General features: G+C 53.8%; 53 protein-coding genes and 1 other annotated feature (1 of these 54 running past the window's edge). Of the genes, 43 read left to right on the forward strand and 10 right to left on the reverse strand.

The window, feature by feature from the left end; translation table 11 throughout:
* Positions 1-521: type 1 glutamine amidotransferase domain-containing protein (locus tag L1N82_RS01085; protein WP_235285490.1), on the reverse strand; the 521-nt coding region annotated here is incomplete at its 3' end.
* A gap of 87 nt (positions 522-608) precedes the next feature.
* Between L1N82_RS01085 and L1N82_RS01090 the strand changes: the two genes are divergently transcribed.
* From L1N82_RS01090 to L1N82_RS01105, 4 genes are all read left to right on the forward strand, one after another.
* A complete protein-coding gene (locus tag L1N82_RS01090; RefSeq protein ID WP_235285491.1) occupies positions 609-1052 on the forward strand; it encodes a VanZ family protein in 444 nt (147 codons plus the stop codon).
* 143 nt (positions 1053-1195) lie between these two features.
* A complete protein-coding gene (locus tag L1N82_RS01095; protein WP_235285492.1) occupies positions 1196-1609 on the forward strand; it encodes a hypothetical protein in 414 nt (137 codons plus the stop codon).
* A gap of 126 nt (positions 1610-1735) precedes the next feature.
* The gene (gene ccpA / locus L1N82_RS01100) at positions 1736-2743 is read left to right on the forward strand and encodes a catabolite control protein A (RefSeq protein ID WP_235285493.1); all 1008 of its coding nucleotides are present in this window, start codon (positions 1736-1738) and stop codon (positions 2741-2743) included.
* A 126-nt stretch (positions 2744-2869) separates the two neighbouring features.
* Positions 2870-3571: a 5'-methylthioadenosine/adenosylhomocysteine nucleosidase gene (locus L1N82_RS01105; protein ID WP_235285495.1), complete on the forward strand. Its 702-nt coding sequence runs from the start codon at positions 2870-2872 to the stop codon at positions 3569-3571.
* Between the two features lie 72 nt (positions 3572-3643).
* Here the strand turns inward: L1N82_RS01105 and L1N82_RS01110 are convergent, their stop codons facing one another.
* Positions 3644-4825, reverse strand: coding sequence for an acetoin utilization protein AcuC (locus L1N82_RS01110; protein ID WP_235285496.1), 1182 nt, complete (start codon positions 4823-4825; stop codon positions 3644-3646).
* Between the two features lie 27 nt (positions 4826-4852).
* Positions 4853-5461, reverse strand: coding sequence for a GNAT family N-acetyltransferase (locus tag L1N82_RS01115; protein WP_268821787.1), 609 nt, complete (start codon positions 5459-5461; stop codon positions 4853-4855).
* 299 nt (positions 5462-5760) lie between these two features.
* On the opposite strand from L1N82_RS01115, the gene acsA reads away from it, so the two are divergent.
* On the forward strand, positions 5761-7485 hold the full coding sequence (gene acsA, locus L1N82_RS01120) for an acetate--CoA ligase (protein ID WP_235285499.1): 1725 nt from the start codon (positions 5761-5763) through the stop codon (positions 7483-7485).
* A gap of 76 nt (positions 7486-7561) precedes the next feature.
* Here acsA and L1N82_RS01125 read toward each other — a convergent pair whose 3' ends face one another.
* Positions 7562-10747 carry a transglycosylase domain-containing protein gene (locus L1N82_RS01125; protein ID WP_235285501.1) on the reverse strand — a complete coding sequence of 1062 codons (3186 nt, stop codon included), beginning with the start codon at positions 10745-10747 and terminating at the stop codon, positions 7562-7564.
* A 153-nt stretch (positions 10748-10900) separates the two neighbouring features.
* Positions 10901-11204: a binding site (T-box leader), on the forward strand.
* A 53-nt stretch (positions 11205-11257) separates the two neighbouring features.
* On the opposite strand from L1N82_RS01125, the gene tyrS reads away from it, so the two are divergent.
* Positions 11258-12508 (forward strand): tyrosine--tRNA ligase, encoded by a 1251-nt coding sequence (gene tyrS / locus L1N82_RS01130; protein ID WP_235285502.1) that lies wholly within the window; start codon positions 11258-11260, stop codon positions 12506-12508.
* Positions 12509-12617: 109 nt separating this feature from the next.
* Here the strand turns inward: tyrS and rpsD are convergent, their stop codons facing one another.
* Positions 12618-13217, reverse strand: coding sequence for a 30S ribosomal protein S4 (rpsD, locus tag L1N82_RS01135; RefSeq protein WP_235285504.1), 600 nt, complete (start codon positions 13215-13217; stop codon positions 12618-12620).
* 432 nt (positions 13218-13649) lie between these two features.
* On the opposite strand from rpsD, the gene L1N82_RS01140 reads away from it, so the two are divergent.
* From L1N82_RS01140 to L1N82_RS01160, 5 genes are all read left to right on the forward strand, one after another.
* Complete coding sequence (locus tag L1N82_RS01140; RefSeq protein WP_235285506.1) at positions 13650-15581, forward strand: sensor domain-containing diguanylate cyclase; 1932 nt, start codon at positions 13650-13652, stop codon at positions 15579-15581.
* A gap of 326 nt (positions 15582-15907) precedes the next feature.
* A complete protein-coding gene (locus tag L1N82_RS01145) occupies positions 15908-16543 on the forward strand; it encodes a hypothetical protein (protein WP_235285508.1) in 636 nt (211 codons plus the stop codon).
* Between the two features lie 75 nt (positions 16544-16618).
* A complete protein-coding gene (locus L1N82_RS01150) occupies positions 16619-17740 on the forward strand; it encodes an aminopeptidase (RefSeq protein WP_235285509.1) in 1122 nt (373 codons plus the stop codon).
* 87 nt (positions 17741-17827) lie between these two features.
* Positions 17828-18070, forward strand: coding sequence for an HPr family phosphocarrier protein (locus tag L1N82_RS01155; protein WP_111148626.1), 243 nt, complete (start codon positions 17828-17830; stop codon positions 18068-18070).
* Between the two features lie 144 nt (positions 18071-18214).
* On the forward strand, positions 18215-18502 hold the full coding sequence (locus L1N82_RS01160) for a YlaN family protein (protein WP_181438803.1): 288 nt from the start codon (positions 18215-18217) through the stop codon (positions 18500-18502).
* 56 nt (positions 18503-18558) lie between these two features.
* Here L1N82_RS01160 and cax read toward each other — a convergent pair whose 3' ends face one another.
* A complete protein-coding gene (gene cax / locus L1N82_RS01165) occupies positions 18559-19620 on the reverse strand; it encodes a calcium/proton exchanger (protein ID WP_235285510.1) in 1062 nt (353 codons plus the stop codon).
* A gap of 172 nt (positions 19621-19792) precedes the next feature.
* Between cax and L1N82_RS01170 the strand changes: the two genes are divergently transcribed.
* Positions 19793-20176: an Asp23/Gls24 family envelope stress response protein gene (locus L1N82_RS01170; protein ID WP_235285513.1), complete on the forward strand. Its 384-nt coding sequence runs from the start codon at positions 19793-19795 to the stop codon at positions 20174-20176.
* 123 nt (positions 20177-20299) lie between these two features.
* Here the strand turns inward: L1N82_RS01170 and ftsW are convergent, their stop codons facing one another.
* Together ftsW and L1N82_RS01180 are read right to left on the reverse strand one after the other, a co-directional pair.
* On the reverse strand, positions 20300-21511 hold the full coding sequence (gene ftsW, locus L1N82_RS01175) for a putative lipid II flippase FtsW (RefSeq protein WP_235285514.1): 1212 nt from the start codon (positions 21509-21511) through the stop codon (positions 20300-20302).
* 15 nt (positions 21512-21526) lie between these two features.
* A complete protein-coding gene (locus L1N82_RS01180) occupies positions 21527-21871 on the reverse strand; it encodes a YugN family protein (protein ID WP_235285516.1) in 345 nt (114 codons plus the stop codon).
* A gap of 237 nt (positions 21872-22108) precedes the next feature.
* Here L1N82_RS01180 and L1N82_RS01185 point away from each other — a divergent pair, with 237 nt between their 5' ends.
* From L1N82_RS01185 to L1N82_RS01235, 11 genes are all read left to right on the forward strand, one after another.
* A complete protein-coding gene (locus L1N82_RS01185; RefSeq protein ID WP_235285518.1) occupies positions 22109-23299 on the forward strand; it encodes a M20 metallopeptidase family protein in 1191 nt (396 codons plus the stop codon).
* Between the two features lie 119 nt (positions 23300-23418).
* A complete protein-coding gene (locus tag L1N82_RS01190; protein ID WP_235286128.1) occupies positions 23419-23862 on the forward strand; it encodes a CBS domain-containing protein in 444 nt (147 codons plus the stop codon).
* Positions 23863-23968: 106 nt separating this feature from the next.
* Positions 23969-24781 carry a thermonuclease family protein gene (locus L1N82_RS01195; protein WP_235285519.1) on the forward strand — a complete coding sequence of 271 codons (813 nt, stop codon included), beginning with the start codon at positions 23969-23971 and terminating at the stop codon, positions 24779-24781.
* Between the two features lie 123 nt (positions 24782-24904).
* Positions 24905-26611: a DNA repair helicase XPB gene (locus tag L1N82_RS01200; RefSeq protein ID WP_235285521.1), complete on the forward strand. Its 1707-nt coding sequence runs from the start codon at positions 24905-24907 to the stop codon at positions 26609-26611.
* Positions 26608-28566, forward strand: coding sequence for a helicase-associated domain-containing protein (locus L1N82_RS23360; protein WP_235285523.1), 1959 nt, complete (start codon positions 26608-26610; stop codon positions 28564-28566). The genes L1N82_RS01200 and L1N82_RS23360 overlap by 4 nt, the downstream gene beginning before the upstream one ends.
* A 63-nt stretch (positions 28567-28629) precedes the next feature.
* The gene (locus L1N82_RS01210) at positions 28630-29115 is read left to right on the forward strand and encodes a YlbF family regulator (RefSeq protein WP_235285525.1); all 486 of its coding nucleotides are present in this window, start codon (positions 28630-28632) and stop codon (positions 29113-29115) included.
* Between the two features lie 72 nt (positions 29116-29187).
* Positions 29188-29451 (forward strand): YlbG family protein, encoded by a 264-nt coding sequence (locus L1N82_RS01215; RefSeq protein WP_235286129.1) that lies wholly within the window; start codon positions 29188-29190, stop codon positions 29449-29451.
* Positions 29452-29625: 174 nt separating this feature from the next.
* Positions 29626-30063: a hypothetical protein gene (locus L1N82_RS01220; protein WP_235285526.1), complete on the forward strand. Its 438-nt coding sequence runs from the start codon at positions 29626-29628 to the stop codon at positions 30061-30063.
* A 176-nt stretch (positions 30064-30239) separates the two neighbouring features.
* Positions 30240-31151, forward strand: a complete 912-nt coding sequence (locus L1N82_RS01225; protein ID WP_235285527.1) for a selenium metabolism-associated LysR family transcriptional regulator — start codon at positions 30240-30242, stop codon at positions 31149-31151.
* Positions 31142-31999, forward strand: coding sequence for a PHP domain-containing protein (locus L1N82_RS01230; RefSeq protein WP_235285528.1), 858 nt, complete (start codon positions 31142-31144; stop codon positions 31997-31999). The genes L1N82_RS01225 and L1N82_RS01230 overlap by 10 nt, the downstream gene beginning before the upstream one ends.
* Complete coding sequence (locus tag L1N82_RS01235; protein ID WP_235285529.1) at positions 31996-32955, forward strand: MerR family transcriptional regulator; 960 nt, start codon at positions 31996-31998, stop codon at positions 32953-32955. The genes L1N82_RS01230 and L1N82_RS01235 overlap by 4 nt, the downstream gene beginning before the upstream one ends.
* A 9-nt stretch (positions 32956-32964) precedes the next feature.
* Here the strand turns inward: L1N82_RS01235 and L1N82_RS01240 are convergent, their stop codons facing one another.
* On the reverse strand, positions 32965-34707 hold the full coding sequence (locus L1N82_RS01240) for an Rqc2 family fibronectin-binding protein (protein WP_235285530.1): 1743 nt from the start codon (positions 34705-34707) through the stop codon (positions 32965-32967).
* 178 nt (positions 34708-34885) lie between these two features.
* Here L1N82_RS01240 and L1N82_RS01245 point away from each other — a divergent pair, with 178 nt between their 5' ends.
* The 18 genes from L1N82_RS01245 (at position 34886) to spoVM (ending at position 55177) form a co-directional block, all read left to right on the forward strand.
* Positions 34886-37669: a calcium-translocating P-type ATPase, SERCA-type gene (locus L1N82_RS01245; RefSeq protein ID WP_235285531.1), complete on the forward strand. Its 2784-nt coding sequence runs from the start codon at positions 34886-34888 to the stop codon at positions 37667-37669.
* A gap of 162 nt (positions 37670-37831) precedes the next feature.
* On the forward strand, positions 37832-38668 hold the full coding sequence (gene dapF / locus L1N82_RS01250) for a diaminopimelate epimerase (protein WP_235285532.1): 837 nt from the start codon (positions 37832-37834) through the stop codon (positions 38666-38668).
* Between the two features lie 113 nt (positions 38669-38781).
* The gene (locus tag L1N82_RS01255; RefSeq protein ID WP_235285533.1) at positions 38782-40668 is read left to right on the forward strand and encodes a bifunctional homocysteine S-methyltransferase/methylenetetrahydrofolate reductase; all 1887 of its coding nucleotides are present in this window, start codon (positions 38782-38784) and stop codon (positions 40666-40668) included.
* Positions 40669-41035: 367 nt separating this feature from the next.
* Positions 41036-41296, forward strand: coding sequence for an extracellular matrix/biofilm regulator RemA (remA, locus tag L1N82_RS01260; RefSeq protein WP_005548256.1), 261 nt, complete (start codon positions 41036-41038; stop codon positions 41294-41296).
* Positions 41297-41311: 15 nt separating this feature from the next.
* Positions 41312-41929, forward strand: a complete 618-nt coding sequence (gmk, locus tag L1N82_RS01265) for a guanylate kinase (RefSeq protein ID WP_235285534.1) — start codon at positions 41312-41314, stop codon at positions 41927-41929.
* A gap of 15 nt (positions 41930-41944) precedes the next feature.
* Positions 41945-42163, forward strand: a complete 219-nt coding sequence (rpoZ, locus tag L1N82_RS01270) for a DNA-directed RNA polymerase subunit omega (protein WP_235285535.1) — start codon at positions 41945-41947, stop codon at positions 42161-42163.
* A gap of 94 nt (positions 42164-42257) precedes the next feature.
* On the forward strand, positions 42258-43508 hold the full coding sequence (gene coaBC, locus L1N82_RS01275) for a bifunctional phosphopantothenoylcysteine decarboxylase/phosphopantothenate--cysteine ligase CoaBC (protein WP_235285536.1): 1251 nt from the start codon (positions 42258-42260) through the stop codon (positions 43506-43508).
* Positions 43505-46141: a primosomal protein N' gene (gene priA, locus L1N82_RS01280; RefSeq protein WP_235285538.1), complete on the forward strand. Its 2637-nt coding sequence runs from the start codon at positions 43505-43507 to the stop codon at positions 46139-46141. Before coaBC ends, priA begins: the two co-directional genes overlap by 4 nt.
* Before the next feature lie 65 nt (positions 46142-46206).
* Entirely contained in the window at positions 46207-46692 is a 486-nt protein-coding gene (gene def / locus L1N82_RS01285) for a peptide deformylase (RefSeq protein WP_235285539.1), read from the forward strand.
* A 5-nt stretch (positions 46693-46697) separates the two neighbouring features.
* Complete coding sequence (gene fmt, locus L1N82_RS01290; RefSeq protein WP_235285540.1) at positions 46698-47639, forward strand: methionyl-tRNA formyltransferase; 942 nt, start codon at positions 46698-46700, stop codon at positions 47637-47639.
* Positions 47636-49012 (forward strand): 16S rRNA (cytosine(967)-C(5))-methyltransferase RsmB, encoded by a 1377-nt coding sequence (gene rsmB, locus L1N82_RS01295; RefSeq protein WP_235285541.1) that lies wholly within the window; start codon positions 47636-47638, stop codon positions 49010-49012. The genes fmt and rsmB overlap by 4 nt, the downstream gene beginning before the upstream one ends.
* A 100-nt stretch (positions 49013-49112) precedes the next feature.
* Positions 49113-50156 carry a 23S rRNA (adenine(2503)-C(2))-methyltransferase RlmN gene (rlmN, locus tag L1N82_RS01300; protein ID WP_235286130.1) on the forward strand — a complete coding sequence of 348 codons (1044 nt, stop codon included), beginning with the start codon at positions 49113-49115 and terminating at the stop codon, positions 50154-50156.
* A gap of 7 nt (positions 50157-50163) precedes the next feature.
* A complete protein-coding gene (locus L1N82_RS01305; RefSeq protein ID WP_235285542.1) occupies positions 50164-50919 on the forward strand; it encodes a Stp1/IreP family PP2C-type Ser/Thr phosphatase in 756 nt (251 codons plus the stop codon).
* Positions 50920-50926: 7 nt separating this feature from the next.
* A complete protein-coding gene (pknB, locus tag L1N82_RS01310; RefSeq protein ID WP_235285543.1) occupies positions 50927-53080 on the forward strand; it encodes a Stk1 family PASTA domain-containing Ser/Thr kinase in 2154 nt (717 codons plus the stop codon).
* Positions 53061-54005: a ribosome small subunit-dependent GTPase A gene (rsgA, locus tag L1N82_RS01315; protein ID WP_235285544.1), complete on the forward strand. Its 945-nt coding sequence runs from the start codon at positions 53061-53063 to the stop codon at positions 54003-54005. Before pknB ends, rsgA begins: the two co-directional genes overlap by 20 nt.
* A gap of 3 nt (positions 54006-54008) precedes the next feature.
* Positions 54009-54656, forward strand: coding sequence for a ribulose-phosphate 3-epimerase (rpe, locus tag L1N82_RS01320; RefSeq protein ID WP_235285545.1), 648 nt, complete (start codon positions 54009-54011; stop codon positions 54654-54656).
* Positions 54656-54940 carry a hypothetical protein gene (locus tag L1N82_RS01325; RefSeq protein ID WP_235285546.1) on the forward strand — a complete coding sequence of 95 codons (285 nt, stop codon included), beginning with the start codon at positions 54656-54658 and terminating at the stop codon, positions 54938-54940. Before rpe ends, L1N82_RS01325 begins: the two co-directional genes overlap by 1 nt.
* A 156-nt stretch (positions 54941-55096) precedes the next feature.
* On the forward strand, positions 55097-55177 hold the full coding sequence (gene spoVM / locus L1N82_RS01330; protein ID WP_111148926.1) for a stage V sporulation protein SpoVM: 81 nt from the start codon (positions 55097-55099) through the stop codon (positions 55175-55177).
* Positions 55178-55301: 124 nt separating this feature from the next.
* Here the strand turns inward: spoVM and rpmB are convergent, their stop codons facing one another.
* Entirely contained in the window at positions 55302-55490 is a 189-nt protein-coding gene (gene rpmB, locus L1N82_RS01335) for a 50S ribosomal protein L28 (protein ID WP_235285547.1), read from the reverse strand.
* A gap of 239 nt (positions 55491-55729) precedes the next feature.
* Between rpmB and L1N82_RS01340 the strand changes: the two genes are divergently transcribed.
* Entirely contained in the window at positions 55730-56089 is a 360-nt protein-coding gene (locus tag L1N82_RS01340) for an Asp23/Gls24 family envelope stress response protein (RefSeq protein ID WP_235285548.1), read from the forward strand.
* Positions 56090-56100: 11 nt separating this feature from the next.
* Positions 56101-57671, forward strand: the 5' portion of a protein-coding gene (locus L1N82_RS01345; protein ID WP_407946663.1) for a DAK2 domain-containing protein. It continues 238 nt past the right edge of the window; 1571 of the gene's 1809 nt are visible here — the first part of the coding sequence; its start codon is at positions 56101-56103; its stop codon lies beyond the right edge, outside the window.

A 57671-nucleotide genomic window follows, 5' to 3' on the forward strand; every position in this document is an offset into this window, starting at 1 on the left:
CGGGCTCTCAGGGCTTCAACGAATGCCTTGCCGTAGGGTGGAAGATCAGGGGGTCTGCGAGCCGACACGATATTACCGTCTACAACTACAGCTTCATCGACCCATGTCGAGCCCGCATTCTCCATGTCATCCCGGATCCCCGGCGTGGAAGTTACGGTCCGTCCTTCCAGAATCCGGGCAGAGATCAGAACCCAGCCGGCGTGGCAGATTTGGCCGATAGGTTTGTCCGCATCATTCATTTCACGAACAAGCTGGAGCACCTTCGGGTAGCGGCGAAGCTTGTCCGGTGCCCATCCGCCAGGAACGAGAATGCCGTCAAAGTCGGCACTTTCCGCTTCGTCAAAGGAAATGTCGGCGACAGCCGGTACGCCATACTTGCCGATATGCTTCTTGCCTTTTTCGGGACCGGCGAAGATGACCTCGGCTCCCTCCTCGCGGACCCGGTAAACCGGATACCAGAGCTCCAGATCCTCGAATTCGTCATCGAGCAGGCATAATACTTTCGTCTTGCTGAGTGTCATTTGGATTATCCCCTCCTGCGTAAGATTGGTAATAAGGTGGCCTGGTAATAAAAACATCTGCTTAATTATTTTATCGAAGGAGCCTATATGAAGCAAACTTTAGCCCCCAATAAAACTAGCAGGCGGCAGCCTTACCGGCCGCTGCGCTGGCTGGCGCCTATACTTGTGATGGCCTGCATTTTCTATTTTTCGTCGCGAACCGGTGATGATCTTGGAGCCATGCTCCCCTGGTTTCAACGCTGGCTTCCCTTTATGACGGGCTTTGACTGGGGCCATCTGGTCGCATACTTCCTGTTGGCCTTGTCCTTCGAGTATGCGTTTGGACAGCGATCTACCCGGCCAGCCGTTAAGCTTTTAATCATCGTGCTATGTGTGCTCTACGGTATTACGGATGAATACCATCAATCTTTTGTGGGCGGCCGGACACCGGATATTCATGATCTGGTCAACGATGCCATCGGGGCTGCTGCTGCGGTTGGACTTACAGCACTGTCGCCAGTCCGCAGGCTATGGGCCGCCCTGCTGAAGTAGCAAAAATTACATAGCTAAATTAGAAGGAGATTATCTCTGTTCGGTCGAATACATTTAGCGTTGAAATACGGCTAACTAGCTTGCTAGATGAGCACCGGCGTCGCCGGAGCCGTGTTTTGTTGTTATATGAAGGAGTGACCGACTTGCAGAAAATGTGTCCATGCGGAAATGACATGCAAATCAGGCTGCGGACCGTTATTTATTCGGGCAAAGTGGAGATCGACAATGTGCCGATCTACTCCTGTTCGGCTTGCAGCAGAAACGAAGTGTTCCCGGAAGTGAAACCGGATTTGACAGGACTTATAGGACAATTAGGCGCTAAGCCTGCCAAGCAAACCTTCTTGTTTAATGAATGGAACGAGTGGGCTGATGTGTTGATGGAGGCGTGCGCGGTAACCAAACAACCGGCTCCTGCAGAGGTCAGCCGTCTCCTTATGGAGAGGGTTGATGCGCTACTGGATATGTATTTGCTGGCTCAAACACTGAAGGACGAGGCCTGGAAGGAAGAGATTCGCAGAAGGCTGTCCCAAATCAGTGTTAAAATGCCCATTACATAGTCATCTGTTCCTCCGCCAGCCCGGTGCATTGCGAAAAGTAAAAAATTGTCGTATGATTAACGGTAATGATTTATTTTCATATATGACCGGCCCGAAACAAAATATGAATTAATGGAGAGAAGGAACGTGACGGTAACCATTTATGATGTGGCAAGAGAAGCAGGAGTTTCCATGGCAACGGTATCCCGTGTTGTCAACAACAACCCTAACGTAAAACCGCAAACCCGCAAGAAGGTATATGAGGCAATCGAACGGCTGGGCTACCGGCCGAACGCGGTAGCCCGCGGTTTGGCGAGCAAGAAGACGACGACGGTAGGTGTCGTTATACCAGATATATCGAATGCGATCTTCGCGGAAGTAGCCCGCGGAATTGAAGATATCGCAAACATGTACCATTACAATATTATTCTTTGTAACGCCGACAAGCGCAAGGAGAAGGAAATCCGGGTCGTTAACACATTGCTGGAGAAGCAGGTCGACGGTCTGCTCTTCATGGGCGGTACCGTTACGGACGAGCATCTACAGGCATTCAAGACAGCCAATGTGCCGATTGTACTCTGTGCAACGACTGATGAGCACGGCGTTATGCCTTCCGTTGACATCGATCATGAGGCGGCTGCTTATGACGCAGTCAGCGCCCTGATTGCTCAGGGCCATCGAACGATCGGCATGATCAGCGGTACGCTGCAGGACCCGGCTAACGGCTATGCCCGGTTCCAGGGCTATAAGCGCGCGCTGGAAGCAGCGGGCATCGCCTATGACGAGTCGCTTGTGCGCGTAGGCAATTACCGTTACGAATCCGGTGTGGAGGCCATGAAGTTCTTCCTTGAGAGGGACAAGCATCCGACCGCTGTATTCTCGGCTACGGATGAGATGGGGATTGGCGCTGTACACTGCATTCAGGACTTTGGTTTAAAGGTTCCTGATGATATTTCCGTGATCAGCGTTGACAACACACGCATGGCATCGATGGTTCGGCCGCAGCTGTCCTCTGTAGCTCAGCCTATGTACGATATTGGAGCCGTGTCCATGCGTTTGCTCACGAAGCTGATGAAGAAAGAGCATGTGGAGCATGCACGTGTAACGCTGCCGCATGAGCTTATAACGCGGCAATCCGTTGCTTCGCTGACTTAGAGTTGTCAGTGAACCAATAGGCGGCTATATGAATAGAGGGAAGCTCCTGGCTGCAGGAGCTTCTTTCAACTGTTAGCAGCAAATGGCTTGGTTGAGTAGAATAAGACAAGAAGAGGAGCGATACATATGGCGTACCAGAAGATTGGTATCATCGGAGCAATGGTTGAGGAGATTGAGCTTTTGCACAAGCATGTGGAAGTTTCCGGTGTTATCACGAAAGCAGGCATTACATTTACCGAAGGAACACTGCATGGCAAGCATGTGATTTTCTGCAAGTCGGGTGTCGGTAAAGTGAATGCCGCAGTATGCACGCAGGGACTGATAGACCAGGGCGTGGACTGTGTGCTGTTTACAGGAGTGGCAGGTGCGCTTGATCCTGAGCTTGAGGTGGGAGACATTGTCGTATCCACAAGCTCGGTCCAGCATGACATGGATGTGCGGCCGCTCGGTTTTCCGCTGGGTGTAATTCCGTTTCAAGAGATATCGGAGTTCCCTGCTGACCCTCTGCTGGTTGATGCAGCCGTACAAGCCGCTGAGGCTCATTTTGCGGGGCGCTACCGTAAAGGTAAGATCCTTTCAGGAGATCAGTTCATTGCGAGCCGTGAGGCGGTTCTTACGCTTCGAGAGGAGCTGGGGGGAACCTGCGCTGAGATGGAGGGTGCGGCTTTGGCACAGGTATGCTTCATGAATGATATTCCTTACGTTGTAATCCGTTCCATGTCAGATAAGGCTGACGGCGGAGCGCCTGAAAGCTTCGAAACCTTCACCGTTCAGGCGGCGAACAACTCCTATTTGATTATCGAAACGATGTTAAAAAATCTGGCTTAATTAATACCAGACAAAGGCTGCCTTGCGGGATTTCCCGGGGCAGCCTCTTTTCGTTTCATAAGCCCTCAATGGCTAGAAGTCCTGCACCGCGAGCTGCATGGTCGCCCGGTTCCGCTCCGTGATTTCTGCACGGCGGGGCATCGGCTGCCAATTGTCTTTGGAATCCAGCCATGTCGCCGGCAGCGGTCTTTCACCTTGGGCCGTCCACTTGTCAATCCAGGACGAGGGCAGCCTGGCTTCACGGTCTCCTGCCCGCAGCTGGGCGGCCAGAGGATGGCCGCACATCTCCAGCCAGACGAGGGCCCAAGCCCTTGGAACGACCCGGCGAACGTCATAGCCTCCCCCGCCCATGGCGACCCATCTGCCTTGTGCGTAACGGTGTGCCAATTCATGGATAACAGCAGGCATCTCGGCGTAGATTTGCATGCTGCATTGTGTATGGGAGAGCGGATCGAAAGCATGGGCATCGCAGCCATGCTGGCTGACAATGACATCCGGCTTGAAGGCAGCGGCAGCTTTTTCTACAGTGTACCGAAAGCATTCCAGCCAGGAATCGTCTTCCGTATAAGGCTCTACCGGCACATTGCAGCAGGCGCCGAAGCCGTCTGCAGAGCCGCGTTCATGAACGAAGCCGCTGCCCGGGAACAGGAATTTGCCGGTCTCATGTATGGAATAAGTCAGCACATCCCGTTCTGCATAGAATACCCATTGAACCCCGTCGCCGTGATGGACATCCGTATCAATATACATTACCCTGGCGCCATAGCGGCGCCGGATATGAGCGATAGCAACGGCTGCATCGTTATATACACAGAAGCCGGCTCCTTTGTCAGGGAAGGCGTGGTGAAGTCCGCCAGCTAGATGATAGGCATGTTTGCAGCGGCCCGACATGACCAATTCTGCCGCTTGGACCGTACCGCCGACAATGAGGGAAGCGGCATGGTGCATGCCGGGAAAATAGGGAGTATCCTCCGTACGGAGTCCGTACTTGTCTGCTTCCTCAATCAGCTCCCGGTCGGGTCCTGCCAGGCTTAAGCTGCTAACCAGACGGATATAGTCAGGCCGGTGTACTAGCGAGAGCAGTTCCTCGCCGGCTGCTTGCTGCGGGAGGATATCGTTCTGCCGCAATGCTCCGCATTGTTCCAGCAGATCAATGGTTAGTGTCAGTCGATGAGGGTGGAAGGGATGATCATCACTAAACTTATAGAGAGCCGTATCAGGGTGATGGATGAATAAGGCTTCGGCCGCTGCCATAGTCAACGTCCTTTCAAGTGGGATAGCTTAATACATAAACCTTTGACGAAAGCGGATCCGGTCAAATTGTTCGATCGACTCCATGGGGACCTCGCGACCGATTCTTACCATAAGGCAATTGGCTGGGTGTGAACAGATTTCCGGATCGTCTGTGGCATACCAGACCATGTCAACCGTCTTCATCAGCCTCTCCATCATTGATCTGTATTCCCATACATTGAGCCCGCTCTGCTCCAGATCCCAGTGCCAATAATATTCGGTCGTGTAGACAATGGCGTTCTCGAGCTGATCACCGGCAAAGGCACAGCGTATCATACGTTTGCCAAGCCCCAATGAACGATATTCATTCGCGACTTCAACAGCACCCAGCTCGATCAGATCATCCATGCCGGCCTCAGACCATCTTTCCATCTCATCAGGATAATGGAAGGTGACGTAACCGACAATCAATTCATCCAGCCGGGCGACCACGATGCGTCCTTCCGGCAGACCGGCTATTTCCACAAGTGCTTCATGCTGCTCGGCAGGCCTCCTGAAGGCATCCAGATCCTCATGCATACGGTACCCGGCCAGCCGTTCAGGCGGGACGGGACCTTCAATGATCACCTCACCGAACGAGGAGGAGAGTCGTTCCATATGGTGGTGCTTGCGGTGGTCCACTGCAGTCGACTCCTTTATATAGTCTTATCCCCTTGCAGCCGGGTTGGAAAAGACTGTGACGCAAGGAAAGGGATTGTGCTATAATAATGGCGATATTGTGAACAGCAGGTACGGTTGTGCCCGCTGAATAGATTTACTCTGTACAGGTTAATTGTAAGCGTATTCTTCGGCGTTTGTAAAGGCGATGGCAGGTAACCCCCTGCTGGAAAAGGCGATGCATCCCAGAATGGAGCTCAGATGACGAACGAATTCCGATGTACAGGAGGTCGAGAGTAATGAGTGTACAGCATCAAGAGTGGCTCCCGGTGGAAGGCGGCAATCCGAATATGAAGGATTATGAGGAAGCCTGCCGGGCATTCCGGCTGGAAGAGGTTGAGCAAGCTTTTTCCTGGCATGAGACAGGAAAGGTAAACATGGCTTACGAGGCGGTGGACCGTCACGTACATAGCGGCAAAGGCGGGCGGATCGCCTTGTATTACAGTGACAGCAGCAGGGAGGAGAGCTATACCTTTGAGCAGCTCAGCCGTGAGTCCGCGCGGGCAGCTAATATGCTCCGCAAGCTGGGTCTTGGCAAAGGTGACCGTGTATTTATATTTATGCCGCGAACGCCTGAGCTGTATTTCTGTCTGCTGGGTGTTCTCAAAATCGGTGCCATCGTGGGTCCCTTGTTTGAAGCGTTCATGGAGACGGCAGTTAGGGACCGTCTAAGAGATTCGGGCGCGGCCGCCATCATTACCACACCGGCCCTGTTGTCTCGTATACCGAAGGAAGATTTGCCGGACTTGAAGCACATAATTGTTATCGGTGACGATGTTCCGGCCGGGGAAGGCCTCGTAGATGGTACAGCAGAGCTGGCTGCCGCGTCGGAGGAAGCGGATATTGAGTGGCTTACGCGTGAAGATGGTCTTATCATTCACTACACATCCGGCTCCACGGGAAAGCCAAAAGGTGTGTATCATGTGCAGAATGCGATGCTTCAGCATTATTATACCGGCAAGGTCGTGCTTGATCTTAAGGAAGACGATGTCTACTGGTGTACAGCAGACCCTGGCTGGGTTACCGGTACTTCATACGGCATTTTTGCCCCATGGCTGAACGGTGTGGCCAATGTTGTTAGAGGCGGCCGCTTCAGTCCGCAGGATTGGTACCGGACCATCGAAAAGTACAAGGTGACCGTGTGGTATAGTGCTCCGACCGCATTTCGCATGTTGATGGGCGCAGGCGATGAGGCTGCGGCCTGCTGTGATCTGTCGAGCTTGCGTCATGTACTGAGTGTCGGTGAGCCGCTGAACCCGGAGGTTGTACGCTGGGGCAAGAAGGTCTACGGACAGCGTATCCATGATACCTGGTGGATGACGGAGACAGGCGGCCAGCTGATCTGCAATTACCCGGCGATGCCTATCAAGCCCGGTTCCATGGGCCGGCCGGTCCCAGGCATAGAAGCCGCTATAATTGATGATACAGGTCAGGAGCTGCCGCCTTACCGTATGGGTAACTTAGCCATTCGTACCCCTTGGCCATCGATGATGCGAAAAATATGGAATAATCCGGCAAAATATGAGGAATATTTCCGGATCCCGGGATGGTATATTTCGGGTGATTCGGCCTACCGTGATGAAGACGGCTACTTCTGGTTCCAGGGACGGATTGATGACGTCATCAATACATCTGGCGAGCGTGTGGGTCCATTTGAAGTCGAGAGCAAGCTTGTGGAGCATCCGGCAGTCGCAGAGGCGGGAGTGATCGGCAAGCCGGACCCGATGCGCGGCGAAATTATTAAAGCATTCATCTCACTGCGGGAAGGCTATGAGCCGTCTGATGAGCTGAAAGAAGACATAGCCCGCCATGTAAAGATCGGTTTATCAGCCCATGCTGCGCCAAGAGAGATTGAATTTAAGGATAAGCTGCCGAAGACGCGAAGCGGTAAAATTATGCGCAGGGTGCTCAAAGCCTGGGAGCTGAATCTGCCGACAGGTGATCTGTCTACGATAGAAGATTAACCGGACTAATAGAAAAACAGACAGCTGACACATAAGGTGTGCAGCTGTCTGTTTTGTTGTGTCTGAAATCCTTTGTTTAAGGAGCTTTAACCGTAGAGGATGGAGCTGATTCTCCGCCCTCGTTAACGGCTGTAACTCTATACCTGCCGCCTTCGGCTCCTGAGCTGTATTCGAATCTTGCTTCGCTGACAGTGCCAATCCTGGTGAAGCGGCTCTGGCCCTTCTCACTGTAGTAGATATGGTAACTGGTTACCTGATCGGATACAGGGTTAGGCGTCCATGACAGCCGAATACCGCTGCTGGTTGCTTCAATGGTTAAACCCGAGGGGGCGGATGGGGCAGGGAGAGCCTGCTCGGACTGGTTATTAGCGCCAGTATTGCTGTTATTGCTGCTATTGTTGTTGCCGCTATTGCTGCTATTGCCTTCGTTTCCGGCATTGCTATTCATGCCGTCGTTTGCATTGCTGTCTGTGCTGCTGTCGCTGTCAATCGCATCCGGCGTCGAACCCTCATCGAGTACATCTGGGGATGGCTGTTGCGCAGCAGCCCCCGTTGAAACGATCAGGCTTGGCGATGATTCGCGTCCGGCAACGTCGACAGCTGTTACATAATAGCTGTATTGGTAGCCTGCACTGATCCCGGTAACAAATTTCTGCGAATCGCCCTTCACGATCGAGCTGCCCGACTTCTGATAAGCGCTGCCGTTCAGTGACCGGTATAACCGGTAGCCGACGACATCATTCTCCGGGCTGTCCGAGAATGTAATCTGTACAGATGAAGCAGACACCGCTGACAGTCTTACGTTAATTGGCGCAGATGGATTACTTCCGTCATCCTTGCGCGGATCCGTCTTTGAAGGTGCATCCAGTTTGGCATCCGATGGCAAATAATAAGAGAGCGATCTGCGGCTGCTGCCTGGGATTTTGGATTGCGCCTTCTGGATTTCCTCAAGCAGCTCGTCGAGCGGCTTCTCCCGCCGGATAACAATTTGGTCGCTGACAAAGTCGGAAGGCGTAGTCGATTGTGCAATATAATTTACGCCATTGTAGCGAATATATGACATCTTAACGAGTGCGTCATCACTCTGCTTCGGCAGGTACTTCTCATTGAACCAGTCCGTCACGAGTCTTCCCATCTGATAGGTAAGCTGTGTCGGCCGCTTCCCGCTTACACTGGATACGGTAGCCTTGACGACTCCATCAGGCTTGGCGAACGATTTGTTCTTGAACAGCTCAGGCCGTTCTTCGATGACGGTGTTCATGATCTTGGTCCAGATTCGTTGGGAGCGGAGGCGTCCTTCTCTCGTCAATGTATCCGCCTGCTTCTCATACCCCGACCAGACGCCCAGCGTCACATCCGGGGTAAAGCCCATGAACCATACATCGCCATAGCTCTGAGTGGAACCGGTTTTTCCTGCAATCGCGATGTCCTTGCCCTTGTATTCACGGTTAACGGTAGAAGCCGTACCGTTCGTAATGACAGTCCGGAGCATATCGGTAACAAGAAAAGCGGTCTGCTCGGAGAACACACGCACAGGCTGATGCTTGTGCTCGTATACCGTCTTGCCTGTTGAGTCAGTTATCTTGCGGATCATGTACGCATCATTGAACTCACCCATATTGGGAATAGCGCCGTAAGCATTGGTGAGCTCCTCAACCGATACACCTACACTGAGACCGCCGATGACGCCTGTTTGGGCGTGGTCATCTTCAGGCTGAATCGTTGTGATTCCCAGATTGCGGGAAAACTCCCAGGCCTTCGGAATTGTTACCTTATCCAGAAACACCTTCAGAGCCGGCAGGTTTAGCGACCTGTTAAGCGCTTCGCGTGCGGTAACAAGACCGGAGTACCTGTCGTTGGAGTTCTTGGGGATATGAAAGCCCTTTTGGCCGTCTTTCAGTACAATCGGCGCATCATCCAAAATACTGCCCGGCTGTACCAGACCCTCCTCAATAGCAGGGAGGTAAGCGGCAATTGTCTTCATCGTAGAGCCTGGCTGGCGAGTCATCTGGGTGGCATAGTTCATCTGCTCGGTATAGAAATCCCGGCCTTCGAGCATGCCCAGAATAGCCCCCGTTGAATGATCCAGCAAGATGGCTGCGGTTTGCTCCATTCCCTTCTCGGCGCTGTCAGGCGTAAAGTTAGCCGGATCGGAGCCGATTTTGCGCATGATGTTGTATATCCCGCGGTCAATCGTCGTATAAATCTGGTAGCCGCCTCTCAGCAAGGCTTCCCGTTCCTCCTGCACAAGCTGCGCGTTTTCCTTTTTCCGCAGATCCGACAGTGTGAGTTCAGGATTTTTCTGAAGCAGCAGTATTTCAGCAGCTTGCCGTTCCGCCTCAAGCATCAGGTATGGATAAGTGGCATAAGCTTTCTTGTTGGGCTTGGCAAGCGATGCACGGATGTCGAAGGCGAGCGCCTCCTCATACTCCGCCTGGCTGATTCTGCCCGTTTCGAGCATACGGCGAAGCACGAGCTTTTGCCTCTCGAGCGCGAAGCCGATGCCCTCCTCATTGATTTCCCCTTTGCCGTTAAACGCCGTGTAAGCGGAAGGGCGCTGGGGCAGGCCGGCTAAGTAGGCAGCCTGGGCGATATTAATTTCCTGCAGGTTGCTAATATTGAATATTCCTTTGGCAGCCGCTTTAATTCCATATAGGTTGTAACCTGAGCTGCCATTGCCGAATGGTACTTTATTCAGATAAGCGGATAAGATCTCGTCTTTCGTGAGAAAACGTTCCAGCCTGATCGACAGGAAGATTTCCTTGACCTTGCGGCTGTCGGAAACATCCAGGCTCAGGAACACACGCCTTGCCAGCTGCTGTGTCAGTGTGCTTCCTCCGGTTTGAACATCCTCATTAAGAAGCTTCTGCTTGACTGCTCTGCCCAGTCCGTTGATATCAACTCCGATATGCTCATAGAAATTGTTATCCTCGGTGGCGAGAACAGCATCTATTACGTTCTGGGGGATGTCCTTCAACTCAACGAGTCGTCTGTCCTCATCTGTCCTGAGCTGGCCAACGGCAGAATCATCATTAAAGTAGACGAAGCCTGTAATGGCATTCTCACCAATCTTTTCCTCAATTTCGGCACGCGAGCGTACGGGATCATCCTTAACTAGAGAAGCGACATAACCGGTTAAGGCGCCGCCTGCGAAAAGTCCGATAATAAAGCCGAATATGACCAGCCACTTGGTGGTGATCCATACGACCATCCCGAACGTCCGCCAGCCGCTCCGTTTTTTCGGCCGTTGCTGTTCGTCCATGCTATGTATTCCTCCTCCAAATTACCGTCATTTATTATAGCACATTCTACCGGAAAAAGGACTGAAGATTACATAAAGACTACCTTTTCGACAGCAGGTTATGAATTGACTTATAGGATGGTATGTGTTATAAATTCATGTAATATAGAGTTATGAAAAGCGATGACAGGTCCTAGTAGCTTGACGGAGAGCCGTATACAGAGAGCCGGTGGAGGGTGCAAACCGGCTGCGGTCCGCATGCGAATTACCACCTAGAGCTGGATAGATGAACGACATGGCCTGCTTGCTGGCGATTAGCCGGGGCAGTGTGACTGTCCGCTAGTCCGTCCCGGTGCGCATCCGTTATATGCAATGAAGTGAAAGCGCAGGGACGGCTGTTTTAGTGATCCCGGTTCACGGCAAAGCCGGACGCTTTAACGAGGGTGGTACCGCGGGCTTAATCCTTCCCGTCCCTTGGCAAACAGTAGGGTTTTTTGTCATGTCTACAAACAGTCAAGGGAGGAAATGATTATGGAAAAGAAAATCAACCTGTCGGCGGAGCAGGAGCGGGAGCTCGAACGCCAGCTGGCCGTCATACGCCGCGGAGTGGTGGAGATAGTACCCGAGGAAGATCTGCGGGAGAAGCTAGCAGGGTCCATCCTTTCAGGCAAGCCGCTTAAGATTAAGCTGGGTCTGGATCCTTCAGCCCCTGACATTCATGTCGGTCATACCGTAGTGCTGCATAAGCTGCGCCAATTCCAGGAGCTTGGCCACGTGGTTCAGCTGCTGATAGGCGATTTTACCGGCAGAATAGGGGACCCCACTGGTAAATCCGAGACCAGAAAGCAGCTGTCCGAAGAAGATGTTAAGCATAATGCTGAGACATACCAAAAGCAGATATTCAAGATTTTGGACCCGGCCCTGACAACTGTCCACTACAATTCTGAGTGGCTGGCACCTTTAACCTTTGCGGATGTTGTGAATCTTGCTGCGAAGCTTACAGTTGCCAGGATGCTGGAGAGAGATGACTTTACGAAGCGTTATCAGTCCGGACAGCCAATCAGTATTCATGAGTTCTTCTACCCGTTGATGCAGGGTTATGATTCGGTTGCGCTGGAATGTGATATAGAGCTCGGCGGCACTGATCAGAAGTTTAACCTGCTTATGGGGCGCACACTGCAGAAGGAATACGGTAAACAGACGCAGGCCGCAATCATGCTCCCGCTCCTTGAGGGTCTTGACGGCGTTAATAAAATGAGCAAGAGCCTTGGCAATTACATTGGAATCGATGAAGCGCCGAGTGAAATTTACGGTAAGTCCATGTCTATTCCCGATGAGCTGATGGCTAAATACTACGAGCTGGCGACCGATATCAGCAATGAAGAGCTGCAGCAGCTGAAGGAAGGACTGGAGAACGGGATGGTTCACCCGCGTGATGCGAAGATGAATCTGGCCAAGACGTTTGTTCGCATGTACCACGGCGAGGAAGCGGCACAGGCGGCTGAGCAGCACTTTGTAACGGTATTCCAGCAGCGGGCGCTCCCGGATGATATAGCTGAAGTTGAAGTCCCGGATTCCGAGCTGGAGGACGGCCAGATCCGCATTGTAAAGCTGTTGACAGTGCTGGGACTGCAATCATCGGGCAGTGAGGCGAGAAGAAGCGTCCAGCAGGGGGCAGTCAAGATCAATGAAGAGAAGATCGACGATCCTAATGCTGCCATAACGCCTAAGAGCGGAGATGTGATCCAAGTAGGTAAACGAAAATTCGCCAAAATTAAATAAAACGATGATAAATGATCAGCAAAGCCTGAAGCCGTTCTTATATATGGCCTCAGGCTTTGCTTTTACAGTATATAAAGAAAAAACCGGACCCAGGGGGTCCGGCTTACGATTAACGGCTGTAGAACTCGACGATTTGCTTCTCGTCGATATCTTGGGAGAGCTCTGCACGCTCAGGAAGACGGATGTACTTGCCTTCCATTGCATTGTCGTTGAACTCCAGGTAGTTAGGCAGATGGTGACGGCCTTCCATTGCTTCCTTAATCGTTTTCAGACCGCGGCTGCGTTCACGCAGACCGATTTGGTCACCAACGGATACGGTGTAGGAAGGAATGTCTACTTTCTTGCCGTTTACAGTTACGTGTCCATGAGCTACCAACTGACGTGCACCCGCACGCGAGTTGGACAGGCCAAGACGGTATACGAGGTTGTCCAGACGGCTTTCAAGCAGCACCATGAAGTTTTCACCCGCGATACCCTTCATCTTGTTAGCCTTGTCGAACAGGTTGCGGAACTGCTTCTCGTTCAAGCCGTACATGTGGCGAAGCTTCTGCTTTTCTTGCAGCTGAATGCCGTAGCCGCTCATTTTCTTGCGTTGTCCAGGACCATGCTGTCCAGGAGGGAATGCTCTCTTCAATTCTTTGCCTGTACCGCTCAGGGAAATACCCAGACGGCGGCTTAACTTAAACTTAGGTCCAGTATAGCGTGCCATTATGTGGTTAACTCCTTCTTCAAATGGAATGTTTGAAAATGGGGTTAGTGTTTCGCCGATTGTTGTCTGTTAAGATCTATAAGAGATCCTGACAGGAATCTCAGCCGCTGTCCCGCCAGCGACAACAACCGTGAGGGTGACACAAAACCGCTGCCCTATATTTCAACAATTAATATTATAGGAAATTCAGGTGGAATGTCAAGATGCTTTGCTTGACAATCTATTTGCTGTTCGCCTTGTTAGCGGAATGTACGGCTGTCTAAATGAAAATTAGAAAATGTTAATGGGCCAAAGGTCCTTTGGTACGCCTCTAAAACTAGTGCAAACTTCTTAAAAATAAAGTATGATATTAAATATCGTGTAATTATGGATTTATGATGAACAGCATCGATTTAATACAGCCTATCCCTGGATGAAAGGAGTGGACGAGCCATGAAAAGATCGTTGGAAACGGGGCAATTGCTGCAGTGGGTTCAGCCGCCTCTTCAATCCGCGGAGACGGCTGCGTCCGGCTCCTGGCTGGAATATATGGATATTAACGAAGCCGATATACCCTATGCGGGCGCTTTGCTGGCAGAGACCTTCTCCAAGTGGCTCGAAGAGTCCGCGGAGTTCGATATATGGAACAGATATAGTCTGTTTCTATTCGACAGGCAGCAGGAGCAGATCGCTGGACCTGCGGTTCCGGCTGAACAACAGGAGGCAATGGCGGGCTTGATCTCGGAAGCTATGAGAACCGGAGCAGTTGCCGGACCAAAGCCGGCCGAAGACAAGCTGGTTTACGGCGTTCCGGTCATGAGCCGCTCTGCCGGTCTTCCTTTTGCGGCACTTGGATTTATTACCGGGGACCGTGAAACCGTAGCGGACAGCACCGCTTTGCTAGCCATGTGTCTGCACTTCAGGAGCCTGTTCTATCAGGGATTTGAGCGGCTTCTTACGCAGGAGACAACGGCTAAACGCCGTCTCCAAGACAAGGAGAACGAGCGCCGGGACGCGATGTTCCAGACGGCAAAACGGCTGTACGACCAAATAGATGTATCCTCCGTGCTCAAAGAAACGGTGCAGAGCTTGGAAAGCTTATACCCTGGCTCAACTATTGATTTATTCCTGTCGCAGGATTACACGGCTGTAGATCCCAGGGTTAAGCCCTTGGTATTCAAGCACTCATCAAGCGATATCTGCGCCCGCGCCTTTCTGGAGGGCAAGCCTGTTTCCGAGCGTGATGCTGACGGAGTTATCCACCTTGCAGTACCGTTCTCCGGCAAGCAGGCTGTTTATGGTGTGCTGCAGGTTTCCATGACGGTGGAACAGTGGAAGGAGTCTAACCGGGCTTCCTTTATGATGCTGGCCGACACGGCCGGATCTGCATTTGAGAACGCCAAGCTGTATGAGCAGTCCAATTTGCTGATTGGTGAGCTTCAGGTCATAAATGAACTTACCAAACGGCTGAATCAGTCGCTTAAGCTGTCGGAAATTTTCGGGTTTGCTACAGGTGAACTGCTTCAGGTTTTTCAGGCAGAATACTGCTGTATTCTTAAGCTGAACAAGCAGTCGGGCTGCTTTGAAGTAGTGTCCGGTAATATACCGTCGATGCTGCACGAACAATTTTTAACAGATTACGGCTTTTGTGGAATAGTGAATGAGAGTAAGGAAGCCTTGATCATTTCTGATTATAAAGGCCCGAAGCAGACCCCCTCCAAACTGATGGAGAGCACGAATGCACGTTCGCTGATTGCTTCCCCTATAATGGTGGAGGGAGAGGTGGGAGGAGTTATACTGGTCGCCCACCGGGTACCGAATTATTTCTCATACGATAACTATAAGCTTCTGCAGGTTTTGTCCACGCATATCGGGCTGGCCATCACCAACGCAACCCTGCATGCCGAGGTGCGCCGGATGGTCATCACCGACAACTTAACCGGACTGCATGCAAGACATTATCTTGACGAACAGATTAGTCTGCGCCAGCGCGAGGATGCCTGCGGCTCACTTATCCTTGTAGATATTGATTATTTCAAGCGCGTTAATGACACCTACGGCCACCAGATTGGAGACCGCATCCTGAAGCAGGTGAGCGGTGTTATCAAATCATGTATCCGTGAGACGGATATCGCGGCACGCTGGGGTGGCGAAGAACTGGCGGTGTACCTGCCCAAGGTGAGAACCGACCAAGCTTATCGCATTGCTGACCGGATTCGTCACCGCGTGGAGAGTGAGACGGAGCCAAGAGTAACCGCTTCATGCGGGATATCCGAATGGACATATGAAGATGATAAAATCAGTGTAGAATCGCTCTTCTATCGTGCTGATATGGCTATGTATGATGCGAAGCATCATGGACGTAACCAGGTTCAGGTTGGTTAGGACGGCGACATGATATTTGAATTCAAGCTGGTACCGGGTCATTCCGGTACCAGCTTATTTGATTTTCACAGACCTCGGTCTGTGCCGCCCGCTGCTCCTGTATAAGTCGCTGCATCCTGGGAAATCTAGTTGCGAATGGAATGAGGGAGTCACTATCCTATGAGATGAGGGAACGAACCATGTGCTACAGAAATTATGGAAGACTGACATATGTCCCGGTTTTGTTATTGTTGGGTTTGTTTGCGGCCTTTGCACTGGCAGGCTGTACCGGGGATAAACCGAACAGGACGGCGGAGGAAACATTTGAACTGGTAACCGCTGGACTTATGGCAACAGATAAGTACCGGTTTGAGGTTAACATCGGAACGGCAACAGGCGATTCTCCTATAAGGAATCATGCCGCTTATGAGGGCGAGGTGCAAGGTCACACGAAGCTGCTGGTCAAACAAACGGGTGAGGGTCGTTCTCATCCTGAAGCAATGACCAGTCACAAGCCGGCAGATGCTGTCATCTATCATCCCACAGAACGGATGCGAGAGCTGGAAAGGCTGGGCAAATCGGTATCGTACGGCAGAACAGCTGAAGGCGGGCGAACCTGGCTGTTGGATCTCCGCTTGTCTGACAAGGCGGCCAAAGAGGATACGGCTGTCCGGCTGCGTCAGGATTTTGAGCGGGTGGCGAAGCTTTCCTCTCAGGACATTATGGGGAAAGAAGCAAAGGAGGCGGCTGCTTACAAGAAGAGACTTGACAAGGAAATCGCCGAGTCGCGACGCGAGCTTGAGCAAATTATAAAGACGCTTGAGGTAGAGACCGAGATTCATCTGACGGTCGATCGCCAGACGCTTCGGCCTATGCAGCTTGAAGAAAAATCCATTATGCATTATGTAATAAACGGCAGACAACAGCAGGAGACGCGGGTGGCGGCAGTAAGCTTTACCGGATACGACAGCAGTCCCGGTTAGCAAGTGCAACTTACGGTAAATCGTGGTAGGATGATAAAGGTGTGAAGCTATAGATAATTAAGGAGGAGACAGCAGATGAGAGACCCGCGGATTCAAAAGCTGGCGCAAAATCTGACTGCTTATTCAGTCAACGTCCAGCCAGGCGAAAATGTGCTGATTGACATGATTGGAAGTGAAAGGGAGCTTGCAATTTGCCTCATTGAGGAGGTTGCCAAGCGCGGGGGACGCCCCTTCGTTGAGACAAGCGACCGCTCCGTGCTTCGTGCGATGCTGATGAATGCTACGAAGGAGCAGATGGAGCTGTGGTCTTCGCTGGATTTGAAGCGAATGGAAGCGATGGACGCGTATATTGCCATCCGGGCAGGTGAGAATGTAAATGAGCTTTCCGATGTACCGGAGGATAAAATGCGCCTGTATGAGCAGATCTATCGTCATCCCGTACATATGGAAGAGCGCGTGAAACGTACCAAGTGGGTCGTTCTGCGTTATCCGAACTCTTCGATGGCACAGCTGGCTGGTATGAGCACCAGGGCCTTTGAGGATTTTTATTTTGACGTGTGCAACCTGGATTATGCCAACATGGACAAAGCCATGGACCCGCTTAAAGCTTTAATGGATCGCACCGACCGGGTGAGAATCGTCTCGCCAGGTACTGATTTGAGTTTTTCCATCAAAGGTATAGGCTCAAAGAAATGCTCGGGAAATCGGAACATTCCGGATGGTGAAGTGTTTACTGCGCCGGTACGCGACTCCGTGAATGGAACGCTTCAATACAATACGCCGACCGTATATTCCGGTGTCTCCTTTGAGAACATTAAATTTACGTTTGAGAACGGCAAAATTGTGAAGGCGGAATGCGACGACTCGAAGCGGTTGAATGAAATTCTGGACGCGGATGAGGGAGCGCGCTATATCGGCGAATTCAGCCTGGGCTTTAACCCGTATATCCTTCATCCGATGAAGGACATTCTGTTTGATGAGAAGATTGCCGGAAGCCTCCATTTTACACCCGGCCAGGCTTATGAGGATGCGGATAACGGTAACCGTTCCTCTGTACATTGGGATCTGGTGCTGATCCAGCGGAAGGATTACGGCGGCGGTGAAATATATTTTGATGACGTGCTAATCCGTAAAGACGGCATATTCGTACTGCCAGAGCTTGCAGGGCTTAATCCGGAAAACTTAAAGACCTCTTGAATTTGATAGGTAACCCTCTTGTGAGTTGTGGGAAATCAAGGTATGATGAAGAAAGTTGTAACATAATCGAAAGTGGAGGGATTCAGCATGTCCAATAACGCGGCAATTGTAGACATCTCCCAAACTGCCAATCAGTTCCGTTCATCCATTGTTCTTCAAGCCGAGAGTAAGTATATTGATGTGAAGAGCATCCTGGGATTGTTCACGACGCTTGTGAGCGGCCATTCCTATGAGCTGCATGTACATGGACCGGATGCAGAGGAAGCCAAGGCTGCAATGGCTGAAGTATTCAGCAAGCATAACCTTCAGGTTCGCGTCGTTTCCGAGTAATAACAGCCGTTAAGGCTGGGCAGTTAAGCGTCTTTTCCTCAATGAGGATAAGGCGCTTTTTGTTTTGTCCTTGTGTATTGCGACATTTTCGTCTAATATAAAAGATATAAAAGACGGCAAGGATTGCACACAGGGGGGAGTACCGTGTCTTCATCGGATGTGATGCTGCATTTGCATCAAAAGGCGCTTCATCTTCTACAGGAAGATGCCGACAAAATCGAGAAGCTGATAGAAGTCCAGATGGAGAATTTGGCGACCCGGAAATGTCCATTGTATGAGGAAGTGCTGGATACCCAGATGTACGGATTTTCCCGGGAGGTCGATTTTGCGGTGCGTGCCGGTTTAGTCCCCGAGACGGCAGGCAAGCAGCTTTTAAGTATATTGGAACGGAATCTGGCGCAGCTTTATGAAGCGCTCGATCAAAAAAAGTAGTCTCCAGCCGGAGACTACTTTTATTTTTATTACGTGACAGGAGACTGCTGTGGCGGTTAGACCAGGTAAAAAGCAAAGCCCAAGATGACGTAGACCATCAGCAGTAGCGCCCCTTCATACCAGTTGGTTGAGCCGTCTCTAGAAATGGATTTGGCAATAAAGACGGATACACCAATGGCTGTAAGCTCAATCGGTGTGAAGACGATGTCCATCGTCCGGCCGAAAAGGGCACTGATGAAGATAAGTACCGGTGCGACGAACAGAGCAATCTGCAGGCTGCTTCCGATGGCAATCTCGACAGCTGCTCCCATTTTGTTCTTCATCGCCATTATGACCGCTGCACTGTGCTCTGCGGCATTACCGACTATAGCTATGACGAAGGCACCCAAGAACAGCTCCGACAGGCCAAATTGATGAGAGAAGGTCTCAAGTGTACCGACGAGCCATTCACTGACGAGAGCGACCATAACCGTAGCCAGCACGAGGAAGATAATGGAGGTTCGCTTGCTCCAGACCGGTTCTTCTTCATGTACAGCTGGCGGCAGCTCTTGATCAGCAAGCACATCCTTGTGCGTGACCATTGAGAAGACAAGCCACAGGATGTAAGCAAGGATCAGAATACCGGCAACCGTCAAGCTGAGCAGCGTATCCTTCTCCACTGAGAAATTTTCCACGCCGACAAACACTGCCGGTACAAACAGCCCGATGACCGCCATAAGCATTAGAGTGGCATTGTGGCCTGCCACCTGGATGTTATAGCGCTGTTCCTTGAACTTCAGCCCGCCAAGCAGAATACTCAGACCAAGGACCAGCAGCAGGTTGCCGATAATAGCCCCGGTTAAGCTCGCTTTAACCATGTCATATAGCCCTTCCTTGACAAGGAAAATAGCGATGATCAGCTCGGCTGCGTTACCGAAGGTTGCATTCAGGAATCCGCCCATCCGCTGCCCGGCATAGTGGGCAACACTTTCTGTGGCACGGCCTAGAAAACCGGCTACGAACAAAATCGCCACACAGGAGATCGCAAATTCGGCAATATCACCGAAATGTGTGTAATGCGCGATCCCCGCCAGCAGGAAGGATACTGCCAATGCGATGTAAAATCCATTTTTTTTCACGTTTTGTGCACCTCTATTTTCCAGAATGTTAGCTGTTGAACCCGAAATCTGTTAATAATATAAACCTTAAGCGGGGGGAAGTAAACTTTACCATATCTTAGAGCCTGTCTTCTTGCATTCGGAACATAGGTTCCTTTACAATGAAATTATATGGAATAGAGGAGTGAGACATATGACCGAAGACATTCAAACTGGCATCGTCCGTATTTCTGACGATGTTGTATCCACTATCGCCGGATTGGCAGCGCTCGAAACACCGGGCATTGCAGGCATGTCAGGCGGTATATCCGAAGGGCTGGCCAAGCGATTGAGCGGTAAAAACGTTCAAAAAGGCGTCTCGGTCGAAGTCGGACAGCTGGAAGCGGCAATTGATCTGCGGGTAATCGTCCAATACGGCATCCCGATTCATGAGGTCTGCAGGCAGCTGCAGGACAACGTAAGGGAAGCTGTGGAAAATATGACAGGTCTTCATGTAGTGGAGGTAAACGTCAAAGTGGAGGGCGTTGCCTTCCGCGAGGATGAGAAGGAAGAGACGGCGATTCTACGGGTGAATTAATTCATTAGTCAAGTTAAAGCATGTGAAGAAGGCTCTCGCGCGATAACAACACACGTTATCGCGCGAGAGCCTTTGTTAGCTAGCCTGTATAATCTATCCAGTAACCGGATGAAACCTCATGATCTACTTAACCATACGCAGCTGCGGCTTGCCCGAAGAATCCAGGGTGCGGCCGCGGCCTCTCTCCGTCTTCACCGGCTTGTTGTATTCCCGGGAAATGCTAAGCAGTATACCGAGTGATGCTAACGTTACGAGCATCGAGGAACCGCCATAGCTGATCATAGGCAGTGTCACCCCGGTAATCGGAATAGTTCCCGTTACCCCGCCAATGTTTACAACCGCCTGAATTGCGATCAGCCCGATGATGCCGACACCGACAACGGTTCCGTATACATCAGGGCAGCGTAAGGCAACGAGCAGTCCCCGCCAGATAAACAGGAGGTAAGTAAGCAGGAAAATGGCACTGCCGATAAAGCCGAATTCCTCGGCGATGATGGCAAATATAAAGTCGTTATAGGCAAAAGGGAGGTAATGCAGCTTTTGGACGCTATGCCCAAACCCGGCTCCCGTTAACCCGCCGTGCCCAAGCGCTTCCAGTGAACGGCTGAGGTGATAGCCGGTGTCACTCTGGTCTGCCCAGGGATCCATATAGGAGGTAAATCGATCGATCCGGTATTCCCAGTTGGTATTGCCGGACAGGATTGAGATGCTGACCACGACTGCAGTTACGGCGGCAACGACGAGGACAGAGCCGAATACCTGCTTCAAGTTAGCGCCGCCTGCGATAATGACAACGCCTGCGCTGGCTGCAAGAATCAGGCAGGAGCCCAGGTCAGGCTGAAGCATGACCATACCGCAGATTATGCCGACAATGATCATGACCGGCAGCAGTCCGCGCTTGAATTCCCGGAATTTCTCGCCCTTCTTCGTAATGAGGGAGCCGAGGTATAAAATAATGCCCAGCTTGGCGAACTCTGTGGGCTGAATCCCCATTGAACCAACGCCTAGCCAGCTGCGGGCCCCGTTAATCTTCTGGCCGATGAATGGCACAAGCGCCAGCAGGATAAAGACAGGGACGAAATAAAGGATAAACCCCTTCTTGAACCAGCTGTAGGTAAAGTTCATTAGAATGAACATGGAGCCGAGGCCAAGGGCGATCCACATAAACTGCCGTTTGGTGAAGTATAACGGATCATGGCCGTATTTATCAGACACAGCCGCAATGTTGGAGCTTGCGCTGAATACCATGACAAGCCCGAAGCCGACCAGGATCAGCGTCAGAATCAGGAGCATGAAGTCCGGTCTGCCCCGCGGACTTTGCTGCGTAGGTTTCATAGAAGTTTCCCCGCTTTAGTCGAGCAGTGCTTTAAGATCCTGCAACCGCTGGGTTGCCGTGTTCAGAATAGGCTTTGGAACTGGCGATTCGTATTCCATTCCGTGCGGAAATGTAGCCCGACCGATATAGACCGACTCAATTTGCAGAACCGCATGGGGGGATTCAAGCTTGCCCTCGATCGCGCGTGTATTGATGCGGAGGAAATATTCGGCCTGATTGGAACGGTCCTCCAGCTTCAAATCATATGTAGCACGGTAGTATTCCCACTGCCAGCGGACAAAGCCGAGCTTGTGAGTGGATTCATCTAAGTGAGCAAGGTCACTTGTTTTGCCTTCAAGGCCGGAATTTTCAATAATCATGGAAGATCCTCCTTAATCTATCGTACAAGGTCAACACCTTTAATCATGATAGTATGTTTCCCTACCGGGCGCAAGCCTTAGTCATCGCTCTGGACGGACTTTAGAGGGAGATTATATTTAAAAAGACGCGGGGAACAGATTTGTATGGTTCTTCCTACCCGCGTCTGGTTCTGGTACACTTAAAACACAATAAGTAACGCAAGAGTAGAGATAGAGTGGACTTAGGAGGAGTGGCGTATGGACAATACCGGGTATGCAGTGGCGCTGCAGAAGCATTACGCCAATATGGTTTCATGGCGGCGGCACCTGCACCGAAATCCCGAGCTTTCCTTCCGGGAAGAGAAGACTTCGAGCTGGATCGCGGAGAGGCTGAAGGAGCTGGGCTGCGAGGTCCGTACCAATGTCGGCGGGCATGGGGTTATAGCGACGATTCGCGGTAATCTTCCGGGCCCGGCTGTGGCGCTGAGGGCCGATATAGATGCGCTGCCGATACAGGATGCGAAGCAGTGTGAGTATGCATCAACAATACCGGGGGTCATGCATGCGTGCGGTCATGATGCCCATACAGCATCGCTGCTTGGTGCCGCAAGCTACTATATGGAGAGACGCAGCACACTGGCCGGTGAACGCAGGCTGTTGTTCCAGCCGGCGGAGGAAGTGACGCCAGGCGGTGCATTGTCCATGATCGCCGATGGTGCCCTAAGCGGCGTGGATGTCATCTACGGCGTCCATCTGTGGACGCCTCTGCCGTATGGCCAGGCGGCAACTAAGCCGGGACCGTTCATGGCTTCGCCTGATGAATTTTATATTGATATTACGGGAAAAGGCGGCCATGGTGCCCTTCCTCATGAAACGGTTGACGCGGTAGTGGCGGGCTCAGCCTTCGTACAGGCGGTCCAATCGGTCGTGAGCCGATCGGTTAACCCGCTCGACCCTGCAGTTGTAACGGTTGGATCGTTCCAAGCAGGAACGACGGCTAATGTTATAGCCGAGCAGTGCCATCTCAAAGGGACGGTTAGAAGCTTCACAGAATCCGTCAGAGAGCTGGTCAAGCGCAGGATGGAGGAGCTGCTCCTTCATGTCTGCAGCCAGTACGGCGCCAGCGGTGTTATGGATTACCGGTACGGATACCCGCCGGTGGTTAATGACGTTCAGGAGACCGAGCGTTTCTTCCAGGTCGCGGACTCGCTGTTCGGACCGGGCGGCGTGCGGGAATCAGAGCCTGTTATGGCGGGAGAGGATTTTGCCTATTACCTGCAGCAGGTACCGGGGTGCTTCATGTTTGTCGGTGCCGGCAACGAGGCATGCGGCGCGGTCTACCCGCATCATCATCCTAAGTTTGACCTTGATGAGCGGTCCATGGTTCATTCGGCCGCTCTTCTTATCGGTATGGCGGAGCATTACGCGGCGGCACACGGTAAAGCATAGGCGGTACGCTGATAAGGATTGCCACATGTAAGCCTGCATGGTCGTGTTCCGTTAGGGTGAAGCTAATGTACGGACATAGTTCCGATTTTGCCGGTAACGGAGGAGGCTAACCCATGACGATGAAGAAAACGGTCAGAGACATCATGTCTACCGATTGCGTGACAGCTACAACGAAGGATAACATCTACGAAATTGCTGTAATGATGAAAAATCATGATATTGGTTTTGTGCCTGTTTTGGAGGGCAAGAAAATGATCGGGGTTGTAACAGACCGTGACCTAGTAATCAGAGGTTATGCGGAGAAGCATTCCGGATCGACCGCAGTGTCTGAAGTGATTACGAACACGATCAAGACAGTATCGCCGGATACAACAATTGATGAGGCAGCGAGAATGATGGCCGCGAATCAGATCCGCCGCCTGCCTGTCGTGGAGAACGGCGATCTGGCTGGCGTCATCGCGATCGGCGACCTCGCTATCCGTGAAATCTTCGTGAACGAAGCTGGAGATGCACTAAGCGGAATTTCTGAGCATACACACAGAGAGCCGGCCGCAGTTCATTAATGGATTAACATGCATCCTCCGGACAGCGCCTGAAGGCGCAGCCGGGGGATTCTTCATATGCGCAGTTATCTATATTCTTTATACATAAAATCAAGGGAGACTGACAATGAGGAGAATTAACCGAGAACAGGTCACCGGTCTTTTTGGCAAGCCGTTAATATGGTGTATATACCTGCTGCTGCTCGCCGCTGCCGCGGGCTGTTCGGGACAAGCTGTCAACCAGCGGGTTTCTGCGGACACAGCGTATATTTTGCAAGCATATCCCGAGCTGGCGGGGAGAGAGGCTGAGACAGCGGAGGTGTTAAGAGTAATTGACGGGGATACTTTCGCTGCGGCTGACGGCCGCAGAATCAGGCTGGTCGGCGTAAACACACCCGAGACACACGGTACAGTGGAATACTACGGGAAGGAAGCATCCGCATATGCGAAGAAGATGCTGGAAGGCAGGAAGGTCGTGATGTTTAAGGATGTCTCTGAGACAGACCGGTACGGACGGCTGCTGCGGCTTGTTTTCATTGAGGGTGACACCGAGATGTTTAACGAGCGGCTGATCAGGCAGGGCTACGCCAATACGATGACAATCTCGCCTGATGTTACATTCGCTGAACGGTTCAGAAAGCTTGAGCGGGAAGCACGGGAAGCGGGAGCCGGCTTATGGGCAGGCGGCAGCGAGGAGAATGCAGACGATTCTGCAGGCACAGAAGATGTCCGGGAAGGGGGCTTGGATGAAACTGCCAGTACAAGGGGCAGGCAGTCCGCTTCCTGTGCCGAACCGTTAATCAAAGGGAATATCAACTCCAAGGGAGAGAAGATCTACCATCTTCCTGGCAGCTCACACTATGACAGGACGAAGCCGGAGAAGTGGTTCTGCACAGAGGAGGAGGCGGCTGCAGCCGGCTTTCGGGCTCCTAAGAAATAATGCCGCCGCACCCTAGGGGCGGCTTTTTTTGTTTTTATGCGATTTATCGGTACGGCAGAGGCATATTTTCCCCTGCTTTCTTTCATACTGAGAAGATAGAGCTATCGGATAAGGGGGAAAAGCATGCTTACCCAGGATGGTCCCTTGATTGTACAAACTGATTTCCATGTCCTGCTTGATGCCAGACATCCGCATGCGGAGCATTATCAATCTATGTTGGCCCGGTTTGCCGACTTGGTGAAACGGCCGGGGGACTTACATACCTACCGGATTACCTCGCTTTCGATATGGAATGCGCTAGCCTCTGGAATGACAGCAGGAGAGATTCTCAGCTTTTTAGTTTCTGGAAGCCGTTACGACGTCCCGGGAGGGGTGCTGGATGCCCTGGAGCTTCTGGCGTGGCGCTACGGCAAAATTCATCTCGAACGCAAGGATGGAGAGGTTCAGCTGGTCTGTCAGGAGCGGCAGCTGGCAGATAAGCTGGAATCTGACCCATGTGTGCGGGAGAACACCTGCAAAATGGAGGATGGCAGATGGCAGCTCAAGCCGGGTAAGCGTGGTCTGATCAAACGGGAGCTGCTGAGAAGCGGTTATCCGGTTTTAGATCTGGCCGGGTACGATACGGGGGAAGAGCTGAAGATGGAGCTGCTTCCGCAGAGCCGAAGCGGACGGCCTTTTCAGCTGCGGGATTATCAGGCTGAGGCAGTAGATCTCTTTCACAGAGAAGGGGATGTTTACGGCGGAAGCGGGGTGCTCGTGCTTCCCTGTGGTGCAGGCAAGACGGTCATTGGCATTGCTGCGCTCGCCAGACTCAGCTGTGCAGCCTTAATTCTGACTTCGAGCATGACCTCGGTCAGACAGTGGCGCAATGAGCTTCTGGACAAGACCTCGTTAACGCCTGATGATATCGGCGAATATGCCGGACGCGTCCGTGAAGTGAAGCCGGTCACGATCGCCACCTATCAGATGGTGACACACCGCCATCCCGGAACTGGCGAATATTCGCATATGAGGCTGTTTGATGAGCGTGATTGGGGACTGGTTATCTATGATGAGGTCCATTCACTGCCAGCTCCCGTATTCCGGCGTACGGCGGACATCCAAGCGACTCGCAGACTGGGCTTGACCGCAACGCTGGTGCGGGAGGATGGCAGAGAGGAGGATGTATTTTCCTTAATCGGGCCCAAGCGTTATGACCTTCCATGGAAGAAGCTTGAGGAGCAGGGGCATATCGCGGCTGTCACCTGCACAGAAATTCGGGTGGCGCTCGAAGGGGTTAACCGGGACCGTTATCATGCGGCAGCCCCGAGAGACCGGAACAGGCTGGCAGCAGAGAATCCGGCCAAGCAGGCGGCTGTCCGTGAGCTGCTTGAACGGCATCCAGGCAGGCCTGCCCTGGTTGTCGGCCAATACTTGAAGCAGCTTGGCGAGCTGGCTGATATGCTGGGCGCTCCCCTTCTGACGGGCCAGACACCTCAGGCCGAAAGAATGCGACTGTACGAGAGTTTCAAGCAGGGGGAAATCCCTGTGCTGGTTGTCTCGAAGATTGCCAACTTCGCGGTAGACCTGCCTGATGCTGCCGTTGCTATTCAGGTATCAGGAAGCTTCGGTTCCCGCCAGGAGGAGGCGCAGCGGATCGGACGGCTTCTGCGGCCCAAGCACGGAGATAATACAGCATGGTTTTATACGCTTGTTACCGCGGACACGAAGGAGACGGAATATGCGAGGAAGCGGCAGTTGTTTCTTGCCGGTCAAGGCTATACGTACCTCATTGCGGAACAAGCCGGCAAGCTGGAAGACCAAGGCAGAAAGGATGTGTCAGGATCGTGAATACGCGCCAGGTATACAGCAGGCTTCCGGAGGAGGCCAGAGCACGGCTGGCAAGGCAGCCGCTCTGGCGCGGCGGTCCTGATCCCGGGGGGATCAGCAGGGACCGCATCAGGGAGGTCAGGGGAGAGCTCACAGCTCCAGTCCAGGATATCCTGGCTTTCATTGTCCGCTCTTGCGGGCCCCGGCCCTTTTCGGAAGAGAAGCTCACCCAGCAGTTCGCGGCAGCCGCAGGCCGTTCTGTCTGCGAGAGCAGACTGGCATGCGATGAACTGAGGCGGGAAGGCATTTTGTTCACTGTGCGCAAGTCCTGGGGGGAGTGCCTGCATTTTATTCCCGCAGATGCCTACAGTGCATGGAACAGAGAGCTGGCTCCCGTTGTGCCGCAGCCTTGTAAAGAGACGGCCGGCATCCGGGTAACTTCTCCGTACAAGCCAAGGCTGAGCCTGCAGCTGCTCGGTATGATGGCTGAGCTTGCGAAGCAGGGTATTCCGATTACGGCAAAAGGGCTTATTGCGAAGAAGGCCGCCGCTGCCGCTTCTTCCCGGCTGGCTTACACGGAAGCGGATTTAGCTGTTTTTCGGTCAGCGAATACTGACAGCAGTCACTATGCTGTTTCATTTGCAGTGGGGCTTGATGCAGTGGTGAGAACAGGGCTCCTGGAGCTGGGGGGAACCAGCGCGTCCTGGAAGGAACCTGAGCTGGCGGAGTGGCTCGCGCTTCCGGATGGGCAGCGGGAATGCCGCCTTTTGGACTGGACAGAAGAGCGTTTTGCCGCCTATGATGAGCGGTTTGCTTGCTCAGCCTCGCTGCTGCGTGGTTTACGTGCAGGGAGCTGGTACAGCCGCCATGAGCTTGAGCAATGGGTTAAGGCTGCAGGAGGAGCTGCCTGCGGTGAGTGGCTCACGGACTGGCTTGACCTGATGGCAGCCTTCGGCTGGCTGCAGACGGGCCGGTCGGGTAAAGGTGTAGAGCTTGTCCGCTGGATCATATATCCGCTGGCTGAAGAAATTCCTACCCCGCATCCGGCAGCAGGCTCTGTACTGGTGCTTACTGGAGGGGAGCTGGCTGTCCCGCATGACACGGATTACCGCAGCAGATGGGAGATTGAGCTGATGGCAGAGCCGGAGCGCGACGGGCCAATGACAATTTACAAGTACAGCCAGGCCACGATAAGCAGAGCGGCTGACAACGGCAGGACATTCGAACAGCTGATTGACCGGCTGGCCGCTGCATCAGGAAGCCCTCTTCCAGAGCATGCGTTTCAGCTGCTGGAGGAATGGGGCAGGGCAGCAGGCCGTGTCAGGTTTGCCGATGTGACGATCATGAGCTGCCAGGATGAGCCGGCTGCTGACAGAGCGGCCGCAGACCCGTCAGTGGCCCGACTATTGATCCGCCGCCTCGGTAAGCTGGATTTCTTAATCGAGCGCAGCAATATACCGCTCCTCAGAAAGCACTTGAGTGCCGCGGGGCTTGAGCCAAGCAGGCTTATGGGAGGGGATACGCATTGCCCTTACCCGCTATCCGCATTTGGAACCGGAGGAGAGCTGCTGCAGGGAGCAGCCGAGAATGCATTTACAGACTACAGGGATTCTGCCGGTCTGCTGCAGCATCCTTGTCCGCTCTATCTATATGCACTGGAACCGGTGCCGACGGATAAGGAGAAGCGGCTTCCGGGGACAGCAGATATACCGGCGGCATGGCTCCAGGCTATGCGGGATTATCATCCTTCAACCCGCAAGGAAATACTGAAGCGTGCGATTGAGCTGGGAGTATTGGTCAAGCTCGACAGGCACGGGAGTGTAATTGACTTTATCCCGCGTAGGCTGGAAGAGGAAGGCGGGAATTGGTTCGTGGCAGGCCAGCTTAGCGGGGAAGGGGACAGCAGTTTGCGTCTGACACCTGATATGTGGAGTCGGATGCAGCTTGCAATTCCACCTGGACTGCCTGCTAAATGACTTCTGTTTTGGGAGCGATTCGTGATATGATAGAATGCGAGACTATAGCATAGAGGTGAGTGGATGGCAATAACAGAAGAGAAGGCCGGCAGTATGCTGCCAGCAGCGCCTGTAGAGACAGTTGATATGGCCGGTCTGCTGACAGCCGCATATGAACTGGGCGATATGATAATCAATTCGGCTGATGCAGCCGATTATGAATATTGGAAGAACGAGGTTGCCGGTAATCAGCCGGTACAGGAGCTGGTACGCCAGTTCGCTAAGGCGAAAGAGCTGTTCGAGGAATGCCAGCGCTTCGGCAGGTTCCATCCCGATTTTCACGCTGCCAAGGATAAGGTGAAGGAAATTGAGGGCCAGCTTGCCGAATACGAATGCGTGCGTAACTTCAAGGCCGCAGAGAAGGCGCTGGATGATCTGCTGTATGATGTATCGCATGTCATTGCCCGTGCTGTATCGGAGGAGATTAAGGTTCCGGCTAATGAGGGTAAAGGCGGCGGCGGATGCGGCAGCGGAGGCTCCTGCGGATGCGGCAGCGGCGGATGCGGATAACGGCAGCCATATGTAGATTACCTGCGTTCATGATGGAGGAGAGATTCGATGGAGCAAATCGACAAGCCGTTCCTGCTAGCGGAACGCACAGGCTATATTATATGGGTAAGTGATTTGAAGGCGGCAAGAAATCTGGATAAATACGGAACCGTCCATTATGTTTCACGTAAAATGCATTATATCGTGATGTATGTCAATGCGGACAAGGCCGAAGAAACGGTACGCAACATTCAGCGGCTTTCGTACGTTAAGAAAGTAGAGCGTTCATTCCGTAATGAACTAAAAACCGAATATGAGAAGGATATTCCGGATAAAACAAGCTATTATGGCTTGTAATCAGGCTAATTAGGACTAATAACCCGGCGTGCAGGGAATCAATAGTGGACCAGACCTGCTGCTGTTCCATATTTTATAGTTGAATTACCTATTGACGATGCAGTAAAATAATTAAAACTTGATATGTAAACGTGAAAAAATAAATACCTGCTTCTTGGGGGAGGGGTGATGGGGATGAAAGACAAAACGACAGAAAGATGGAGTACCTATGAGTCCTTTCATGTCGTATTGGGTGATAAGAAAGTAGCCGACATCGTCATCACTAATCATGCCCGGAGCCGCTGGACTGATCGTATTGAGAGCGAGCAGACCGGTATTGAGGACATTGCCGACTTCATGTGGCAGGCGCTCAAGCAGGGGCGGATTGAACCCTATTACCGCAATGAGCAGGATGTTTATCTGATTGATGATGACCTTGTGTTTGTAGCTGAGTTCTCTGATCTGCCCGGCGAGACGGATCTGCTTGGCAACCCGCTGCATAAGATGATTGTTGTGACATTTCTAGGACGGATGTCCGAGACCATTGAGCTGAGGGATTTAAAGTCCTATTATTCCTGGCTCCGCCATTCCAGAAGAATGACACTCATCAAGAACAGCCGCAAACGCAAATAAACGGGCAGAGGTCAGTCTCGCTATCAGAGAGCCTTTTAACCACTGCCATACAGACGAACACATGCGGAAGCTGCCGCATGTGTTTTTTTTTATATCTGAAAAAGGGCATGCTGGATTGCTGTCGCGCCTTTGTCTAACGTTTGGTATAATTCAGTTCAGGAAAGGATGATATTCGGATGGCTCTTAACTTTCATCAGCTGCATATCTTTTATACGGTTGCGGACCGGGGAAGCTTCTCGGCAGCAGCCCAGGCACTCCATATGACGCAGCCGGCCGTAACGATGCAGGTGCAATCGCTGGAGGATTATTTTGGGACCAAGCTGCTGCTTCGTTCGACGAAGCGGATTGAGCTGACGGAAGCGGGACGGGCTTTAATGCCGTTCGCTCAGCAGTCCATTGCCCTAATCCGTGAGACGGATGCCACAATGTCCAAATTCACACGCCAGCTTAAAGGCAGGCTTCAGCTTGGCGCAAGCCTGACGATCGGCGAATACATTCTGCCGCGACTGCTGGGGCCCTTCGGCCAGGAATTTCCGCATATATCCATCAGCATGAAGGTTATGAACACAGGTCAGATCATGGAGGAAATACTGAATCATCAGCTTAACTTTGGCCTGGTTGAAGCACCTGTCAATCATCCCGATATGCATATGGAAGCGGTTATGAGTGACGAGCTGAAGCTGATTGTCCCAGCCGCCCATCCATTGGCTGACAGGACGGATGTTATGCTGGAGGAAGCGCTGACTTATCCGTTTGTACTGCGAGAGCAGGGGTCAGGAACCCGCCTTGTGATGGAGGAGCTGCTGCGCGAACGCCAGCTTGATCCGTCGAAGCTGAATATCGTGATGGAGCTGGGCAGTACAGGGGCAGTCAAGTCAGCGGTTGAAGCAGGGGTGGGCGTGTCGTTCGTATCGGCTTCATCTGTGAAGCATGAGATCGCGCTTGGACTCATAAAGGTGGTTCCCCTCCTGGACGCGCGCTTTAAGCGCCAGTTTTTCTCTATCTATTTAAAATCGGCCTTACTGCCTATTTCGGCCGTTACCTTTTTAACCTTTTTAAGAGAGAGGGATCTCCAGCAATGGCTATAACCGGACCAGCGGATCTTCATACCCATACCAATGCCTCTGACGGGACCGGCGATCCGGCGGACAATGTCCGCTTGGCCAAAGCGGCCGGTCTTGCTGCAGTGGCAATTACGGATCATGATACGATGGCAGGTGTGGATGAGGCGATACTAGAGGGAGAACGGATAGGCATTACTGTAGTGCCGGGTGTCGAGGTCAGCACGGTCAGCGATGGCATCGATATCCACATACTCGGTTACTATGCGGATTGGCGCAATGAGGAATGGTTGGCACGTCTTCGTTCGCTGCGTGACGTCCGCGGAATACGCAACGAAATGATGGTACAGCGCCTGCGGGAGCTTGGAATTGACATCACGCTGGATGAGGTGTTTGCGGCAGCGGGTCGGGATGGCTCTGGCGAGGAAACGGTCGGGCGCCCGCACATCGCCCAGGTTCTGCTCAAGAAGGGCTGCGTTGCTACCATGGCAGAGGCCTTCGACCGCTACCTTGGCACCTCAGGCGCGGCGTATGTCAACCCGCCAAGGGCTACGCCTTTTCAAGCCGTTGACTGGATCAGAGAGGCTGGAGGCACAAGTGTGATTGCCCACCCGGGACTGTACGGCCGCGACCAGCTTGTAGAGGAGCTGATTGCCTACGGTGTCGATGGTATAGAGGTTTATCATTCCGATCATACGCCTCTGGATGAGCAGCGCTACAAGGAACTTGCAGAGCGGAGCGGGCTTATTATAACCGGAGGCTCGGACTATCACGGTGCAAGGGGCGGCGTAGTGTTTCATGGACCGATGGGCGGGAGGAGTGTGGACGCGTCCGTGATTAGCCGGCTTCGGCATCCGTCAGGCAGGTCTTCATGAAGCAAAGCCATAGATTATACACAATCAAGGAAGTAGCCAGCCGCACGGGGATATCCACCCAGCTGATCCGCAAGTGGGAGGAGCGCTACGGAGCGGTTGCCCCTGTCCGGCTGCCTAATGGGTATCGGGGTTATACCAAGCAGGACCTTGACACACTGATCTGGCTTAAGAAGCGTGTGGATGAGTCAGTGCCGATTGGAATGGCAGTGATGGAGCATAAATCGAGGTCTGCCGCCGAAGCGGAAAAAGAGAGGGAACCAATTCTGCGGGAATGGCTGAACCCGGCGGAACAGGAAGCTCCCGCAGCGGATCGGCAGGCAGCGGTAAACCGGATGCTGGATTACTTTGAGCGGCTGGATTATCCTTCGGCTCAGCGTTACTTTGAACAGCTTATGAATATGCACAGCTTTGACGATCTGCTTATGAACATAATGAAGCCTGCACTGTTCGAGCTGGGAGAACGCTGGGAGAGCGGCCGTATATCCGAGTATCAGGAGCATTTCGGGAGCCATTTTATCCGTGACAAGCTGATTACCCTGAGGAATTTGTTACGTGCCGCCCCGGACAGCCCGCTGCTGGTTACGGCATGCGGTCCGGGCGAACGCCAAGAGCTGGGCATACTGTTCCTTGGCTTCTTCGCTACGCAGCAGGGCTTCCGTGTAGCCTACCTTGGAGCTTCTCCGGCTGAGAAGGGGATTTTGGATTGTCTGCGGGAGATGAAGCCCGCCGCCTTTGTCTTCAGCTTCTCGTCGCATGACAGATATGAAGCTGCTTTACCCTTCCTGAGGCTGCTTGATGCCCGGATTCCAGCCGATTCCCCGCATACGCTCGTCTTTATTGAAGGCAGAGGAGTGGAAGAGGACAAGCCTATACCAGGTGGTTCGGCGACCTTCTTGATTGCCGGGGACGGACCCGCAGCCCTTGCAAAAATAAAGTCACGGCTGGGTCAGCCGTGACGAAGCCGTCTATGCTTTTACCTGAGACGGGAGCGATTTGATGCGCTGTTCATCCGGAGTGATGAACAGCGTTTTTTGATGATCATAGATGACGAATCCGGGCTTGGCACCGCTTGGCTTGCGTACATGCCTGATCAGCGTGTAGTCAACGGGAACAAGGCTGGAGCTCCGTGCCTGGCTGTAATGTGCGGCCAGCATGGCCGCCTCCTCCAATGTGGCATCACCGAAGTCCTGTCCGCGGATTACGATGTGCGAGCCTGGAATATCCTTGGTATGCAGCCAGGTGTCGCCCGGTGATGCCAGTCGGTTGGTCAGATATTCGTTTTGGGTATTGTTCTTGCCGACATAGATCGCGATATTCTCGCTTGATGTATAGCACAGCAGTGCCGGCTTGGCTGTTTTTTTCTTCTTGGGTCCTTTGCGGCCGCGTGCACGCATATAGCCTTCGGCGACCAGCTCCTCGCGGATTTCCTCAATATCCTGCAGGGAGGCGCTGTCAAGCTGCTGCAGCAGCGTGTCTAAATAACGAATTTCCTCGTGAGCTGCCTCCATCTGTTCGGAGACGACGCTCCGGCTGTTCTTCGCTTTCGTGTAGCGTCTAAAATAACGTTGAGCATTCTCCGAGGGAGTAAGCTGGGGGTCCAGCTGGATCGTTACCGTCTCCTGCTCCTCGCTGTAATAGTTAACGACCTCTACGGAGGCGTCACCACGCTTAATCTGATGCATATAAGCGGTCACAAGCTCTCCAAGGATCCGGTGTTTGTCCGCATCCTTAGCCTCCTCAAGCGTCTCGCTCAGCTTCTCCAGCTTCTTCACATTCTTACTCTTCTCATTCTGGAGGAAGCGGTACAGATCAGCCGCACGCTGCTTAACCGTGTCGCGCTCAGCCTTGTCGCCGTAATAAGCTTCCAGGCAGCTGCTGATAGTAGGATAGAGCTTCGTTTCGCCATCCAGATGAGTCAGCCTGGTTACAGAAAACTGCTGCCTGCCGTCCGCATCCGTCACGATAACCGGTTCGTATTCATGCCGCGCAAGCTTCTCGAACAGGGCTGCGAAGGCATCCCACAGGGCGCGGGGGTCGCCTAGGCTTCCGAGCGTGCCTGCGCGGTGGGTGATCTCTCTGGCAAGCAGCGGACTGATGCCGCTGAAGGCGGCAACGATACGCTTGTCCGCGGCGAGCTCGGCAGATACGGCTTCGAGTGCTGATTCGAACTGCTCATAGGAATGAATGCTGAACGGGTCTGTCTTATCCTGCGAAGGCGGCGCCGTGTAGGAACTGCCCGGCAGTACGATCCGGTAGCTGCTGATGGCCGGGGTGACGTGATGGATGCCGTCATGGATTTGGCCTGAAGCCGGGTCCACCAGAATAATGTTGCTGTGCCTGCCCATCAGCTCGACAATGACCGTCTTAAGCGAGTAATCCCCGAGCTCATCCCGCTGGCGGATGCTGAAGTGGAGAACGCGTTCGTTCCCCGGCTGGCGGATTCCCTCGATTACGCCACCTTCACAATGCTTGCGCAGCAGCATGCAGAACATAGGTGCCTCCAGCGGATTCGACTGGGAAGCTGTGGTCCAGTGCAGCCTTGGGTAGGTGGGATTGGCAGAGATCAGCAGCTTGCCCTGTGCTTTGCCGCCCCTTGTTTGCAGAACGAGCGTGTGCTCGTCCGGTTGATGAATTTTATGAATGCGTGTCCCCGTTGCTTCCTGCAGTTCGGCTGCCAGTGCGCGGGTAACGATACCGTCGAGTGCCATGTTTGTTTAACCACCTTTGTCAGATCATTCTTCTATCATGCCATACCCGGAGCAAAAACTTAAGTCCTGGCATGGGATATTTTCCGGGTTGTCCGAATACATTTAGCCTGAAGAGGCTGTCCGTCCGGCAGTTCTAGAGCTTAAGCGGGCGGCAGGCTGGAAACAGGAGGGAGACAGGATGGATCAAAAGCTATGGCATCAGATGGAGACAGAAGCGCTGACTGAAGCGTTGTCGAGCAATCCGCAGACCGGTCTGACGGCGGACGAAGCGGCCCGAAGGCTGGAGGAGCAGGGTCGCAATGAGCTGTCCGAAGGCAAGAGAGTATCGCCCCTAACGCTGTTTCTTAATCAGTTCAAGGATTTTATGGTCCTGGTGCTGGTCGGTGCGACACTTGTGTCCGGACTGCTCGGGGAGTATCTGGACGCGGTCACGATTGTGGCCATTATTGTATTGAACGGCATACTTGGGTTCGTGCAGGAGTTTCGTGCGGAAAAGTCGCTGCGCTCACTAAAGGAGCTCTCAGCCCCGACGGCCCGCGTTATTCGCGGCGGTGAGATCATGGAGGTGGCGGCGGTTGAGCTGGTTCCGGGTGATCTGATTTTTCTCGAGAGCGGAGACCGCATTCCTGCCGATATCCGGTTGCTTGAGGCGAGCAGTTTATACGTGGAGGAGTCTGCGCTGACCGGAGAGTCGGTGCCGGTGGGCAAGCATTCAGAGCCGATTACGGATGCTGAGCTGCCGCTTGGCGACATGAAGAATACGGGTTTCCTGGGCACGATGGTTACGCGCGGCACCGGGGTAGGGATGGTAGTCCGTACGGGAATGAACACGGAAATGGGGAAAATCGCTCATCTGATTGAGCAGACGGAATCCATGGAAACTCCGCTGCAGCACAGGCTGGAGCAGCTTGGGAAAATACTGATTGTTGTGGCCCTCGGCCTTACCGTTATGGTCGTAATCGCGGGCATTATGCATGGTCAGCCTGCCTATGGCATGTTCCTTGCTGGCGTCAGCCTGGCTGTTGCGGCCATACCGGAAGGGCTGCCGGCGATCGTCACGATCGCGCTTGCGCTGGGTGTTCAGCGGATGATCAAGCGCAAGGCGATTGTCCGCAAGCTTCCCTCGGTCGAAACGCTGGGCTGTGCTTCCGTCATCTGCTCGGATAAGACGGGTACGCTTACCCAGAACAAGATGACGGTCAAGAAGCTGTGGACCGGCGGCAGAACCCTGGACGTTACAGGCGAAGGCTACGAGCCGGTTGGCGAGGTGCTGGAAGAAGGAGCACACGCAGATCTGAAGAAGGATGCAGCGCTGCGGAGGATGCTGCAGATTGCGGCACTCTGCAACAATGCCAGGCTGGTTAAGGAAGGCGGAGAGCCGGAGAAGCGCAAGGGCAAAGGCAGCACAGGGGAGCAGGAAGAGGCCTGGAAGCTGAAGGGGGACCCGACCGAGGGGGCTCTCATTGTCCTGGCCGCCAAGCTCGGGGTTACGGTTCAGTCACTCGAAGGGTTATATAAGCGGGAGAAGGAGTTCCCGTTCGACTCGGAGCGGAAGCGGATGTCGGTGGTGGTCGGCCATCAGGGAGGCAAGCTGCTCTGCACCAAGGGCGCCCCTGACCTTCTGATGGAGAGATGCAGTTATATCCTGTGGGAAGGCAATGTCGTGCCGTTCACGGCAACCCTGAAGCAGAAGGTTGCGGCTGCCTCCGAAGCGATGGCGCAGTCTGCCTTGCGGGTACTTGGGTTTGCCTACCGTGATATCAGGCCGCAGGATGCCTGCGGGGAAGATAATGAAGCGGAGCGTCAGCTTATTTTTGTAGGCTTGACGGGAATGATTGACCCGCCGCGCAGGGAAGTGCGCGATGCCATTACAACATGCCGGCGGGCAGGCATCAAGACGGTCATGATTACAGGCGACCACCAGCTGACGGCGGAAGCAATCGCCCAGCAGCTCGGCATTATGCAGCGCGGCGGCCGGTCGATGACGGGAAGAGATCTTGCTCAGCTGGATGATAAGCAGCTGGACGAAATTGTTGATGATGTGTATGTATATGCACGCGTGTCACCGGAACACAAGCTGCGCATTGTCAAATCGCTTCAGCGCAAGGGCCACGTTGTCGCGATGACAGGTGACGGCGTTAATGACGCGCCGGCGATCAAGGCGGCGGATATCGGAATTGCCATGGGGATTACCGGAACGGATGTATCGAAGGAAGCCTCGGCTCTGGTGCTGAGTGACGATAATTTTGCGACCATTGTGGCTGCCATAGAAGAAGGACGCGGCATCTATGAGAACATACGGAAGTTCATCCGCTACCTTCTGGCTTCCAACGTGGGCGAGATCATGACGATGTTCCTGGCCATGATGGCGGGTCTGCCGCTTCCGCTCGTGCCGATCCAGATCCTCTGGGTTAATCTGGTTACAGACGGCCTTCCTGCGATGGCGCTTGGGGTGGATCAGGCGGAGAACGATCTGATGCAGCAGAAGCCGCGCACAGCCAAGGAAAATATCTTCGCGCGCAGGCTTGGGTGGAAAATTATCAGCCGAGGCATCTTGATCGGCGTATGTACGCTGGCCGCCTTCTGGATTACGCTTGAGCCGGGCGGGGGCAATCTGATAGAAGCCCAGACTGTGGCATTTGCCACGTTGGTGCTCGCTCAGCTTATACATGTGTTTGACTGCCGCAGCTCGCGGTCAATTTTCCACCGGAATCTTTTCGAAAACCGTTATCTGGTGCTTGCTGTTCTATCGTCTCTCGTGCTTATGCTGGCCGTACTGTATGTTGAAGCGCTGCAGCCGATTTTCAAGACCGTGCCGCTCGGATTCCGTGAATGGTGCTTGGTGTTCGTGGCCGCAGGCATTCCTACTTTCCTCATGGGGATTGGCAGCGTAGCCAGCTCCTCCAGAAGAAGGCGCAAAGGCGGCCGCGTGACGTACGGATCAGCGAAGCGGGCGGCGTAAGGGCAGTAGTGCATCGGGCTTGTCGGGCGTCTGCTGACTGCAAATAAGTGCAAATAATGATGTAAAAATTCAATAGCCAATCTCCCTGCATTGCGGTATGCTAATAAGAAATAAGACAGCTTGTTTCTCAAGTAACCGATGGATAAAGGGAGTGCCAGAATAATGGAATTCACAAAAATGCATGGTCTCGGAAATGACTTTATCGTTGTGGCAGGCGAGCAGTCGCTGCCGGATAACGCTTCCGAGCTCGCAATAGAATTGTGCAACCGGTTTTTCGGAATCGGCGCGGACGGTCTGGTATATATTCTGCCATCCGAGCAGGCGGATTTCCGGATGCGGATCATCAACTCCGACGGCTCGGAGGCAGAGCAATGCGGTAACGCAATCCGCTGCGTAGCGAAGTATGTCTACGATAACGGCCTGATTGACCGCACCGAGATAACAATCGAAACACTCGGCGCCGGTGTGCAGAAGGTGCAGCTGACCGTTCAGGACGGCAAGGTGGAGAAGGTTCGTGTCGATATGGGCGAACCGATCCTAAACGGCCTGCAGGTGCCGACAACTGTGGATGCCGCGCAGGTAGTGTCTCACCCGATCGAGGTAGACGGACGCGAGTTCCGCTTTACAGCTGTATCGATGGGCAACCCGCACTGCGTCATCTATGTTGATGATGCTGTCGGGTTCGATTTGCAGACGTGGGGACCGAAGCTGGAGACGCATCCGCTGTTCCCGCGCAAGACGAATGTAGAGTTTGTTACGGTAAAATCGCGCGATTACGCCGATATGCGCGTCTGGGAACGCGGCGCCGGACCTACGCTGGCATGTGGAACAGGTGCTTGCGCAACCCTGGTATCCTCCGTTCTAAACGGGCATACCGACCGTACGGCAACCGTATCGCTTAAAGGCGGGGACCTGTTGATCGAATGGAATGAGGACGATAACCACGTTTATATGACTGGTCCTGCCTCTGTTGTTTTCCGCGGCACATTAGCCCGCTAATTAAATAGCACGATAAACAGTTTCGGAAAAGCGGCTGCCTCGGCAACTGCTTTTCCGTTTTGTTCAATATATATCTATGTGCAGCTGCACAGCTGTAAGGGGAGGGGACGGCCGTGAGGAAGGATTTGAGACAGGCGCTGAAGACATCACTGCTGACAGGCGACGGCGCAATGGGAACGTATTTGTATCAGCTCGGATTTCCGGTAGGGGTATCCTACGAGGAATTTAACTTAATTAAACCGGATGTGATTGAAAGCGTACACCGCAGATATTACGAAGCCGGAGCCCGTGTGATTGAGACGAATACATTCTCGGCCAATGCGGAGAATTTATCCAGGTACGGGTTGGAGCACGAAATTGAGCGTATGAACCGCGAAGGCGTGCGGATTGCCAGACAGGCGGTCGGTTCTGATGCTTATGTAGTGGGAGCGGTTGGCCCGGTTGGGGCGGGCAAGCGGAAAAGTATCGGAGCTGGGCAGATGAAGCAGGCATTCGAGCAGCAGATCGGCATCTTGCTTGATTCCGGCGTGGACGGGCTTATATTGGAAACGTTTTATGATCTGGAGGAGCTCTTGACAGCCCTGCGTATCGTCCGTGCCGGCTCCGGGACACCGGTGATCTGCCAGCTGGCGGTTGAGGATTCGGGCCGCACAAGAGAAGGCACCTCGCTGCGGGAAGCTTTCCGCCGGCTCCAGGAGGAAGGCGCAGATGCGGTTGGCTTCAACTGTGTAAGCGGGCCGAACGGGATCATGCGAGCTATTGATATGGCAGATCTGCCGGCTGGTCTGCCGCTTACGGTGTTCCCTAATGCGGGCATACCGGATTATGTGGACGGCACTTATATGTATACGGCTGCACCAGATTATTTTGCCGAGTCTGCCCGGCATTTTGCTGACCGCGGAGCCCGGTTAATCGGCGGCTGCTGCGGTACCACTCCGGAGCATGTGGCGGCTATTGCGCAGGCTCTCGCAGATTACACGCCGGACTCGTCAAGGACTGCCCCGGCGGTGCCGCCGCGTGAGATGCTGTCTGTCCAGGCTCCCGCTGCGGAACGCAGAGTGCCGCAGCCGGCTGAAGCTGCGGGCGGAACCGAGGCGCCAGCCCCTTCAATCGTTGATTTGGTGCGTGAACGCCACACAGTCATTGTAGAGCTCGATCCTCCTCGCGATCTGGACATCCGCAAGTTTATGGACGGCGCCGCAGCTCTGGCAGATGCCAAGGCAGATGCCGTTACGATGGCCGACAACTCGCTTGCGGTCACCCGGATGAGCAATATCGCGCTTGCAGCGCTTGTACAGGAACGGGCAGGCATCCGGCCGCTCGTACATATTGCCTGCCGGGACCGCAACCTGATCGGTACGCAATCTCACATGATGGGCCTGGATGCGCTGGGGATCGACCATGTGCTGGCGGTCACGGGAGATCCGGCGCGTTTCGGTGATCTGCCCGGGTCCAGCTCTGTTTATGACCTGACGTCCTTCGAGATGATCCGGATGATCAAACAGCTTAATGAGGGAACGGCTTTCTCTGGCAAACCGCTTAAGCAGAAGGCGAACTTTGTAGTCGGCGCTGCTTTTAATCCGAATGTGAAGTATCTCGATAAGGCTGTACAGCGACTGGAGAAAAAGATTGAGTCCGGCGCGGACTATATCATGACCCAGCCGGTATATGATAAAGCGTTGATCGCGAAGGTTGCGGAGGCGACAAGCCACCTGTCGGTACCGCTGTTCATCGGCATCATGCCGCTGGCGAGCGGCCGCAATGCGGAATACTTGCATAATGAAGTGCCTGGTATACAGCTCTCGGATGAAGTGCGCGAACGGATGGCCGGGCTGGAAGGCGAAGCGGGCAGGGCCGAGGGCGTGAAAATCGCAGAGGAGCTGTTGGACGAGGCCATCAATCATTTCAACGGCATTTATCTGATCACACCATTCATGTTCTACGACATGACGGTTCAGTTGACGCGTTATGTATGGGAGAAGACGGCCGCAAGAGTATAAGCAATAGGGGGTTATCGCCAAAACCTCCGGTTAGGATGGCGGAAATTCCGGTTCACCGCGCAAACGGCGATTGGCAGAAAACCCCTGCGAATCCGCCGTTTACTTGCAATTTCGCTTTTTCTCTTGTTCCCACGCCCGAAATGAATTAGAATATGGGGTAATGGATGCACTTGCCATCGTTGAGGTCTTTTGGCCCGGGACAGGCGGTTCCGAATACGGCGGTTTCCCGTAACCATCAGACGCACGAACGTATGCTCCGGGATATTTTGGTCTAAACTAGAAGAATCCGGCAGCATGCAGAACGGCAGAATGATACTTGGAATCATACTATTTGTGATGCGCGAGGAAGACCGGAGGGGAACCAGTCATGGCTATCAAACTTATTAATATCGGTTTCGGCAATATTGTGTCGGCTAACCGGATCATTTCGATCGTCAGTCCGGAATCCGCACCGATCAAACGGATCATCCAGGAAGCGCGGGACCGGCACATGCTGATCGACGCGACGTATGGCAGACGAACGCGAGCTGTCATTATTACGGACAGCGACCATGTCATATTGTCTGCGGTTCAACCGGAGACCGTGGCACACCGGTTGTCCACGAAAGATGACGACAACGACGAATAATTGATGGAGCGTAACATGAGAAAAGGATTGCTAATCGTTTTGTCGGGACCATCCGGCGTTGGTAAAGGCACCGTATGCTCGGTGCTGAGACAGAAGATGCCTGAGCTCGTTTATTCGGTGTCGGCCACCACGCGGAGACCCCGTCAAGGCGAAACCGAAGGGTTGAATTATTTTTTCAAGAGCAAGGATCAATTCGAGGAAATGATTGCCCGTGATGCGCTGCTTGAATATGCGCAGTACGTGGACAATTACTATGGTACGCCCCGTGACTTTGTGGAGAAGACAATTTCCGAGGGGAAGGATATTATTCTGGAAATTGAAGTGCAGGGCGCGCTTAAGGTGAAGGAAAAGTTCCCTGAGGGCGTGTTTATCTTTTTGCTGCCTCCTTCACTGGATGAGCTGAAGCAGCGTATAACGGGCAGAGGAACCGAAACCCAGGCTGTTATCGACCATCGTCTGACAGTGGCGCGTGAAGAGATGAGCTTGCTGCGTTATTATGACTACGCGGTTATTAATGACGAGATCGATGCCGCCTGTCACCGGATCCAAAGTATTGTCACGGCAGAGCACTGCCGGAGAGAACGGTTCCTGGCTGACTATGCGGAACTGCAGGCTGTTATCGAGAAAGCGTAAGCGAGGTGAATTTGAATGTTATACCCATCTATTGATGAAATGATGAAGAAGGTCGACAGCAAATATTCGCTTGTAGTCGCGGCGTCACGGCGTGCAAGAATGCTGAGAGACGGTGTGAAGACAGACATGAAGACACCGAAATCGCATAAATATGTCGGTGTGGCTTTAGAAGAAATACATCATGATCTGCTGAAGGTCGAAGCTGGCGTAGATGCCAAGGACGGCAAATCATAAGGTTAAACAGTGACAACCCTCACCTGACGGGTTGTTCTTTTTTTGAGGGAAAAGAGGCTGCTGCGCTGCGGCTTGGATGCGAGGGGGGATTCAGATGGTAACAGACAGCTTAAAGGGGAAGACAATTCTGCTTGGAATTACGGGCGGCATTGCCGCCTATAAGGCTGCTGCGCTGTGCAGCAAGCTGGTGCAGAGCGGAGCAGCCGTGCATGTAATCATGACCGAGTCGGCAGCCAAGTTTATCACGCCGCTTACGCTGCAGACATTGTCACGCAACCCGGTTCATACTGACACATTTGATGAGCGAGATCCTGCCGTTGTCTCCCATATTGATTTGGCCGACCGGGCTGACCTGGTTGTTGTAGCGCCTGCGACAGCCAACATACTGGCCAAGCTGGCGTGGGGGATGGCGGATGACATGCTCAGCACAACGCTGCTGGCGACAAGGGCTCCGCTGCTGATTGCTCCTGCCATGAATGTGCATATGTATGCTCATCCGGCCGTGCAGCATAACATGTCGCTGCTCAGCCAGCGGGGAGTGCGTTTTGTCGAGCCAGGAACGGGCCAGCTGGCCTGCGGCTATGTCGGCAAAGGTAGGTTGGCCGAGCCTGAGGACATTGTTCAGGCCGTTCACCAATGGTTTAATCCACACGTACAGACGCAGGGTCAGCCTCAACCGCTCAAGGGCCGGAAAGTGCTTGTAACCGCTGGCGGGACAGTAGAACGCATAGATCCTGTCCGTTATATTACGAACGATTCTTCTGGAAAGATGGGCATCGCTATTGCTGAAGCTGCCCGTAATCTTGGTGCGGAGGTTACTCTTGTAGCAGGCCGGGTATCTGCTGCACTGCCGGATGGCATGCGGATTATTCATGTCGAATCTGCGGAGGACATGCTTAAGGCGGTTCTGACTGAAATGGCTGATAGCGACATTGTAATTAAAGCGGCAGCGGTGGCGGATTACCGCCCTGTAGTCCGGCATGACGCCAAGATGAAGAAGAAGGACAGCACGCTCACGCTGGAGCTGGAGAAAACAACCGACATATTGGAAGAAGCAGGGCGCCGCAAGCAGCATCAGCTGCTGGTCGGCTTTGCGGCCGAGACAGGAAACCTGGAGCATTACGCAATGGACAAGCTGCGCCGGAAGAACTGTGACCTGATTGCAGCCAATGATGTGTCTATAGAAGGAGCAGGCTTTAATGGGGACACGAATATTCTCCATCTATTCGACCGAAGCGGCAGTGTGGCCGAATGGCCGCTGCTCTCTAAGCGGGAGGCGGCTGACCGGCTGATGATTCTGCTCTCCGAACGGCTGAAGCGGCGCGATGCGGGGGAAGAACAATGATTGCCAGGGTTATTGTCGATGTGCCGAGCCGTCAAACCGACCGGCCGTTCGACTACAGGGTAGACAGGGACATGGCCGGCTGGATTGAGGTGGGTAGCCGTGTCGCGGTTCCATTCGGCGGGCGGACGCTTCAGGGCTTTGTGGTCGGATTTGCTGAAGAGGCCGAGGTGGAAACCGGCCGTCTGAAGGCGGTGGCCGAGCTGCTTGATCCGATGCCGCCGCTTCTGCCGGATCTTATTGAACTGGCCCGCTGGATGAGCATTACTTATGTCTGCACATGGACAACCGCTCTGCAGGCCATGATCCCGGCGGCCCTGAAAGGGAAGGCCGAACGTTATGTTTACATAACAGAGGGCCGGAGCGAATATGATGATAGCAGGACTGAAGAGCGGGACGGCCATGATAGCGGGTCCGGACAGGGACAGCTGAGCCTGGGAGCCTCTTCGCTGCCGGAGGAGCTAGAGCTGTTCATCCGGCAGCAGGAGCCGGTCAAGCTGTCACTGCTGCAGGAGCGCTATCCGCAATGGAGCGGTCTACTTAAGTCGGCTCTTCGGGAAGGAATGCTGACTGAGACGGTATCTGTGCGCAACCGGGTATCGGTCAAGAAGGTGCTGACCGTGTTTCCCCCGGAAGACCGGGAGGCGGCGAGAGCGGCCGTGGCGGACATGCCCGCAAGGGCGGCCAAGCAGCGTGATGCGCTTGCCTATATGCTGGAGCAGGAGAATCCTGTCCCCCTTCAGCAGCTTCTTGCGGGAGCCGGTTTATCGGCGAGCAGTGTGAGGGCGCTCGCTGACAAGGGGCTGCTGCGAATTGAGGAAGTCCAGCAGGATAGAGATCCTTACGCAGGCCGTGCTTTTGTCCGGACAGAGCCGCTTCCGCTGACCGAGCTGCAGGCCGCTGCTTTCAAGCAGATAGCAGCGGCTGTCCAGTCGGAGCAGCCGGGAACGATGCTGCTGCAGGGGGTGACGGGAAGCGGCAAGACAGAGGTGTATCTCCAGGCGATCGAACAGTGCATCCGGCAGGGCAGGCAGGCTATCGTGCTTGTTCCCGAAATTGCCCTGACACCTCAGATGGTAGAACGGTTCAAAGGCCGCTTCGGTGACCTGGTTGCCGTACTTCACAGCAGGCTGTCAACCGGCGAGCGTTATGATGAATGGCGCAAAATCCGGGAAAAACGCGTAAAGGTAGCGATCGGCGCGCGATCGGCTATCTTTGCGCCGTTCGAGCGGATCGGTCTTATTATTATTGATGAGGAGCATGAAACCTCCTATAAGCAGGAGGAAAGCCCGAAATACCACGCTAGAGATGTGGCAGTCCGGCGTGCCGAGCAGCATGGTGCTGTAGTTGTACTCGGCTCGGCGACGCCGTCTCTGGAAAGCTATGCTGCGGCCGTATTGGCTCAAGCTCCCGGGCACACATCCGTTGACGAGTTGGCTGCTGCGTATGGCAATCAGCGGCAGGTTAATGCTTCTCAGGCTGTGGAAACGGGGATGCTGCAGCGAGCCGTTCTGCTGCCGCTGCCTGAGAGGGTCGGCGGTAGGCCAATGCCCGGCGTGGAAATTGTGGATATGAGGGAAGAGCTGCAGGGAGGCAACCGGTCTATGTTCAGCAGAAAGCTGCACCAAGGACTGGCGAGCCGCCTTGAGCGAGGCGAGCAGTCTGTGCTTCTGCTGAACCGCCGGGGCTACAGCACCTTTGTTATGTGCCGCTCCTGCGGCTACACGGCGGGCTGTCCGCACTGTGAAATTTCCCTGACCTTCCATCAGAAGAGCCGCGCACTGCGCTGTCATTACTGCGGTCATACCGAGCGCTCGCCGGAAACCTGCCCTTCCTGCGGGAGTGAGCATATCCGGTTTTTTGGTACAGGTACCCAGCGGGTAGAGGAGGAGCTCGCCAAGCTGTTTCCCGGCATCCGTGTCATCCGGATGGATGTGGACACAACGACGGAGAAGGGCTCGCACGAGAAGCTGCTCTCCCGCTTCGGCAAGCGCCAGGCGGATGTGCTGCTTGGCACGCAGATGGTGGCCAAGGGGCTTGATTTTCCCTATGTAACGCTTGTGGGAGTCATAGCAGCGGATACGTCGCTGCATCTGCCCGACTTCCGGGCGGCCGAGAAAACTTTTCAGCTGCTTACACAGGTGGCGGGCCGCGCGGGCAGGCATGAGCTGCCGGGTGAGGTAATCGTGCAAACTTATACTCCCGAACATTATTCAATCCTTACCTCCCAGCGGCATGATTATGAATCGTTTGTCCGCGAGGAGCTGAAGCAGCGGCGCATTCTGTCCTATCCTCCTTATTGCAGGCTGATTCTGGTTACCTTGTCACATGAACAGCTGCCCCAGCTGGTATCAGTCTCGGAGAAATTCGCGGAGGAGCTTCGGATGCTGGCGGCAGAAGCGGGGGTGCTGGTATCCCTGGATTCGCGCGAGGCAGATGCGATGGAGGTGCTTGGTCCGGTTGCTTCGCCTATTCCGCGGCTCAAAGATCGCTACCGTTTCCAATGTATGATAAAATATCGGGGAGCCGTTGACGCGGCAGCCCTTGTAAGGCAAGCCGCCCGACCCCACATGGAAGGATCGGCGGCAGGGAAGGTGCTGATCGGTATCGATGTTGATCCGCAGGTTATTTTATAAGTTCCGGCTTGGAGCAGGCTGCTCCGCTTCGGTTCATACAACTTACGATAAAGGAAGGGAAGGCAATGGCCATCCGACTTATAGTGAAGGACCCGGATCCCGTACTGCGGGAGCGGGCTATTGAAGTAACGAAATTCAACCGCAATCTGCATAAGCTGCTCGATGATATGGCGCAGACCATGTATGATGCGGAAGGCGTTGGTCTTGCGGCGCCGCAGGTAGGCATTTTGAAGCGTGTTATCGTGGTGGACACGGGAGAAGAGCCCGGTCTGATCGAGATGGTGAATCCGGAGCTCGTAGAGAAGGACGGCGAGCAGCTCGGCCCTGAAGGATGTCTCAGCATCCCGGGTCTCAGCGGGGACGTGCGCCGGGCACAGCGCATTAAGGTCAAGGGGCAGGATCGCAACGGTGAACCGTTCACGGTGGAGGCGGAGGGTTTTCTTGCGCGTGCATTCCAGCATGAGATCGATCATCTGAACGGCGTACTGTTCACGGATCTTGCGGAGGAGCTCTACGAGACCTCGGCGAAGTCCAGAAGAGACGGAGAGTGAGTCAATTGAGGATCATATTTATGGGGACGCCGGATTTCGCCGTCCCTTCTTTACATAGTTTGGTGGATAACGGCTACGAGGTGGTGGCGGCTGTATCACAGCCAGACCGCCCAAAGGGGCGCAAGAAGGTGCTCACCCCTACACCCGTGAAGGAAGCGGCCCTGTCCCGCGGCATTCCCGTATTGCAGCCGCAGCGGATGCGCAGCCCTGAAGCGGTAGCTGAGCTGGCTGCATTTGAGCCGGATCTGATTGTGACGGCAGCTTACGGACAGATTCTGCCTAAGGCTGTACTGGAGCTGCCGCGGCTCGGCTGTATTAATGTGCATGGGTCACTGCTGCCCCAATACCGCGGCGGTGCGCCGATCCAGCGGGCTATTATTAATGGGGAGACTGTCACAGGTGTGACAATTATGTATATGGCCGAAGGCCTCGACACCGGTGACATGATCAGCCGTGCAGAGGTTCCGATCGGCGAGGACGATACGTCCGGCACAATGTTTGAGAAGCTTAGCAAGGCCGGCGCAGAGCTTCTGCTAGAGACACTGCCGTCCATTGTTAACGGGACCGTGAAAGCTGTGCCGCAGGATGATGCGGAAGCGACCTATGCCCCGAACCTGACCCGTGACGACGAGCGGATCGACTGGACGCGCAGCGCCAGAGAATTATACAACCAGGTGCGCGGACTTGTCCCGATGGCAGGAGCCTTTACCTATTTGAACGGTGATGTCTTAAAGGTGTGGGACTGCCGAGCGCTGGACAAGCAGAGCGCCCTGGCTCCCGGCACAGTGGCGGAAGTCTCGGCTTCGTCACTGCTCGTTCAGACCGGTGCAGGCATCCTGGAGCTCCTGCAGGTTCAGCCTGCAGGCAAGAAAGCAATGCCGGTATCCGAATGGCTGAAGGGCACTCGGCTTGAACCGGGCATCGTGCTGGGCGGGGGAGATCAATGAGCGGGCGCAGAGCGAACACAGCACGTGAGGTGGCATTAAATGTGCTGATTCGTATCGAATGCGAGGGTGCCTACAGTAATCTTGAGCTGAATCGTGCGCTTAAGGAGTCCGGCTTGAACCGGGCGGATGCCGGACTTGTGACCGAGCTTGTCTACGGCACAATTCAAAGGAAGGCCACCCTGGATTACTGGCTGGACGGTTTTGTGGCCAAGGGCACGGCAAAGCTGCAAACCTGGGTTCTGCTGCTCTTGCGGATGAGCCTGTACCAGATGGTGTATCTCGATCGCGTCCCTGCGCATGCAGCTGTGCACGAGGCGGTCCAAATCGCCAAGCAACGCGGCCATCAGGGAATATCGGGCATGGTTAACGGCGTCTTGCGCAATATCGACCGCAGCCGGGACCGTCTGACGCTCCCTGAGGAGAAGGATGATGTCAAGCGGATTGCCCTCAAGCATTCGTACCCGGAGTGGATGGTGCGACGCTGGCTGGAGGCGTACGGGGTAGAGGAGGCCGAAGCAATCTGTGCGGCCGGCAATGAACCGCCGCGTCCGAGTATCCGGGTGAACCGGATGCGCAGCGGCCGTGATGCGGTTGTTGACCGCTTGAGGCAGGCGGGCTATGCGGCAATGCCCTCTCCGCTGTCGCCCGCTGGCATCGTCGTGCAGGGCGGGGGTAATCTGGCGGATCATGAGGCGTTTCGCGCCGGAGATTGGACTGTCCAGGATGAGAGTTCGATGCTAGTGGCCGAGGTAGCTGCGCCTAAGCCAGGGATGCAGGTGCTGGACTGCTGTGCGGCTCCTGGCGGAAAGTCGACACATTTGGCCGAAATAATGGAAGACGAGGGGACAGTCTGGTCTAATGACATTCATCCTCATAAGGAAGAGCTCATCAAGGACCAGGTTGAACGTCTCGGCCTGCGTGCCGTACGGACAACGGTAATGGACGCGGAGGATTTGCCACAGCGGCACGCTCCCGGCTCGATGGATCTCGTCCTGCTTGATGCGCCCTGCAGCGGATTAGGGGTGATCAGGCGCAAGCCCGAAATCAAGTGGACAAAAGACCCGGCTGATGTAGCTGCCATTGCCGCTGTCCAAAACAAGCTGCTGGATGCTGCTGCTGTACTTGTCCGTCCTGGCGGACTGCTCGTATACAGCACCTGTACCATAGAGCGGGAAGAGAATGAGCAGCAGATTGAACGGTTTCTGGACCGCAACCGGCAATTTGAGCTTGACCGCGATTGGCCGGAGGCGATCCTTGATGTACTTACGACGGCTGGTGTGCTTGCAGGAGAGCCTGCCGGTATGGTCCAGCTGCTGCCCCATCATTTTGGCAGTGATGGCTTTTTCATTGCCAGAATGAGAAGACGCGGCTAATTTACCCTTTGTAGTCCGTCCCGCCCAATTGTGGTAAAATAGGACGATGGCTAAGACGAATGAACCAACACCAAATACCACAACAGAACGGGTGAAAAGAATGAAGCCGTTTATATACGATTTTACATTGGAACAGCTGCAGGACTGGATGAAGGAAAACGGGGAGCCTGCGTTCCGTGGAGGCCAGTTGTTTGACTGGCTGTACGTGAAGCGGGTGCGCTCCTTCGAGGAGATGTCCAATCTTCCCAAGCAGCTCCGTGAGAAGCTTGAGGACAGCTTCCGCTTCGTTACATTGAACGAGATCACAAGAATGGAATCCAAGGACGGCACGGTGAAATATCTGTTCGGGCTTCACGACGACCACGCAATTGAAACAGTTGTCATGCGGCACAACTACGGCAACAGCATCTGTGTGACGACGCAGGTGGGCTGCCGGGTCGGCTGCACCTTCTGTGCTTCCACGCTTGGCGGGCTGAAACGCAACCTGACGGCCGGTGAGATTGTGGCCCAGGTTGTTACGGCCCAGCGGATGATGGACGAGACGGAAGAGCGCATCTCGAGCATCGTCATCATGGGCACGGGCGAACCGTTCGAGAACTATGATGAGACGATGAATTTCCTGCGTATCATGATCCATGAGAAGGGCCTTAACATCGGTCAGCGGCATATTACCGTGTCAACCAGCGGCATCGTGCCAAGCATGTACAAGTTTGCCGATGAGAACACGCAGATCAATCTGGCGATCTCGATTCATGCGCCTAACGATGCGCTGCGGTCAAAGCTCATGCCGGTAAACCGTCGCTTTCCGTTCGAGGAAGTTATGGAAGCGATCCGTTACTACATCGCGAAAACTGGCCGCCGGGTGACATTCGAGTATGCCTTGATCGGCGGCGTGAATGACCGGCCGGAGCATGCTGAAGAGCTGGCTGATGTCCTGCAGGGCATGCTGTGCCATGTGAATCTGATCCCGGTTAACTATGTGCCCGAACGCAACTACGTACGTACGCCGCGGGAGGATATTTTCGAATTCCAGCGCATATTGGAACGGAAGAAAATCAACGCAACGATCCGCCGGGAGCAGGGGCATGACATTGCCGCCGCCTGCGGACAGCTGCGTGCGAAGCATATGGAGTCTACGAGGTGAATAAGGATTGAAAACCGCAAATCGCAGTGATATTGGAAGGATTCGGCTTGTAAACGAAGATCGCGCCTGGGCGCAGATGACTGCCGCCGGCGTGGGAGTGGCCATTGTGGCTGATGGCATGGGCGGACACCAGGCCGGTGATGTAGCGAGTCAACTGGCGGTTGACACGTTTCGGGAGGCCATGAGCGGCGTCAGCGGTGAACTTACCCTTGAGGCCGCCAAGACGCTGCTCAGGCAGGCGATCCTGCAGGCCAATGAGGTTGTTTACGAGCTGGCTTCGCAGAATGACCATTATCATAATATGGGCACCACGGTAGTGGCTGCCCTGCTGCTGCAGGACAGCGGCGTGGTAGGCCATATCGGTGACAGCCGTGCCTATAAGCTCCGCCAGGGGGATCTGCGGCAGCTGACTGAGGATCACACGCTGGTCAACGAGCTGGCCAAATCGGGGCAGATCAGCGCCGAGGAAGCGGCCAGTCACCCGCGGCGTAACGTCCTGACGAGAGCCCTGGGCACGGATCGGGAAGTAGAAGTGGATATTAAAGGTTTCTCCTGGAAAGAAGACGATCTTCTGCTTCTCTGTAGTGATGGTCTGTATTCTATGGTGAGCGACGAAGAGATGCGGATGACGCTGATCGAAAGCGAGCTGGACCTTGACGGCAAGGCTGAACGGCTGATCGAGCAGGCGCTGCGCGCCGGCGGCGAGGATAACGTAACTGTTCTGCTGGTACATAGCAATTCCGGTGAGGGGCAAGAGGGGTGAGGGACCAATGATCGGACATGACTTGGGCGGACGGTATGAAATCCTCGAGCGAATTGGCGGCGGAGGCATGGCGCTGGTATACAAGGCGCATGATGTGCTTCTAAGCCGTAATGTCGCCGTCAAAATATTAAGGCAGCAGTTCGTTCATGATGAGGAATTTGTCCGCCGCTTCCGGCGAGAGGCTCAATCGGCCGCTTCCTTATCGCATCCGAATGTCGTCAGCGTCTATGATGTCGGCCAAGAGGATGAAACGCATTATATTGTCATGGAGTATGTAGAGGGCAGCAACCTGAATGAGGTTATTCAGGAGCGCGCTCCCTTGCAGACGGAGGAAGCGGTCCGCATCGCCCTTCAAATCTGTGATGCGCTTGAGCATGCGCATCAGAATCAGATTATTCACCGGGACATCAAACCCCATAATATTCTGATTGGCAAGAACGGACGGGTGAAGGTAACGGACTTTGGAATAGCCAGAGCGGTTACCTCCTCGACAATTACCCAGACAGGCTCGGTTGTCGGCTCGGTTCATTACTTCTCGCCGGAACACGCCAAGGGAGTCAGTACGGGGGAAAAGTCGGACTTATATTCACTTGGTATCGTCTTATACCAGATGCTGACTGGGCGGCTGCCTTTCCTGGGCGAGAGCCCGATCAGCGTGGCGCTTAAGCATCTGCAGGAGGATTTTGAGGAGCCGCGCGCTGTCAACCCTCATATTCCGCAGAGTGTAGAGAATATTGTGGTCCGCTCCATGCGGAAGAATCCTGGTGAGCGGTATTCGTCTGCCCGTGAAATGCTGAATGACCTGGAGACCTGTCTGCTGCCTGAACGGCTGCATGAGCCGAAGATCACCTTTGATTTTGACATGGATGAAACACGTGTCATGCCGGCTATCCGTGCGGGCGCCGCACCGGCAGCGTCATTCAGCGCTGGATCTGCATCCGGCTCATCTATGAAAGGAAAGCCCGAAGGTAAGACAGGCAGCGCTATAGCTCCCGATACGAAGCAGGGTAAGAAGTGGGTCAAACCTACGGTAACCGTGGCGGTCACTCTCCTTGTGCTGGCGGCCGTGTTCTTCGGAGTGCGTACTGTGCTCGGCATACTGGATCCTGGCGAGGTTGATGTTCCTTATGTAGTGGGCATGAAGGAAGACGAGGCCATACGGACATTAATGGAAGCCGGACTCAAGATTGAAGAGCCCATCGTCTATGATTCGGAGCCTAACATTGAACCTCATACTGTCTTTGATCAGAGCAAGTCCAATATGAAGGTGAAGCAGGGCTCTTATATTAAGCTCTTCGTCAGTACCGGGCCGGATATGGAGGTAATGGAGGACTTTACCAACCGGAAGGTGGATGAAGCCGTTCAAGCTCTGATGGATTTGAGTGTGACACGCGAGCGTATCAAGACCAATGAAGTGTTCGATGAAAGCGAGCCGGGGACAATACTCGGACAGTCAATCCCGGCTGGACAGGAGTTCAACCCGCTTGATAGCAATATAACCTTCACGGTAAGTAAAGGCCAGGAGACGTTTAAGATGCCTAATCTTATTGGGATGGATGAACAGAAAGCCCGAAACGAGCTCCAAAAGCATGGCCTGGAGCTGGGTCCGGATTCCGGTATTGTGAAGGAAGGCAGCTATAAAGGGGACGGCAAGGTTCTGGATCAGTTCCCGTACAAGCCGGGGGATGATGTAGCCAAGGGAAGTGAAGTCACGCTGACGATCAGCTTCGGTCTGCCGAGCGACGCGGTCAAGTACACTTTCAATATTGCGATTTCGCCTGCCATTGCCGGTGAGCCGAGCGAGGTTCGTATCGTCTATTCCGACGCACGAGGTGAAAATATAGAGTCCACTAAGCGCACAATAGAAGATACGCAGACTTTCCCGGTTGATGTCGTCCTGAAGCCTAACGGGGAAGCGGTGGCCAGGGTATACCGTGACGGACAGTTCGCAGATTCCTTTACGGTCACCTATGATGAAGCCAAGAGCGGCGGAAACTCCAAGCCGCAGTCTGTACCTGGCCAGCAGGTTGAACCTCCTGTTACGAGCGAGCCGCCTGCCGAAGAACAGACTGGCGAGGAACCGCCTGCCGATGAGCCTGCCCAAACCGAAACGCAGTCTGAAGAGGATGGTGGCGAAAGCGATGAGCAGCAGCCCGAATAGCAGCCTTACCGGAACGATCGTCAAAGCGCTGAGCGGTTACTATTACGTGGTTCCTGACGGCCAGAGGGACCTGAAGGACAGTATGATTCAATGCCGGGCGCGCGGCGTATTCAAGAAGAAGGGCCTCAATCCGCTGGTCGGAGACAGGGTTGTCTATGTGATGACGGATAATGGGGAGGGCACGGTGTCTGAACTGCTGCCCCGCCAGTCCGAGCTGATTCGTCCTCCGGTTGCTAATGTAGAGCTGGCGGTTCTGGTGTTTGCTCTTACCGAGCCGTCGCTTAATCTGCAGCTTCTGGACAAATTTCTTGCTCATATCGAGCATTCGGGTATTGAAGCTGTATTGTGCCTGAGCAAGCGTGATTTAGCGGATGATTCGAATACCAAGGAAGCGAAGGAAGCATTGGAAGCAATGGAGGCCGTGCAGCGGATTTACCCTCCGATTGGCTATGATATCCTGGTGACAAGCTCACGCAGCGGGGATGGAACCGAAGACCTGCGCAAGCGGATGCGCGGCCGGGTTGCTGTATTCTGCGGTCAATCCGGTGTTGGCAAGTCATCACTGCTCAATGCGCTCGTACCTGGCCTTGAGCTGGAGACCAATGCTATCTCCGCTAAGCTTGGCAGGGGCAAGCATACGACCCGTCATGTGGAGCTGATCCGGATTGAAGCGGATACGTTTATAGCTGACACGCCGGGATTCAGCCAGCTGGACTTCCAAGAGCTTGGGATCGAGGAGCTAAGCTCCTGCTTCCGCGAATTCCGGGAGCTCTCTCCGGACTGTAAGTTCCGGGGCTGTACCCATGTGCATGAGCCGGGCTGTGCCGTAAGAGAGGCGCTGGAGGAAGGGCGGGTTGCTGCAAGCCGGTATGACAATTACTTGCAGTTTCTAGCTGAACTGAAGGAAAAGAAGCGGAGGTATTAAACGATGACGATTATTGCGCCGTCCATTCTGTCAGCCGACTTCGCCCGGCTGGCAGATGATATCAGGGATGTGGATAAGAGCGGGGCTGACTGGATCCATGTAGACATCATGGATGGCCACTTTGTTCCCAATATTACATTTGGGCCGCTTGTTGTGGATGCAGTCCGCAGCGCAACGAAGCTGCCTTTTGACGTGCACTTGATGATTGAACAGCCGGAACGGTATATTGCCGATTTTGCCCGGGCCGGTGCCGACCGGATAACGGTTCATGCGGAGGCTTGTGTTCATCTGCACCGTGTATTGTATATGGTGAAGGAACTCGGGCTGCCAGCAGGTGTTGCCTTGAATCCTTCAACTCCCATCCAGGTCATTGAGCATCTGCTGGATGACCTGGACTTGGTGCTCTGCATGACAGTAAACCCCGGTTTTGGCGGACAAGCCTACATCCCGCAGTCTGCGGCCAAGATTCGTCAGATCCGGCAGATGCTGAACGAACGAGGCAGGACGGATGTACATATTGAGGTTGATGGCGGTATCAATGCGGAAACGGCAAAGCTCGTAAAGGAAGCCGGTGCTGATGTGCTGGTGGCTGGGAACGCAATATTCAGCCGTGCTGATCGCGCGGCGGCAATTGCGGAGCTGAGAGGATAATGGAGCCTTTAGAGGACAACAAGTGGAAGAATTTATTCTGGATGCTTGGGTACAGCACGGTGATCGGACTGCTCCTCGCCGTGTTCTCCTTTATTCCCGGTCTTATCCGGTTTGTGTTCTCGCTTGGCGCGCTGCTGCTGGGTATCCGTTTCTTTGGCAAGTATGACAGCATTGGACTGCGGATCGGCATGATTGTGCTTTCAGTTGTATTCATCGTACTCTTCATTATGATTGGCGTTATTATTATGTATGCGAACGGTATGCTGGACCAACCGGCAGTCTAATCTCGAATGCTTGCTGTTGGTTGTTCATTTGGAATAGGACTTCCTTAGGGCGCATAGGATGGTTACATGAGTGCAGTTCTCGTGTGACCATTTTTGTTTATTGCGTATATGATAGACAGAAAGCCGATGATGAGCGTGCCTAAGGAGGGAAGGAGCATGAAATTTTACACGATCAAGCTGCCGAAGTTTTTGGGTGGTGTCGTAAAAGCGATTCTGAACACATTCCAAAAAAACTAACGCCAGGGGCCTTTCCTCCGACGGCCGTAGGCCGGAACGATGAAAGCTACCCAACGGCCGCGTCGTGCAAATAAAAAGCACCTGAACGAGTCAGGTGCTTTTTGTCTATGGCGTGCAAAAACCATTATACGCGAGTAACTTTACCCGATTTCAGAGCGCGGGTGCTTACCCATACGCGCTTCGGCTTGCCGTCAACCAAGATGCGAACCTTCTGGACGTTAACGCCCCAAGTACGGCGGTTCTTGTTGTTAGCGTGGGAAACGTGGTTGCCCGAACCCGGCGCTTTGCCTGATACGTAACACTTGCGAGACATGAAATACACCTCCTTCAAAGCTAGAGACCGCTGCAAATAAACACTTGAATATCATATCACAGCAGATTATGAAAATCCACTATATCTTTCTTGAAAGATGATAACAGCGCGCAGCAGCCAGCCAGAATGAGTAAACCGTAGAAAAATGAAGTCAAAGAGCGGATAAGACTTCAATGTCGCTTTTTTTTATAGTACAATGGGGATTAGTCCATAATACATATACAAAGGAGTGATCTTCCATGCCATTGCAGTTCAATACCGCGCTCGGAAACGTTAACGTAACAGACGAGGTAATCTCCGTGATTGCCGGATCTGCAGCCATGGAATGTTATGGACTTGTCGGAATGGCGTCCCAAAAACAGTTGAAGGACGGCATCGCCGAGCTGCTTGGGCGGGAGAACCTGTCCCGTGGTGTGGAAGTCCGCCGGGAAGACGAGCAGCTTCATATTGATTTGTACATCATCGTAAGCTACGGAACCAAAATATCGGAAGTTGCGCACAATATTCAATCTAAAGTTAAATATGTGCTGAATGAAGTGGTGGGCCTGCAGGCTGACCACGTCCATATTTTTGTCCAAGGCGTACGTGTATCTCGGTAGGGGGTTATCCGGTGGGTAAGCGCTTTATTAACGGAACGGATTTTATGCGGATGGCGCTCTTAGGCGCCGAGCATCTGGAGCGTAACGCGGAGCACGTTAACGCATTAAATGTATTCCCTGTCCCAGACGGGGACACAGGCACGAATATGAATTTGACCATGCGGTCCGGGTCAGAGGCACTACGTGCCCGACCTTCCGATTCTGTCGGAAAGGCGGCGGAGGCGCTGTCCAAGGGGCTGCTTATGGGCGCGCGAGGCAACTCGGGTGTTATTTTGTCTCAGCTGTTTCGGGGGTTTGCGCGCGGTGTGGCAAACTTGGATGAGGTGAGCCCCGTTCAATTCGCGGCTGCTCTTCAGCAGGGTGTGGATATGGCTTATAAATCGGTTGTCAAGCCGGTTGAGGGAACGATTCTTACGGTTGCCCGGGAGGCGGCCAAGCATGCGGTCACAATTGCACGGCGTACGGCAGATGTGCCCCAGCTAATGCAGGAGGTTCATGCCAAGGCTCATGAGGCGCTGCAGCGAACACCCGATATGCTTCCGGTGCTCAAGCAGGTTGGTGTAGTGGATTCAGGCGGACAAGGCCTTGTATTTATATATGAAGGATTTGTAGAAAGTCTTTCCGGTATACATGTCGAGCTTCCTGTTAAGGAGGCTGCCGCACCGGCGCCTGCTCCGGCTGCCATACCGCAGAGAACAGCTTCCAAACAACCGCAGGCAGGTACAACGGCCCAGTCCAGGCTGGAAACGGAGTCCATTGAATTCCTGTACGACATGGAATTCTTCATCAACCGGCGGCTCGGCAGCATCAATGCCATGAAGTTTGACGAATCCTGGTACAGACGTGCCCTCGCCAAGGACGGAGATTCTATTATTGTCATCGCCGATGACGACATCATTAAGGTGCATGTTCATTCACGCAAGCCGGGAGATGTGCTTAATCTGTCGCTGCCTTACGGGGAGCTGACCGATATCCGGATTCTGAATATGAGGGAGCAGCACAGGGATCTGCTGGAGCATGAAGGCATGTCACCTGAAGAACAGACTGACGAAGCGGGCGTCGCTTCCGGCACGGCCGGAGCCATGCCGGAATGGGCGGCCCCAGAAGTGCTGACCGGAGGGGTGCCCGTACAAGGAGTACCTCCCGAAGAGGTGCATGAATTTGCCCCGTTCGGTATTATCGCAGTAGCAATGGGCCAGGGCATTTCGGACATATTCAGCGGTAATAATGTGGATGTAGTGTTGTCCGGAGGGCAGACGATGAATCCGAGTACGGAGGATTTCGTACAAGCTATCCACTCGCTCAGTGCAGAACATATTTACCTGTTGCCTAATAACTCCAATATTATATTGACTGCCCAGCAAGCAGCTGAGCTCAGCGAGCGCAGTGTAACGGTCATACCAACCAAGACGATTCCGCAAGGGCTGGCTGCACTGCTGGCCTTTAATGAGGATGAATCGGCGGAGAGCAATGCAGAACGTATGACGAAGGCTGCCGGGGATGTGCAGTCCGGTCAGGTTACGCTGGCGGTACGCGATACGGTTATGGATGGCCTGACCATACGCGAGGGTCATTATATCGG

It is taken from the genome of Paenibacillus tarimensis, from assembly GCF_021532315.1.
In the GTDB taxonomy this organism is placed as follows: domain Bacteria; phylum Bacillota; class Bacilli; order Paenibacillales; family Paenibacillaceae; genus Paenibacillus_I; species Paenibacillus_I tarimensis.

Coding starts and splice junctions, on each gene's coding strand:
- L1N82_RS01115 (WP_268821787.1), bottom strand. CDS start 5,461: ATGGAACGACTCTCCTCCTCGTTCGGTGAGGTGATCATTGAAGGTCCC.
- acsA (WP_235285499.1), top strand. CDS start 5,761: ATGAGTGTACAGCATCAAGAGTGGCTCCCGGTGGAAGGCGGCAATCCG.
- L1N82_RS01200 (WP_235285521.1), top strand. CDS start 24,905: ATGCTTACCCAGGATGGTCCCTTGATTGTACAAACTGATTTCCATGTC.
- L1N82_RS01220 (WP_235285526.1), top strand. CDS start 29,626: ATGAAAGACAAAACGACAGAAAGATGGAGTACCTATGAGTCCTTTCAT.
- L1N82_RS01090 (WP_235285491.1), top strand. CDS start 609: ATGAAGCAAACTTTAGCCCCCAATAAAACTAGCAGGCGGCAGCCTTAC.
- spoVM (WP_111148926.1), top strand. CDS start 55,097: ATGAAATTTTACACGATCAAGCTGCCGAAGTTTTTGGGTGGTGTCGTA.
- L1N82_RS01155 (WP_111148626.1), top strand. CDS start 17,828: ATGTCCAATAACGCGGCAATTGTAGACATCTCCCAAACTGCCAATCAG.
- L1N82_RS01235 (WP_235285529.1), top strand. CDS start 31,996: ATGAAGCAAAGCCATAGATTATACACAATCAAGGAAGTAGCCAGCCGC.
- coaBC (WP_235285536.1), top strand. CDS start 42,258: ATGGTAACAGACAGCTTAAAGGGGAAGACAATTCTGCTTGGAATTACG.
- tyrS (WP_235285502.1), top strand. CDS start 11,258: ATGGAAAAGAAAATCAACCTGTCGGCGGAGCAGGAGCGGGAGCTCGAA.
- L1N82_RS01125 (WP_235285501.1), bottom strand. CDS start 10,747: ATGGACGAACAGCAACGGCCGAAAAAACGGAGCGGCTGGCGGACGTTC.
- gmk (WP_235285534.1), top strand. CDS start 41,312: ATGAGAAAAGGATTGCTAATCGTTTTGTCGGGACCATCCGGCGTTGGT.
- L1N82_RS01225 (WP_235285527.1), top strand. CDS start 30,240: ATGGCTCTTAACTTTCATCAGCTGCATATCTTTTATACGGTTGCGGAC.
- L1N82_RS01110 (WP_235285496.1), bottom strand. CDS start 4,825: ATGGCAGCGGCCGAAGCCTTATTCATCCATCACCCTGATACGGCTCTC.
- L1N82_RS01245 (WP_235285531.1), top strand. CDS start 34,886: ATGGATCAAAAGCTATGGCATCAGATGGAGACAGAAGCGCTGACTGAA.
- remA (WP_005548256.1), top strand. CDS start 41,036: ATGGCTATCAAACTTATTAATATCGGTTTCGGCAATATTGTGTCGGCT.
- L1N82_RS01150 (WP_235285509.1), top strand. CDS start 16,619: ATGAGAGACCCGCGGATTCAAAAGCTGGCGCAAAATCTGACTGCTTAT.
- L1N82_RS01145 (WP_235285508.1), top strand. CDS start 15,908: ATGGCAACAGATAAGTACCGGTTTGAGGTTAACATCGGAACGGCAACA.
- rlmN (WP_235286130.1), top strand. CDS start 49,113: ATGAAGCCGTTTATATACGATTTTACATTGGAACAGCTGCAGGACTGG.
- pknB (WP_235285543.1), top strand. CDS start 50,927: ATGATCGGACATGACTTGGGCGGACGGTATGAAATCCTCGAGCGAATT.
- rpe (WP_235285545.1), top strand. CDS start 54,009: ATGACGATTATTGCGCCGTCCATTCTGTCAGCCGACTTCGCCCGGCTG.
- rpoZ (WP_235285535.1), top strand. CDS start 41,945: ATGTTATACCCATCTATTGATGAAATGATGAAGAAGGTCGACAGCAAA.
- L1N82_RS01185 (WP_235285518.1), top strand. CDS start 22,109: ATGGACAATACCGGGTATGCAGTGGCGCTGCAGAAGCATTACGCCAAT.
- rpsD (WP_235285504.1), bottom strand. CDS start 13,217: ATGGCACGCTATACTGGACCTAAGTTTAAGTTAAGCCGCCGTCTGGGT.
- priA (WP_235285538.1), top strand. CDS start 43,505: ATGATTGCCAGGGTTATTGTCGATGTGCCGAGCCGTCAAACCGACCGG.
- L1N82_RS01340 (WP_235285548.1), top strand. CDS start 55,730: ATGCCATTGCAGTTCAATACCGCGCTCGGAAACGTTAACGTAACAGAC.
- ftsW (WP_235285514.1), bottom strand. CDS start 21,511: ATGAAACCTACGCAGCAAAGTCCGCGGGGCAGACCGGACTTCATGCTC.
- L1N82_RS01195 (WP_235285519.1), top strand. CDS start 23,969: ATGAGGAGAATTAACCGAGAACAGGTCACCGGTCTTTTTGGCAAGCCG.
- L1N82_RS01210 (WP_235285525.1), top strand. CDS start 28,630: ATGGCAATAACAGAAGAGAAGGCCGGCAGTATGCTGCCAGCAGCGCCT.
- rpmB (WP_235285547.1), bottom strand. CDS start 55,490: ATGTCTCGCAAGTGTTACGTATCAGGCAAAGCGCCGGGTTCGGGCAAC.
- def (WP_235285539.1), top strand. CDS start 46,207: ATGGCCATCCGACTTATAGTGAAGGACCCGGATCCCGTACTGCGGGAG.
- rsgA (WP_235285544.1), top strand. CDS start 53,061: ATGAGCAGCAGCCCGAATAGCAGCCTTACCGGAACGATCGTCAAAGCG.
- L1N82_RS01140 (WP_235285506.1), top strand. CDS start 13,650: ATGAAAAGATCGTTGGAAACGGGGCAATTGCTGCAGTGGGTTCAGCCG.
- L1N82_RS01190 (WP_235286128.1), top strand. CDS start 23,419: ATGAAGAAAACGGTCAGAGACATCATGTCTACCGATTGCGTGACAGCT.
- L1N82_RS01105 (WP_235285495.1), top strand. CDS start 2,870: ATGGCGTACCAGAAGATTGGTATCATCGGAGCAATGGTTGAGGAGATT.
- L1N82_RS01325 (WP_235285546.1), top strand. CDS start 54,656: ATGGAGCCTTTAGAGGACAACAAGTGGAAGAATTTATTCTGGATGCTT.
- L1N82_RS01240 (WP_235285530.1), bottom strand. CDS start 34,707: ATGGCACTCGACGGTATCGTTACCCGCGCACTGGCAGCCGAACTGCAG.
- dapF (WP_235285532.1), top strand. CDS start 37,832: ATGGAATTCACAAAAATGCATGGTCTCGGAAATGACTTTATCGTTGTG.
- L1N82_RS01170 (WP_235285513.1), top strand. CDS start 19,793: ATGACCGAAGACATTCAAACTGGCATCGTCCGTATTTCTGACGATGTT.
- L1N82_RS01230 (WP_235285528.1), top strand. CDS start 31,142: ATGGCTATAACCGGACCAGCGGATCTTCATACCCATACCAATGCCTCT.
- L1N82_RS01180 (WP_235285516.1), bottom strand. CDS start 21,871: ATGATTATTGAAAATTCCGGCCTTGAAGGCAAAACAAGTGACCTTGCT.
- rsmB (WP_235285541.1), top strand. CDS start 47,636: ATGAGCGGGCGCAGAGCGAACACAGCACGTGAGGTGGCATTAAATGTG.